The following is a 45,692-nucleotide window of genomic DNA, read 5'->3' as shown; positions in this document are numbered from 1 at the left end:
GCGGCGCGGGCGGCGCGGGCGGCGCCTACCCGGCCGTGGCCGCGCTGACCGCGCTGGCCCGCGAACTCAAGTCGACGCTTGGGCCCGGCGTGAAGCTCGTCTACGCCGCCGACTGGACGGAGTACGGCGCCCACGTCCTCGACGGCGGCGCGACCGTGCGCTTTCCCCTCGACGCGCTGTTCTCCGATGCCAGCATCGACGCGGTCGGGATCGACTACTACCCGCCGATCTCGGACTGGCGCGACGCGCCCGGTCACGCGGACCTCACGGAGGCCGACGACATCACCGACCGCGCCTACCTCAAGAAGCGGCTCGCCGCGGGCGAGGCCTTCGACTGGTACTACGCGGACGACGCAGCCCGCGTGGGCCAAGTCCGCACGCCGATCACCGACGGCGCCCACGGCAAGCCCTGGACCTTCCGGGCCAAGGACCTCGTCGGCTGGTGGTCGAACGCCCACGTCGAGCACGACGCCGCCGCGGAGACCCGGACCACGGCCTGGGTGCCGCGGGCCAAGCCGATCTGGCTCACCGAGGTCGGCGTGCCGGCGGTCGACAAGGGCACCAACGGCCCCAACGTCTTCCCCGACCCGAAATCCTCGGAGAACGCCTTCCCGCCGGGCTCGCGGGGCTTGCGCGACGAGCTGATCCAAATCCGCGGGCTCTCCGCCATCCTCGGCCGGTTCGATCCTGCCGCGGACGGCTTCGATCCGGCCCACAACCCGGTCTCGCCGCTCTACGGCGGCCCGATGGTCGATCCCGCCTCGATCTTCGTCTGGGCCTGGGACGCGCGGCCCTACCCGGCCTTCCCGGATTCCGGCAGCGTGTGGGCGGATGCCGGGAACTGGCGGGTCGGCCACTGGATTACCGGCCGCATCGAGGGCTGCGAACTCGACCTGATGGTCGCGGCGATCCTGTCCGACCTCGGCGTCGAGGCCCCCGCCGCGATCGAGGCCGCCGCCTTCCTCGACGGCGCGGTGATCGACCGGCCGCTCTCGGCCCGCGCGGCGCTGGAGCCGCTGGCGCAGGTCTACGGCCTCGACGTATCCGCGGTCGCCGGCACCTTGCGCCTGCGCGGCCCGCGGCGCGAGGCGGCGGTGGCGATCACGGAGGCGGACCTCGTCCGCGTCTCCGAGGACGAGGCGCCGTTCCGCAGGGTGCGGGCCGAGGAGAGCAGCCTGCCCCGGTCGATCGAGATCGGCTTCACCGATTCCGAGAACCCGGATTACCGCAGGGCCGCCGCCGCCGCGATCCGCCCCGCCGGCGGGCGGCGGCGCGAGACGCGGATCGAGGCGGCGGTCGTCACCCGCCGCGACGCCGCCGACGGTCTGGCCGAGGCCCTCCTCGACCGGGCCATCGCGGCCCGCGACACGGGCGGGCTCACCTTGAGCCCGCGCCGGATCGAACTGGAGCCCGGCGACCTGCTCGCCACGGAGGCCGGGCTCCTGCGCATCGCCCGCATCGACGACGGCCCCGGCGGGCGCCGCATCGAGGCCCGCGGCGTGCCGCTGCACGGGCCGGGCACCCGCCCGGCACTGCGCGCGCCCGCGCAGCCCACGATCCGGCCGCCCGCGCTCACGGGCGCGCCCTTCGCCCTCGCCCTCGACCTGCCCGCCGACCGGGGCACGCCCACCGCCCTGCAGGTCCTCGCGGCGTCCGCCGAGCCCTGGCCCGGCGCGCTCGCGATCTGGCGCGCCGACGGGACGGAGGCGCCGGCTGGCGCTCCATGGCCTTGCCGACTATCCCGCCTGCCTCGGGCGGACGCTCAGCGCACTGCCCCCCGGCCCGCTCTGGCGCCCGGATCGCAACGCGCGCCTGGACGTGACCCTGCGCAACGCCGGCGCGCTGGCCAGCATCGACCCGGCGGCGATGCTGGCGGGCGGCAACCTCTTCGCGGTGCTCGCCCCCGACGGCACGATCGAGATCCTGTCCGCGTCGGGCGCCGTGCTGACCGGCTCCGAGACGTTCCGGCTCACCGGGTTCCTGCGCGGGCTCGCCGGCAGCGAGGCCGCGGCCGCCCGCCCGGCGCCCGCCGGCAGCCTGATCGTGCGCCTCGACGACGGCGCCGTGGTGCCCCTCGTCGACCGTCTCGACGAGGCCGGGCGCCGCTTCCGCTACCGGGTAGGCTCGGCCTCGCGCGACCCCGGCGACCCGTCGTTCACCGAGTTCTCCGCCACCGGCGGCCTGTCGGCCCTGCGCCCGCTGAGCCCGGTCCACCTCCGGGCCCGCCGGGACGCCGCCGGGGTGCGCCTGAGCTGGACCCGACGCGCCCGCCGCGACGGCGACGCCTGGGAGGCCGCCGACATCCCCTTGGACGAGGCGGCGGAGGCCTACGCCGTCTCGATCTTTTCGGGCGACGGAGACCTGCTGCGCAGCCTCGCCGCCGCCGGGCCGGGCCTCCTCTACACCGACGAGGCCGCGGATTTCGGTGGCCCGCAGACCGTCCTCGACGTCGCCGTCGCGCAGGTCGGGGCGGTGTTCGGACCGGGCGAGTCGCGCCGCGCCCGCGTGCCGGTGCGCGCGGCCTGAACGCGCCCGGTCGATGCGCCGGAGGCGCGACCTGACCCCGCACGCCCAGGTGCGAGGGCGCCGCCCGCAGATCCCCAGCGCAGCCGCGCGGCTCCGAGATCCGGAGCATGATCCCGGAGGATGCATCCCATGTCGGACACGACGACGAACCTCGCGCTGCCCCTGATCGCGGCCAATCAGGCGCAGAAGCACGTCACCCACAACGAGGCGCTGACGCTGCTCGACGCGCTGGTGCAGCTCGCCTGCCGCGACAAGGACCTCGCCGCCCCGCCGGCGAGCCCGGCCGAGGGCGACCGCTACCTCATCGCCGCGGAGAACCCGACCGGTGCGTGGGCCGGGCTCTCCGGGCAGATCGCCTGCTTCCGGGACGGGGTCTGGGTCGGGCTCGCGCCGCGCCCGGGCTGGTTCGCGTTCGTGGCGGACGAGGCCGAACTCTACACCTTCACCGGCAGCGCCTGGACGAGCTTCCGCGCGACCCTCACGATCCTCCAGAACCTCGCCCGGCTCGGGATCGGCACGGCGGCGGACGCGGTGAACCGCCTCGCGGTGAAGTCCGAGGCCGCCCTGTTCTCCTGGGACGATGCCGCGCCCGGCGCCGGCAACATGCGCACGACCGTCAACAAGAAGGCGGCCGCCAACGATGCCGCCTACGTGTTCCAGACGGGGTTCTCCACCCGCGCCCTGTTCGGGACGCTCGGGACCGATGACCTCGCCCTCAAGGTCAGCCCCGACGGGGCGGCCTTCTCGACGCCGCTGACCGCCTCCGCGGCGACCGGCCGGCTCACGCTCGGGCGGATCAACGGGCCGCTGGAGGTGAGCGCCAACGCGGGCGCGCTCCCCGATCCGCCGATCCAGACGGTGTTGCGGGTCTCCGGCGCCGACGGGCTCCAGGCGCGGCTGGTGTTCGACACGTTCGGCACCAACACGCCGGGCAACTTCATCTTCCGGGCTGCCCGCGGGAGCGCGGCTGCGCCCTCCGCAATCCAGCTGAACGACACGCTCGGCCAGTTCACCGCCTTCGGCTACGGGGCCACGGCCTACTCCCCTACGGCTCGGATCGGCCTGAACTTCCGTGCGGCCGAGAACTGGACGGATTCCGCCCAGGGCACGCGCATCGTCTTCATCACCGCCGCCATCGGCACCACCATCCTGAGCGAGGCTTTCGCGGTGGAGGGGAATGGTTCAGCCAAGTTCAATCCCATGGCCTCGGACCCGACGACCGCGCTGGCCCAGGGCCAGCTCTACGCCAGCAGCACGGTCGCGGCGCTGAAGTGGTACAACGGCACGGCCTGGAAGCGCATCTGCAACTTCGCCAAGGTTGCGGCCACCACCAACTTCGACAACTACGTCGCCGCCGGCACCTGGACGAAGGTGCAGTTCAACGCCGCCGACAGCAACGACCAGGGCGCCTTCGCGGCATCCGACAACCGCTTCGTCGCGCCCGAGGCCGGCCTGTACGGCCTCGGCACGGCGCTCGGCTACAAGCGCAACGGCACCAGCGCGCCCGCCGCCTTCGAGGTCCAGTTCTACCGCAACGGCGCGGCCGCCGGGCGCGGGCGCGCCGCCGCCGCCGGACCGCTCGTGGACGGCGTCACCGCGCTCAGCCTGACCTCGACGCTCAAGCTCGCCGCGGGCGACGCGATCGAGGTCTGGGTCCGCTTCACCGGCGCCGACGGCTACGTCGCGGCGGCCGATGCGTTCTTCGGCGTGCGGCAGATGGCGTGAGCGCGGCCTGCCGATGGACTCGGCTCATCGCGGTGACGGATGAATCCGTTCGAGCATCTCGGAGAGGATCAGGCCGCCGAACGCTTCGCTGCCGTGGACGTCGTCGCTGGAATTCGGATGACGGAACTCGGCCTTCAGGTCTCCAGCGTCGTCCAAGGACACGGATCTGTGATCGATCACCGTCGCGCCTGCCTGCTCGACTAGCTCTCCTACGATGTCTTCGAGAGCAAGGAAGAAGTCCGGACGCGAATTCGTTGACGTGTTCGGAGTCCGGCGTGGCGGAAGCACGCTGAACGTTCGAAGTCCCATGGACGCGACATCGCCGTAGAAGTCGAGCGCGCCGGAAATCAACGCCCGGACCGTCTCGGTCAGGGCCGCGTAGCTCAGGAAGCGCGCATCGGGCCGGTCGACCAGCGTCAGGCCGTCCCAGAATCCCATGCCCGACAGGTAATGGATGTTCATCCCTACGGTGCATAGAAGCGGGATCGTCAGGTCGCCGATGCGGTCGATGCCGAGCGATGCGAGATGGTCCCGGTAGAGCACGTCGACGCGGGGATCGTCGAAGACGACATCCTGCCCCGCGCGCCTGTGGAACGCGATGTTCAGGTTCCGCCCGCCTTCGAGCATGCCGCCGACGATCGGTACGGCGCGGCTGCTCGCGGCGTCACGGATGGCGAGCGCATGGGAATCGCCGAGGAGGAGGAATTCAGCGTCGGGCAAAGTTTTCGAGGGCAGCATCGTCGCACAGGGGATCGGCCGGCCGTGCGTTGGGGGCCGGCGATGGAACGGTCGGGGGTGGTGCCATCTTCGCGAACAGGTGGCTCATGACGACGTCGACGCCGAACCGGCTCACGGTCCGCATGTTCGGATCGAAGAACATCCCGCGGAAGGGCGACGTACTGATGATCTCGTAGGATGGGAAATAATCGACGTATTCGTAGCTGGCGCTCAGTTCGCCGGCAACGGCCCGCAGGACCGATTTCGAATGACTTGTGGCGACGAGGACGTGCTGCGCGGAGGCCGTCGCGGTCAACGGTACGGGCGATACCGTGAGGAGGAGCCTGATCCTCGGATTGATCCGTCGCAATGCGGATAAGACATGGATGAGATCGAGCTTGATCTCATGGAATGTCTGGTTGTGGAAACGATACCGTTGCTTGTCAAAGGCTCCGGCTACGACGCCGGGGCAGGTGTGATACTCGTATCCGGCCTCCATGTTCCTCCAGCATTCCGTCAGGCCGAGGGTGAAGATGAACACGTCCGCCTGGGCGGCGGCGTCGGCGATGGCGCGCAGCAGGCTTCGCCTCGAACGTTCGAGCTCGTCCGGGGAGCGGAAGCCGTTCGGCTCGATGCTGGGTCGGAACGGATCGTAGAAGCGTCCCGCACCGGTCCAGATCTCGGTCGGGACGGTGCCAGGATCGGCTGACCAATCGAGCCATTGGCGCAACTGGGAGGCTGTGTAGACATTGCCCGTCCTGAAGGAGAACAGGTCGTAGCCGAACGTCGGACGGATCGATTCCGGCATACAGGTCGGTGCGGGTTCGGCGTTGACCCAGGCATGACCACGACGGCGCAGGGCCGATCCGATGTGCTGCGCGAAGCAACTGCCGGCCGTCGCGAAGGCCGTGTCCGGTCCGATGTCCCATTTCGGGGACCACAGATCTTCGATCGCGAGCGGATTCCGGGATGCGACGGCCGTACGCCAGAACGCGCGGGACGGAAGCGTTTCGTAGGGCGTCAAGCGGATAGGCCCTTCCCCGGAGCATCCCCGGTTCGAGCAGCGACCGGTCCCGTGCGCGCGGCGCGGCGTGTTCCGCGATCTATCGGAGAAGCGTCTTTCCTGTCCACCGGGCGGCGACCCCGCCGCCTTCGGAAACGGCCGCCGCGCCGGTGCGGGCTGATGACCCGGCGGCCTATCCGCCGGACGTCTGATCACCAATCCCCCATCACACTCCGGAGACCGCCATGGACCTCTCACCCGTCGGCGAGGCCGTCCTGATCGCGCGCGAGGGCCGGCGCCTGAAGGCCTACCGCGACAGTGTCGGCGTGCTCACCATCGGCATCGGCCACACCGCGGCGGCCGGGCCGCCGCGGGTCGCGCCGGGTCTCAGGATCACCGCGGCCGAGTGCGACGCGATCTTCGCGCGCGACGCGGCGACGTACGTCGCGGCCGTCCGCAAGGGCCTGACGGTCCCGGTCGGGCAGCACACCTTCGATGCGCTGGTGTCCGTCTGCTACAACATCGGGCCGGGCGGATTTTCCGGCTCGACCTTCCTCGCCCGCCTCAACGCCGGCGACATGGCCGGTGCCCGCAACGCCCTGCTGCTGTGGCGCAAGCCCGCGGCGATCCTGCCGCGCCGCCGCGCCGAGGCGGACCAGCTCGTCACCCCCTACGCCGCGGCGCTGCCGCGCCCGACCATGGCCGCCGCGCCCATCGTCCCCGTGGCCGTCGTGCCGGGCCGCGCGGCCGCCTCGCCCGCCGTCGCGCCGGTGGTGCCGCGGCCGAGCCTGCGCGCGCGCGCCGCCGCCTGGATCGCCGCCCGCGCGGCCTGACCCGGGACCCCGAGCCGGCCGGGCCAGCCGCGCCTTCCCAACCGCAAGGACATTTCCGATGAACCGCCTGCTGCTCGCGGCGACGGCGCTCGCCTGCGCCTGCCTCATGCCATCGCCGACCCGTGCCGCCGCCGGGGGCGCCCTCGTCCTGCCGTGGGGCGAATGGCTCGTCGCCTTCGGGACGGCGGCGCAGGCGGTGCTCGCGCCCCTGCTCACCGCCCTCGTCACCGGGATGATCGCGCGCTCGGCGCCGATGCTCGCCTACGTCGTCTCGAAGGCCGCGGTCGAGGGCATGGTCCGCCGGGTGACGGATTACGCGCTGAACGCGGTGGCCGGCGCCGCCAAGGGGCGGGTGCTCACCGTGCCCCTCGGCTCGGCGGTGATCGCCGCCGCGGTCCAGCGGGCGGCCGATCAGGTGCCTGGCTTCCTGGTCAAGGCGGCCGGCGGCCTGCCCGGCATCGCCGAGAAGGTGTTTCGCCGCCTCGCCCTCGAGGATCGGGCGACCGCCGCGAACACCCTGGCGCCCGCGCTCGCCGCGACCGGGCTCGCGGCGACGTAGGTCGGCGCCCCCGTCGCTCCGACGGGCGGGCCGAAGGACTCTCGGGAGGCAGCATGAACGCGACCCGTCCCCCGCGCGGCGAGAAGGCGTCCGCCTGCCGCCGGGCCGCCCTCGACGCCATCGGCGCGGGCGTCGGCCGGGTGCTGCCGCCGCCCGAGGAGGGCCTGGGCGAGACGATGGTCCGACGCGCCTACGGTGAGCCCGGCGCCGTCGGCGCCGAGGAGGACCGGCTGGTCGTCCGCTTCGGCACGGAGTGGCGCACCTTCATCCGGCGCCAGACCCCCGACCGGCTCACCGCGCTCGACGAACTGATCGACGACCGGATCGAGCGGCGCGCGCTCGCCCGGTTCTACCGGCGGATGAAGCACGCCGCCGTCGCCGTCGTCGTCACGGCCTTCGCCCTGGCGCAGTTCGGCGTCGACCGCCTGCCGCTCGTGCGCCAGATCTGGCGCGTCCTGCGGGGGGATCTGCGATGAGCGCCATCCTCGACCGTATCCTGACCCGCCTCTATCGCGCGGCGGGGGCCGCCCTGTTCCTCGCGCTCTGCGGCTTCGTCTCGTACACGGCCGGCAGCAGGCATCACGGCACCCGCTCCGCGGAGCTGCCGACGCCGGCCGTGCCTCGCTCCGGTGACACGGTTCAAAACCAGATCGGCTGCTCCGGCCGAGCCGCCGCCCGACGATGAACCCGATGCACCGGTCAGCGCGCGCGGGAACCTGAACGCCTCTCGCCGTCAGGTCCGCGGTTCCGTGCCGGTCGACGCTGAAACGCGCCGCGACGGGCCGCGGACCGAGCCGGCATGAGCGCCGACGCAACCGGCGGAACAGCGGCATTCAGGGCGCATTCACGGCCCGAAGCCGAGTGTTGATGTCCATGCGCCACGCCGTCGCCCTCGCCGCACTCTGCCTGACTGCCGCGGCCTTCGCTGCGGACGGCCTCGGCACGCTTGCCCAGGAGACACGAGAGGCAGCGCCCGGCGCCGCGCCGGCGCCCGCGCTGCGGATCGAGGCCTGCCTGTCGCCGGCCGACATGCGCGAGGAGGTCTCCGAGCACCGCGTGATTCCCCCCGTGGCGGCGATTCGCGCCGCGCGGACCGTGATCCCGCGCGCCGAGATCCAGCGCGCCAGCCTGTGCCGCCACGCCGAAGGCCTCGTCTACGTGCTCACCGCCTTGCGCCGGGACGGGCACTTCGTGCAGGTGATCGTCGATGGCAAGACGGGCCAAGTCGCCGGTCAGGACTGATGGGGCCGGGCCGTGGTGGCCCGGACCGCCAATCGCGAAGGGGAGTGATCCGTGCGTCTGCTCGTCGTCGAGGATGACCGGGACATCAACCGGCAGGTGGTGAACGCGCTGGAGGAGGCCGGCTACGTCGCCGACAAGGCCTACGACGGCGAGGAGGGCGGCTATCTCGGCGAGAGCGAGCCCTACGACGCGATCATCCTCGACATGGGCCTGCCCAAGGCCGACGGCGTCAGCGTGCTGCAGAAGTGGCGCCGGGCCGGGATCAAGACGCCCGTCATCATCCTCACCGCCCGCGACCGCTGGTCGGACAAGGTCGACGGCTTCGATGCCGGCGCCGACGACTACGTGACGAAGCCCTTCCACATGGAGGAGCTGATGGCGCGCGTGCGCGCGCTGCTGCGGCGCGCCGCCGGCCACGCCACCTCCCAGATCGCCTGCGGCCCCGTCACCCTCGACACCCGCTCAGGGCGGGTGTTCGTCGACGGCAATCCGGTGAAGCTCACCAGCCACGAGTACCGGCTGCTCTCCTACCTGATGCACCACACCGGCCGCGTCGTGTCCCGCGCCGAGTTGACCGAGCACCTCTACGACCAGGATTTCGACCGCGATTCCAACACCATCGAGGTGTTCGTCGGGCGGCTCCGGAAGAAGCTCGCGGTGGACCTGATCCAGACGGTGCGGGGGTTGGGGTATCTGGTCGATCCGAGCCAGCCGCCGGCGCGGGTCTGAGGGGCGAACGGGGCGCCGTTGGCAAAACGCTTGAAGCCGTACTAGATCGTACTGCGCGCGACGCGCGGATTCCTGAACTTCGGGAACGTCCGCCTTCTACGCGATCGATCACTGCGTTTCCCACGTCGCGATGCCTCTCTCGCCGATTGTTGCAGCCATGACGCCCGCATTGGTTTCCACGACCGGTCAGAAGACGCGCCTCGGCAGCTTCATCGCCGGGCTCGGGGGCCTCGTGTCGTTCCGGCCCGCTGGAGCCGAGCCGCTGCGCTACCCGCATCGGGACGAGGCGGATGCGCTTCGCGGCGACGGCCTTCGGATCGGCAATGACCTGCGCGGCGTGATCGCGCGTGAGCGGGCACGTGCGCAAGCAAAGCCGGAATAGACCACCCGCCCGGCAAGCTGCCTCGACGGATCAGGGCGAGCCCGATCAACGGAAGACATCGGTCGTCGAGCGCAGCGCCTACTGGCAGGGGCCGCTGCCGCCCCCAGCCGTACTTGAAGAATTCCGGGCCATTGTCCCAGACGCGCCCGAACGCATCTTCCGGCAATGGGAACAGGAATCCGAGCATCGCCGTGCCTACGAGCGGAAGGCCCTCGATGCGGCGATCACGAAGGAGGGCCGGGGGCAGGTGAGCGCGATCCTGTTCGCGCTCGCGGCCCTGTCCGTGTCGGCCTTGGCGCTCTGGATGGGCGAGCCCTGGGTCGCTGGAACGGTCGGTGGCGGCACCATCGTGTCCGTCGTGGGTGCCTTCCTCTACCAGCGCGCGGCGGCCAAGCCATCGAAGGGCAGTTCGCTGACGCCGCCCCGATGACCGCCCTCCTCAGCCTCCTGTCGCTGCGCCGCCGCTCGATCGCGGTGCGGCTGGCCGTGTCGGCGCTGCTCGCGAGTTCCGCGATCCTGCTGATCGCCGCCTGGATCCTGACGACGCTCTACCGCGAGACCACCGAACGCGCCTTCGACAGCCGGTTGCTCGTCTTCGCCAACACCCTCGCCACCGACCTGATCTCGCCGAGCGACCCTGAGACCCGCGCATTCTCCCTCGGCGACCCCCGCTTCGACCTGCCGCTCTCGGGCTGGTACTGGCAGGTGGGCAAGCCCGAGGCCCGGCCGCGGGACGTGCGCACCTCGCGCTCGCTGGTCGGCGTGCCGCTGAAGGCCGCGACCGGCTCGGACGGCAAGGTGGGCGTCGGCCAGATCCGCCAGGGTTACGGGAAGGCGCAGGACGACCGCGCCCTGCGCATCATCGAGCGCGACGTCGATCTCGGCGAGGAGGGGCGCTACACCGTGCGGGTCGCGGGGCCGGCGGACGAGATCGTCAACGACGTCGAGCGCTTCCGCAACTCGCTCGTCGTCACCTTCGGTCTCCTCGGGCTGTTCCTGGCGCTGACCACCCTGCTCCAGATCCGCTTCGGCCTCGCGCCCCTGAAGAAGATGCGCGCGGCGCTCGGCGCCGTCCGCCGCGGCGAGGCCGACCGGATCACCGGCACCTACCCGCGCGACATCGCCCCGCTCACCGGCGAGGTGAACCTCCTGATCGAGACCAACCGCGAGATCCTGGAGCGCGCCCGCACCCAGGTCGGCAACCTCGCCCACGCCCTGAAGACCCCCCTCTCGATCATCGTCAACGAGGTCGGCGCGGCCGACGCCCCCGGCGATCTCGCCCAGAAGATCCGCGAGCAGGCGGCGGTGATGCGCGATCAGGTGAACTATCACCTCGACCGGGCGCGGGCCGCCGCGCTCGCCGGCACGCTGGGCACCTCGACCGAGGTCGAGCCGGCCCTGGCAGGTCTGGTGCGCACCTTCGGCAAGATCTACCGCGACAAGGACATCGCCTACGAGGTCAGCGTGCCGGCGGGCCTGCGCTTCCGCGGCGAGCGCCAGGACTTCGAGGAGATGGTCGGCAACCTCGTCGACAACGCCTCGAAATGGGCGCGGGGCCGGGTCGCGATCCGGGCCGAGGCGGTGGCCGAGCACGATTATCCCCACCTGCGCGTGGCGATCGAGGACGACGGCCCCGGCCTGCCGGAGGAGGCCCGCTCGACGATGCTCGGCCGCGGCCGGCGGATGGACGAATCGAAGCCCGGTTCCGGCCTCGGCCTCTCGATCGTCGCCGACCTCGCCACCCTCTACCGCGGCCGCTTCCGCCTGGAGCAGGCGGCGCTGGGGGGCCTGCGCGCCGTGCTGGAGGTGCCGGGCGACGCGCCCAAGGGCGTCGCGGGCCACTGATCGCCGTTGCGCGTTCGCGCCGTTGGGTGGCATCCGCGCGCAAGGCCTTGTCAGCACGGGGATGGTGCGTGACACCGTGTCGCCGAGGGCGATCATCGTGCCGCCCGCGGCCGGTCTCCACATCGGTTAGGCTGTGGCGCGATCACGGGGAACCGCCTGCATGGCCGGATGCCCATGCCGCGCAGGCGGTCAGCAGGGGGGATGGGACGGCCGCGGTCGCCACGACGGTGCAGCGAGGTCGGACCAGAATGCAATGACGGCGATCTGGTTCATCCTGGCGGCGATGACCGCCGCGGCCGTGCTGGCCCTGCTCTGGCCGCTGTCGCGCCGCTCCGCCGTCGTTCCGGACGCCGCGGGCGTCTCCACCGAGACCGGGTTCTACGAGGACCAGCTCGCCGAGATCGAGCGGGATCTCGGGCGCGGCCTGATCGCGCCGGTCGAGGCCGAGTCCGCCCGCACCGAGGCGGCCCGCCGCCTGCTGCGGGCGAGCCGCGCCGTCGGCACCGACGAGGCGACCGTGGCCGAGCCGCGCCTGCGCGAGCGCCGCGCGGCCTCCGCCTTCGCGCTCTCCACCGTTCCGCTGGTCGCGCTCCTGGCCTACGGCCTCTACGGCTCGCCCGACCTGCCGGCGCAGACGCCCGCCGACCGGCAGGCCGCGCAGGCCGGCACCGGGGACCTGATGAAGGCCGTCGGCCAGATCGAGGCGCGCTTGGCGAGCGATCCCAACGACGCCCGCGGCTGGGCTGTGCTGGCGCCCGTCTACATGCGGCTCGGCCGGTTCGAGGACGCGGCCCGCGCCTACGAGGCGGTGTCGCGCCTCAAGGGCGAGACCGCCGAGGGCCTGTCCGACTGGGGCGAGGCGCTGGTCGCCGCCGGCAACGGCGTGGTCACGGGCGAGGCCAAGGCCGTGCTGGAGCGGGCGCTGGTCCTCGACGCCAAGGCGCCCAAACCCCGCTTCTACCTCGCCCGCGCCGCCGAGCAGGCGGGCGACACGCCCGAGGCCATCCGACAACTGACCGTGCTCAACGATGCGAGTCCCGCCGACGCCCCCTGGCTCGGCCTCGTCCGCGAGACCCTCGCGCGGCTCAAGGGCGAGCCCGCGCCGCAGGCGTCGGCCGCCGCGCCGGCGGCGGGATCGGCTGGGATGCCGCCCGAGCAGCGGGCGGCGATCCAGGGCATGGTCGACGGCCTCGACGAACGCCTCGCGGCCAAGGGCGGCACCGTCGACGAGTGGCTCCGCCTCGCGCGCTCCCGCGGCGTGCTCGGCGAGCCCGACAGGGCGCAGGCCGTGCTGGAGCGCGCACGCACGGCGCTGAGGGGTGACCCGAAGGCGCTCGCGGATCTCGAATCGGGCGTACGCGACCTCGGCCTCGCGGCGCGGGGCGGCGCATCGGGCGGGACGGCCGCCGCGATGCCGCCTGCCCTCAACACCGCGGGCCCGGAAGCCCGTGCCGACACGGATTCCGCGGTCGCCGCGGTCAAGGCGATGCCGCCGGCCGAGCGCGATGCCGCCATCCGCGGCATGGTCGCCGGCCTCGACCGGCGCCTCGCGGCCAAGGGCGGCAGCGCCGACGAGTGGCTGCGCCTCGTGCGCTCCTACAGCGCGCTCGGCGAGCGGGTCCAGGCGGCGCGGGTGCTCGACCGCGCCCGGATGGCGCTCGCCGCCGACCCCAGCGCTGCCGACCGCCTCGACGCGCTGGCCAGGGAACTCGGCCTTCCATCCCGCCCCTGACAATCGGTCCCGGCCCGCGCGGCTTGACCCGCGCCGCGCCGCAGCCGACATCCTGACGTGAGAAACGTTAGAACGGTTCCGTCCCGGTCCCAGGTTCGGCCGGACATCGGATCCACCCCTGGGGGACGGACGTCGTGACGCGCAAGAGCCGCCGCCTGATCCTGATCGCCGCCTGCGGGGCCGTGCTCACGCTCGCGGTCGGGCTGATCCTGTCGGCGATGAGCGGCTCCATCGTCTTCTTCCGCTCGCCCTCCGAGGTGGCCGCGCAGGGCGTCGGCCCGGGCACCCGCTTCCGCCTCGGCGGCCTCGTGAAGGACGGCTCGCTCCAGCGCGGGCCGAACCAGACCGTCGACTTCGCGGTGACCGACACCAACGCCACCGTCCCGGTGCAGTACAAGGGCCTCCTGCCCGACCTGTTCCGCGAGGGCCAGGGCGTGGTGGCGGAGGGGATGTTGGAACCCGGCGGCGTCTTCCGCGCCGACACCGTGCTGGCCAAGCACGACGAATCCTACATGCCCCGCGAGGTCGCCGACGCGCTGAAGGCGCAGGGGCGCTGGCAGGGGGGCGACCAGAAGAGCGGCAAGGCACCGCCGAAGGCAGCATCGGCCGAGGAGAAGACCCTCGGCCCGCGCAGCGAGCGGTGAGGCCGTGATGCGTGTCGGGGGTGAAGCCTAAGTGATCGTCGAGGTCGGACATTTCGCGCTGGCGCTGGCGCTGGCGCTCTCGCTCACCCAGGCGGTGATGCCGCTCTGGGCCGCGCGCTCGGGGGACGCCGCCCTGCGGCAGGTCGCGACGCCGGCAGCACTCGGTGCCTTCGCCTGCGTGCTCTTCGCCTTCGCCGCGCTGACCTACGCCCACGCGACCTCGGACTTCTCGGTCCAGAACGTGGTCGAGAACTCGCACACGACCAAGCCCTTCATCTACAAGCTGTCCGGCGTCTGGGGAAACCACGAGGGCTCGATGCTCCTGTGGGTGCTGATCCTGACGGTGTTCGGCGCCTGCGTGGCGGTGGCCAGGGACTCGGTGCCGCCGGTGCTGCGGGCCAACACCCTGGCGGTGCAGGGCTTCATCACCTTCGTCTTCGTGCTGTTCATCATCACGACCTCGAACCCGTTCGCGCGCATGGTCCCGGCGCCGGTCGAGGGCAACGATCTCAACCCGCTGCTGCAGGATTTCGGCCTCGCGGTGCACCCGCCGCTGCTCTACGTCGGCTACGTCGGCTTCTCGATCACCTTCGCCTTCGCCATCGCCGCGCTGATCGAGGGCCGGATCGACGCCGTCTGGGCCCGCGCCGTCCGGCCCTGGACGCTGACCGCCTGGAGCTTCCTGACGCTCGGCATCGCGATGGGCTCGTACTGGGCCTACTACGAGCTCGGCTGGGGCGGCTGGTGGTTCTGGGACCCGGTCGAGAACGCCTCGCTGATGCCGTGGATCGCCGGCACCGCGCTGCTGCACTCCACCGTGGTGATGGAGAAGCGCGACGCCCTCAAGGTCTGGACGGTCTTGCTCGCCATCCTCGCCTTCTCCCTGTCGCTGCTCGGCACCTTCATCGTCCGCTCCGGCGTGCTGACCTCGGTCCACTCCTTCGCCACCGACCCGACCCGCGGCGTCTTCATCCTCGCGATCCTGGTGCTGTTCATCGGCGGCTCGCTCGCGCTGTTCGCGTGGCGTGCGCCCAGCTTGCGCCAGGGCGGCCTGTTCGCGCCGATCTCCCGCGAGGGGGCGCTGGTGATGAACAACCTGTTCCTGGTGGCGGCCTGCGCGACCGTGCTCGTCGGCACGCTCTATCCGCTGCTCCTGGAGATGCTGACGGCCGAGAAGATCTCGGTGGGGCCGCCGTTCTTCAACTACACCTTCGTGCCGCTGGCCGTGCCGCTGCTGCTGATCGTGCCGTTCGGGCAGACGCTGGCGTGGAAGCGCGGCGACGCGCTCGCCGCCGCGCAACGCCTGTTTGCGGCGCTGGGCATCGCCCTCGCGATCGGCCTCGCCGCCCTGGCCTGGACCTGGGGCGGCCCCGCCATGGCGCCCGTCGGCATCGGCCTCGGCGCCTACCTCATCGTCGGCTCCGTCCTCGAGATCGTGTCGCGGGCCCGCGGCTACGGTGCCGGCCGCACGAGGGGCGCGGGCGTGGCGTGGCGCCGTGCGATCGGCCTGCCGCGCTCGGCCTGGGGCACGGCGCTGGCGCATGCCGGCGTCGGCGTGGTGGTGCTCGGCATCGCGGCGCAGGGCTGGGCGACCGAAGGCCTCGCGACCCTGCGGCCGGGCGGGACCTTGGCCACCGGCCCCTACGTCGCCACCCTCGATCGGGTCGCACCCCGCGCCGGCCCGAACTACGAGGAGGCGGCCGCCTTCCTCACCATCCGCAATCGCGGCGGCGACGAGATCGGCCACGTCGACACGGGCAAGCGGTTCTATCCGAGCCGCAAGATGACGGTGACCGAGTCGGGCCTGCTCACGATCGGCGCGAGCCAAGTCTATGCCAGCCTCGGCGAGATCGCGCCCGACGGCGGCATCGGCCTGCGCCTGTACTACAAGCCCCTGGTGCTGCTGATCTGGCTCGGTGCCGTGGTGATGGCGGCAGGCGGCGGCCTCTCGCTCACCGATCGGCGCATGCGCGTCGGCGCCCCGGCCCGGGCCAAGCCGAGGCGGCTGCCGCCCCACGCGGTCCCCGCCGAGTGATGGCCTTGGGCGTTCGCTGCACCCTTCCGGTCCTGGCGCTGCTGGCGAGCGCGAGCCTTGCGCAGGCGGTGCAGCCGGACGAGGTCCTGAAGGACCCGGGCCTGGAGCATCGCGCCCGCGCGATCTCGGCGGGCCTGCGCTGCCTCGTCTGCCAGAACCAGTCGATCGACGATTCCGACGCGCCGCTGGCGCGTGACCTGCGCGTGATCGTGCGCGAGCGCCTCAGCGCCGGTGACAGCAACCAGGGCGTCGAGGATTACGTGGTGAGCCGCTACGGCGAGTTCGTGCTGCTGCGCCCGGTGCTCGCCGCCCACACGCTGCTGCTCTGGCTCACCCCGCTGCTGGCGGTCCTGCTCGGCGGGTTCGGCATCTGGCGGCTGTCCCGCCGCAGGGCGCCGGCCGTCGAGCGCGGGCTCTCGCCCGCCGAGCAGGCCGACGTCGCCGCCCTCCTGCGGCGCGAGTGAGCCCGAAGCCCGCCACGCCGTAGTGGTGCCCGTGAGCGGGCGGCTGGGCCTTGTCGCCCGCGTTCGGCACGAGTCTTGGATCGGCCCCCGAACGCGATGGCGCCGGAGAGAACGATCATGGCCGCGGCGACGCTGACGATCTCGAGCCGGAACTACTCCTCCTGGTCGCTGCGCGGCTGGTTGATCTGCCGGATGGCCGGGCTCGAGTTCGAGACCGAGATGCTGTCGGGCGACGCCACCAGCCGGGCCGAACTGCTCCACCTCTCACCCTCGTTCCTGGTGCCGCGCCTGCGCCACGCGGGCATCGTGGTGTGGGACACGCTCGCGATCGCGCAGTACCTCAACGAGACCTTCCCCGATGCCGGCTTCCTGCCGGTCGACGTCGCGGCGCGGGCCCATTGCCGATCGATCGCGGGCGAGATGCACAGCGGATTCATCAACCTGCGCTCGGCCCTGCCGATGAACCTCAAGGCCTTCCATCCGAGCTTTCGCGTGTTCAACGGCGCGCGCGGCGACATCGAGCGCATCGTCACGATCTTCGACGATTGCCTCGCCCGCTACGATGGCCCCTACCTCTTCGGCGGGCGCCCGACCCTGGCGGACGCGATGTACGCGCCCGTCTGCACGCGCTTCCGCACCTACGACGTGAAGCTCCCGCCCCGCGCCACCGCCTACCGCGACGCCATCCTGCACTGGCCGCTGATGGTCGAGTGGGCCGAGGCCGCCGCCGACGAGCCGGAAGAGATCGAGGAGCTCGATATGGAGTTCTGAGGGGCAGGGGTCCCTCGCCGGAGTCTCTCAGTACAGGATCGGCAGGCGGACGTTCGGAATCGCGATCGGTCCGAGCAGCAGGCGCCCGTCGGCCAGCCGCAGCGGCGGCATCGCTCTCAGCGTCGTATCGCCGGCCGGCGCCGCGGGATCGCCGGGGGCGGCGCGGCGCATGCCGAGCAGGCCGCCCACGAGATTGCCGATCAGCGCGCCGCGGTCGGCCCCGAAGCGCTGGCCGACGATCGAGCCCACCAGGGCCTCGACGCCGGCCGCGCGCAGGTCGAGCTGACCCGCCGGGCGGTGGCCCGAATCGATGTCGAGGCTGCCCTTGGCCTGCACCCGTCGGTCGCCCTTGGCCAGCGACAGGCCTGCGATCTCAAGGCTCCCGTCCGCCTGCCGCCAACGCTCCAGCTCGCGCGCCACCGTGCCGGTCCGGAGCAGGCTGGCGCGGTTCACGGTCACGTCGAGGGCGATGTCGCCGGGATCGGTGTTGCCCACGAAGGCGTCGGCAACCGGCGCCAGCGCCTCGGAGAGCTGAAGGCTCACGTCGACGGCGCCGTCGGAGGCGAAGCGGCCGGGCGTCGGCCGGGCGTGCAGTTCGAAGTGTCGGGCCGCCACCGCAATCGGCTCGGGCGCGGCACCCGCGACCGTGACCTTCGGCCCGTCGACCACGAGCGAGGCGCGAACGAACCCGTCCGAGGCGCCGTGGAAGCTGCCCTCCAGCCGGGTCCAGGCGGCGTCGCCCACGAGGTTCCCCTGCTCGACGTGGAACGGTCCCTCGGCCAGCATCAGGACGTGGCGGGGCTGGTAGACCTGCGCGACCGCCGTGAGCGGTCCGAGGCGGAAACGCCCGTCCGCGCGGTCGAGCGTCAGGCCGGCGCAGCGCAGCTCGATCCGGAACGGGTAGCCGCCGATCGTCCGGTCGAGGCAGGTCCAGGTTCGCCCGGCATTGGCCTCGCGACCGATCCAGGCATCGATCTCGGACGCCGTTTTGCCGCGGACGTAGAACCATCCGGCCGACCACCCCAGCGCCAGGATGAGAAGCAGGATGTAGGGCAGGAAGAGCCCGCGCCGGGAGCGCAATTTCCCCGGCGGCACGCCGTCGGACGGGTCGTGCCGCACCGCTTCCTGCATCGCGCACTCCACCTTCGCCGCGTCGGCGGGACCGTCCCCGGCGACGGCGTCCGCCTCGGACAGGCATGAGGTGACACTGGCGGCGAAACTGGGGCGGAGCCCGCCTCAGGCGAGCGCAGGGTCCGCGTTCTCGACCCGCAGATCCTCGACGATGGCCCGGCGCTCGGTCTCGTCCTCGGCGAGCCGATGCACGTGCATCTCGGTGGCGCCCTCCTTGCGGGCGCGGGCGAGCCACGTCCGGCTCAGGCGTTCCCGCGGGCTCTCGCCGGAGGCCGACACCGCGACCAGTTCGGCGATGCCGGCCGGGTCGCGCCGCACGGCGATGACCACCGCTTCGCCCATCTCGTCGAGGTCGGGGGCGCTCAGCGCGTGGATGCCGACCACGTAGCGCTTGCCCGAGCGTCCGCGCCATGCGCTGAGCGCCAGGGCCGGGGTGCCGCGCAGGCCCGCCGTCGTTCGCAAGCGTTCTTCACGCACGTCCTGTCTCCGGGTGCGATCGTCCTTGAGGTCGCGAAGTGCGGCCGACCAGGACAGGGCTCTTTTGTTCGCCATTTGTTCCATTCTGGTTCGAGTTTTCGCCGCCGTCAAGCGATTCGTATCATGAAGCTGAGATGGGAGGTCCAGGGGTTCTCCACAACCGCGCCGGTTGCCGGTCACCGTCGATTTCGCGGGTCGGAACCCGGGACACTCAGACCGGGCGCGAGGTTTCGGGATGGCTGTTCCGCGGGGAGGACATGCGTCCGTCCGCGGCCAGTTCCGCCCGGCCTACGGCCAGCAGCGCGTTCGAGGCGGCCTCGATCCGGTCTTCGACGAGGTCGAGGAAGGCGGCGCGCCCGTGCCCCGGCGGGATCGGCGCCAGGAACTCGATCACCGCCGTGCCCGGACGGCGGACGAGGCTCCGGCGCGGCCAGTACAGGCCGGTGTTCAGCGCGACCGGAAGGCAGGGCACGTCCAGCGCCGCGTAGAGGTGCGACAGGCCTTGCTTGTAGGAGGGCGGGCTGCCCGGCGGGCGGCGGGTGCCCTCGGGGAAGATGATGAGCTGCCGCCCGCCGCGGATCGCATCGGCGGCCGCCGCGTTCATCAGGCCCATGGTGCGGGCGCCCCTGGCCCGGTCGATCGCGACCATGCCGCTGCGCGACAGGAACCAGCCGATCAGCGGGATCCAGAGCAGTTCGCGCTTGAGGATGTAGGCGAAGTCGGGAAGCACCGTGCACAGGGCCAGCGTCTCGAGGGCCGATTGATGCTTGGCGCCGACCAGCATCGGCCCGGTGGAGACGTGTTCCAGCCCGCGGAACTCGACCCGCGTGCCGGCGACGACCCGCAGCAGCCAGAGCGTCACGTGCGCCCAGAACCGCGCCAGCCGCAGCACGGACCGTCCGGAGATCAGCATCGGCAGACCGCAGACCGCGATCAGGGCGGTGGCAAGGTAGAAGCAGAGGTTGAAGGCGAGGGATCGGACGACGAGCATCGGCACCTGCTGTGGCGGTCCTCCTCTTAACGTGCTCGCGGGCCGGCGGCCAAGCGTTGCCCCGCATCGAGGGCATCTCGCAGATCGCCCCTCGCACCGTCGCGTCCTGGCCGTGCCGTGGACGTTCTGCCGAAACGCCTGGAGCCGTGCCCGACCACGTTGGGTCGGGCACGGCTCTAAGGTCTTGTTTTGACGTGCTTCCTTGCGACGAACCGGTGTCCACTTCGTCGGGAAGCACCCTAGACCGAGATGTCGATCCGATGCCGGTCCGGCGATGGGTTCGCCGCCGCGCCATCATCCTTCGCCCCGAGCGCGGGACCGCCCGCCTGCTCGATCTCCACGGAGAGGGTCGCGGCGCCGGACGCGCCCTCCAGGGCCGCATGCGCGCGCGCCGTGCCTTCGAGGTCGGCCTGACGCAGGAGTCCGATCCCGCTCAGGGGCATTCCGGTGATCATGCCGCGCACCTCGCAAAGCGGCATTTGGGCAGGCGGAGGCGAAGATTCGGTTGAGAAATCCGCGCGGATGCGCGCGTTCCGCCTCAATATCCCTCCGCGAGGGTGTCGCGCTGGCGCGGATCGGCGGCGCCGGCAAGCAGGCCGCCGAGGCGCAGAATGGAATTGGCCGAGCCCGAACTCGTGCCGACCCGCACGGCGTGGCCGCGCGCGCGCAGCAGGGCGAGGGTGTCGGGGGAGAGCCCCTCCTCGGCCACCAGCACGTCGGGCTTCCACTGGTGGTGGATGCGCGGCGCGTCCACCGCCTCGGCGAGGTTCATGCCGAAGTCGATCAGGTTCACGATCACGTCGAGCACCGTGGTGATGATGCGGCTGCCGCCCGGGCTACCGGTCACCAGGAAGAGCTGACCATCCCGGAACAGGAATGTCGGCGTCATCGACGAGAGCGGGCGGGCGCCGGGCATCACGGCGTTCGGCTCGCCGCCGACGAGGCCGAAGGCGTTCTGGGTCCCGGTCTTGGCGGAGAAATCGTCCATCTCGTTGTTGAGGAGCACCCCGGTGCCCTCGGCCACGAGCCCGATCCCGTAGGAGAAGTTGAGGGTGTAGGTGTTGGCGACCGCGTTGCCGTCGGCGTCCACCACCGAGAAGTGCGTGGTCTGGTCGTGCTCGTGCGGGAGGGGATCGCCGGCCGCCACCGCGTCGGCGGGGCGGGCGCGGTTCGGATCGATCGCGCCGCGCAGCAGCGTCGCGTAGGGCTTGGACACGAGGCCCGCCACCGGAACCTGGACCCGGTCCGGATCGCCGAGCCATCGCGCCCGGTCGGCGTAGGCCGGCTTCATCGCCTCGGCCATGGTGTGGATCGCCGCCGCGCTCCCGGCGCCCATGGCGGCGAGGTCGTAGCCTTCGAGGATGTTCAGGATCTCGATCAGGTGGACGCCACCCGAGGACGGCGGCGGCATCGAGACGACGCCGTAGCCGCGATAGGACCCTCGCACCGGCTTGCGGAGCTCGACCCGGTAGGCGGACAGATCCTCGGGGGTCATCAGGCCGCCCGCGCCCCGCACCGCGGCCGCGATCCTGTTCGCGACGGGGCCCGTGTAGAACGCGTCCGGCCCCTGCGCGGCGATGGCGTGGAGGGTGTCGGCAAGGTCGGTCTGCACCAGGACGTCGCCCCGCGGCAGGGGGACGTCGCCGCGGAAGAAGATCGCGCGCGTGGCGGGCCAGCGCCCGAGGAGGGCACTCGCGCGCGGCAGGGAGTCGGCCAAGCCGCCCACGACCGGGATACCCTCTCGCGCGAGGTGCTCCGCCGGTGCGATCAACTCGGCGAGCGTCAGCTTGCCGGAGCCGTAGAGACGGTGCGCCTCGGCCAAGCCCCGCACCGAGCCCGGCACGCCGACGGCCTTGCCGGTGCGGGTCGAGGCCGCCCGGTCCGGCTGGCCGTCGGGGCCGAGGAACATGTCGGCACGCGCCGCCCGCGGCGCGGTCTCGCGGTAGTCGATCGCCACGGTCTCGCCGCGGGCGGCCAAGTGCACCATCATGAAGCCGCCGCCGCCGAGGTTGCCCGCCTGCGGCAGGGTCACGGCCAGCGCGAAGCCCACCGCGACGGCGGCGTCGACCGCGTTGCCGCCGCGCCTCAGCACCTCGACGCCGACCCGGGTCGCCCGTGCCTCCTGGCTCGCGACCATGCCGTGGGCCGCGAGCACGGGCAGCATCCGCGCGTCGTCCGACGGGATCGGCGGCGGCTCCGGCGCCCGCAGGGCCTGGGCGTGAGCCGCGGTGCCGAGCGCGAGGAGGAGGGCGAGGGCGGCGCGGGTCCGGATCATCCTGTCCACCATAGCGCCTGCGGCGCGCCCCAGAACCCCGAAAGTTGGAGCGCCGCACGAAACGTCCGTTCCACCGCCGTTGTCGGTCGGGCCATGACGGCAGGTCGGGCGTTGTATGCGGAACGGTTACGCGCGCCGCGGGCGAGCTACGGTGTCCGGTCGATCCCCGGGCTGCCGAGGCGTATCGCGGATGCGTCACGCCGGCGGGCGGCGACGAGCCAGTAGACGAGGCCCGCGCTCGCGCCCGTGACGAACAGGATCGCGGTGATCCGCGCCTCCGCGGCGACCTGACCGGCGCCGCCGGGGCGGACGGCGCCGCGGGCGAGCCAGGGCAGCGCCGCGGTGAGCAGGGCGCAGGCGCCCCCGTACCAGGACAGGCCGCGGAGCCGCAGGGTCTCGCCGATCAGGGCGACGAGGGTCGGCGGCACCGCGAGGAGCACGAACGAGGCCTGCGCTAGTCCGGCGATCAGCAGCGGAAGGCTCTCCGGCGGCAGGCCGGCGGCGAGGTCCGACAGGCCGGCATCGAGCCCGGCCATCGCCCCCCTCGTCAGCCAGACGCTCGCGACGGGATCGAGCACGAGGGCGGCGAGCAGCACCGCAGCGCCCGCGGGGATCGCGAGGAGCAGGGCGAAGGCGCCGCGGACGAGGCGTGCGATGAGGCGCATCAGCCCCTATAGCACCGGCGCGACGCGGGCTCTCCCCGGAAGCGCGGTACAGGCTTACCCTCATGCTGAGATCCCCACCGCAGGCCGTCTTCGTGCTGACCGGGGCCGGCGTCTCGGCCGAGAGCGGGCTCGGCACCTTCCGCGATGCCGGCGGGATGTGGAGCCGGTTCGACCCGATGCGGCTCGCGACGCCCGAGGCCTTCGCGGAAGACCCCGACACGGTCCTCGACTTCTACAACCTGCGCCGCTGCGGCGTGCTCGCGGCCGTGCCCAACGCCGCCCATGCGGCCCTGGCGCGCGCCGAGGCGCGGCTGGCGGCGCGCGGCGGGCGCCTGTTCCTGTGCACCCAGAACGTCGACGACCTGCACGAGCGGGCGGGCTCGCGGACCGTCGTCCACATGCACGGCGAACTCCTGAAAGTCCTCTGCCAAGCCTGCACCCGGACCTTCGCGCGCCGCACCGACATCCTGCGCACCGATGTCTGCCCGCACTGCGCGCGGATCGGGACGCTGCGTCCGGACGTGGTGTGGTTCGGCGAGATGCCCCATCACCGCGATGCGATCGAGGCGGCGCTCGCCGGATCGGACCTGTTCGTCGCGGTCGGCACCTCGGGTTCGGTCTACCCGGCGGCGGGCTACGTGAGCCTCGCCCGCGCCCGGAACATCCGGACCTGCGAGATCAACCTCGCGCCGTCCGACAACGCCGACGCGTTCGACGAGGCCCGTTACGGGCGGGCCGGCGAGGCGGTGCCCGCGTTCCTGGCCGAGCTCGGATTGTGACGGATCGTGTCCGCCCGCTACATCTCTGATGGACCGAACTCATTCCCCGATGCGATACAGCGTTCGCTTGCGCGCGGCGCGTATGTCCGCCGCGAATCACGCGCACCGACGCTGTCAAGACATGGACGAGCCCGCAGCTTAGCCCTTACAACGCTCAAGCTTGGGGTGGTCGCCGCGGCAGACCCCGAGCGTTCGCTGAAGCCACAGGGGAGCGAGAGCCCATGCAGAACTTCACGGTCACCGCCCGCGAGCGCGATACCGTGCTGGCGGCGTTGCGCTACTACCAGTTCTATCGAATGCAGGGGCACCCCTTCGATCCCCGCCAGGACCACCTGATCGACGCCATCGCCGCCGAGAGCGGCGAGGCCCTCGACATCGCAGAGGTCGACGACCTCTGCGCCGGCCTCAACGGCAACGCGCAAGCCCGCGCCGCCCGCGCCTGACGGGCTTCGGCGGTGCAGAGGCGCCCCCTCGACTTCATCCCTCGCAACGGTCCCGCCGTCGTGGATCGCCTGTCGGCGATGTTTTCGGCCGCGATCTGCGGCCAAGCCTGAACCCGTTGTCCCATCGTCCCGCGTATCGGGTCGGTCTCCACCCACTCGGAGATGACGGACGCATGTCTGGCCGGACGGATCGCTCCCTTCGCGGTCCCTTCGCGGTCCCCTGGCGGCCCCGCATCCGCGGGGCATGACAGCACAGAGTCCCGGACCTCGCCTGAGGTTTCGGATCATACGGGAGCCAACGAACCATGATGACGATGAAGAGCGTGCTCGTCGCGGCCGGCCTGTTCGGCGGCCTGATCCTCACCGCCGGCTCGGCCTCGGCCGTCCCGGCCGGTCCCTCGGGGCTTCAGGCGGGCGAGACCCCGGTCACGCAGGTGCGGATGATGCACGGCGACCGGATGATGATGAAGAAGCGCATGATGCGGAAGCGGATGATGAAGCGCCGCATGATGATGAAGCGTATGTGATCGCAAAGCCGAAAGGAGCCTCCCGAGGCTTCGCATCCGGCCGGACGGGGTTACGCCCCGTCCGGCCGCCCGTTGCCGGAACGCGGCCGCCCCGCCCGCGGCGATCCGCATCCGTGCAAACGCCGTCGCGCAACGGCGTCTTCGCCGCCGGCACCCGCCGGCTTCGACGGCGCGTCAGGTCCGAGACCAGCCTCCCGCGCTCGCCGGACCGGAGGGCGACGTTCACCCTCCGAGCCGCACGCTCGCCGCGAACTCCGCATCCATCGCTGCGGGGACTGCCGCAGTCGCCCTCGCGGTCCCTGCCGAAGACCTGGAAGCCCTGAAGCGCAAGGTCGCCCGCAGCTCAGGGGACCGCCTTGAGCTGCGCCTCGGCCCGGACGGTCGCCGCCTCGCAGGCCTGCGCATCACCCTTGCCGTCGGCGGTGCGCGCCTCGTCCAGCGCCACCTTGGCCTGCTGCGCCGCATCCGCCCCCTTGCCGGCCTCCGCCGACTTCTCGGGCGGCGCCTCGCTGCGGCCCCCGGTCCCCGTGACGCCCTCGCCGCCGCGGCGGCCGGCAACCCCCTGGCCGCTGCTGGAGGCGGAGATCGCCTCGGTCGATTCCGCCTTCACCCGCCGCGACAGGCTCTCGATCTTCTCCGAGCAGGGCGAGGCGAGGGCCGGCACGACCACGGATAGGGCGAGGGCGAGGGCGGCGAGGGACGCGATGAACGTCATGTCTTGGATTCCTCGATGGGATTGAGCGGGCAGGCTCACGCGGGCCGAGGCCGCGGCACGACGCAAGGTTCCGGCGGCGGCATTCGCGAGGGCGTGGGCGAGGGACGGTGATGCGCAAGGCCCGGGGAAAGGCGTGGGAAACGCACGCCGCCGCCTGCCCGGCGCAAGGGGGGGTGGGACGAGCGGTGAGGCCTCCACCGGGAGCCCCCCAATCCTGCGCTCGACACCCTGGGAGAAGGGACCCGCGAACGCCCGGGCGGGCCGACCTCAGGGGAGCCCCCGCCCGGGACGGGCGGGGGCGTGCGCGGATCAGGCGCTGAGCTGGTCGCGGATCGGCAGGTGCCGCACCCGGCGGCCGGTGGCGGAAAAGACCGCGTTGGCGATCGCCGGCGCCACCGGCGGGACGCCGGGCTCGCCGACGCCGCCGAGCGGACCGTCCCAGGTGCCGGAGTCGACGAGGTGCACGCGGATCACCTTCGGGGCGGCGTCGATCCGAATGATCTCGTAGCCGTCGAAGTTGTTCTGCTGCGCCCGGCCGTTCTTGAAGGTGATCTCGGCGGTGAGCGCCAGCCCCATCCCCATCACCACGGCGCCCTCCATCTGCGAGCGGACACGCTCGGGGTTCACTTGGCGACCGCAGTCGACCGCGATGTCGATCGCGTGCACCTTCACGCCGCCCTTGGCATCGACCTCCACCTCGGCCGCGACCGCGGTGTGGGTGACGAAGCTGTAGTGCCCGGCGATGCCGAGCCCCCGGCCCTTGTCGAGGGTGCGCCCCCAGCCCGCACCGTTCGCCGCCGTCTCGATCACCCGGCGCAGGCGCCCGGTGTCGATCGGGTAGAGCTTCGGGTCCTCGCCGTGATTCCACACGTCGCCGATGGAAGTCGGGTCGATCGTCCTCGCCGGGCCGATCAGGTCCAGGAGGTAGTCCTTCGGGTCGCGGCCCGCGGCGTGGGCAAGTTCGGCCACGAACGACTGGATCGCGAAGGCGTGCGGGATGTTCGAGACCGAGCGGAACCAGCCGATCCGCACGTGGGCTGCGGCCTCCGGGTTCTCCAGGCGGATGTTCGGGATCGCGAACGGCGTGTTGACCAGCCCCATGCCGAGCTCGAACGGCAGCTCGTGCTTCGGATCGGGCGCGAAGATCGAGCCGATCGTCGGCGCCGCCGAGCGGTGCAGCCACGCCACCGGCATACCGTGCTCATCGAGCCCGGCCTCCAAGTGCTCGGCGGAGATGGTGTGGTAGTAGCCGTGGTGGATGTCGTCCTCGCGGGTCCAGACGAGCTTGACCGGCGCACCGCCGACGGCCTGCGAGCACAGCGCCGCCTCGACCACGTAGTCGGGCTTGGACTTGCGGCCGAAGCCGCCGCCGAGCAGCGTCACGTTCACCCGCACCTTGTCGCTGGCTAGGTTCAGCGCCTTCACCAGCCGGTCGTGGGCCGCCTGCGGCCCCTGCGTGCAGGCCCAGGCCTCGCAACGTCCGTCCTTCACCCGCGCGACCGCGGCGGGGGGCTCCATCGGCGCCTGGACGAGGTGGGGCACGAAGTAGTCGGCCGTGAGCCGGGTCTTGGCCTTGGCCATGGCCCCATCCACGTCGCCCTGGTTGCGCACGACCTTGCCGGGCGCGCGCGCTGCCTTCTCCAGCTCGGTCCGGAACGCGTCAGTGTCGTAGGCCGCGTTCGGGCCGTCGTCCCAGGTGATCTTCAGGGCCTCGCGGCCCTTCATCGCCGCCCAGGTGTTCTTCGCCACCACCGCGACGCCGCCGAGCGGCATGAACTCGGACGGGATCTCGCCGCCGTCGATCTTGAACACCTTCACGACGCCCGGGATCTTCTTCGTTTCCGTGTCGTCGAAGCTCACGACCTTGCCGCCGTAGACGGCAGGCCGCGCGACGAGCGCGTACAGCATCCCATCGAGCTTGGTGTCGAGGCCGTAGACGGCCTTGCCGGTGGTGATGTCGCGATTATCGATGAGGCCGATCTTCCCCTTGCCGATGTAGCGGAAGTCCTTGGGGTCCTTCAGCGTCACGCCCTCGCGGGCCGGCACCGGGAGTTCGGCGGCGGCGGCCGCGACCTCGCCGTAGCCGAGCGTGCGCTTCGACTTGGCGTGGGTCAGCACGTGGTTCTCGGCCGTGACCTCGGAGGCCGGCACATTCCACCGCTTGGCCGCCGCCTGGATCAGCATGAGCTTGGCCGCCGCGCCCGCGTGGCGGAAGTGCTGGAAGAAGTGGCGCAAGGAGCGCGAGCCGTCGGTGTCCTGGTTGCCGAAGCGCGCCTCGTCGCCCCAGGCCTGGACCACGCCGACCTTCGACCAGTCGGCCTCCAACTCGTCGGCGACCACGAGGGCGACCGAGGTGCGCACGCCCTGGCCCATGTCGGAGCGGTGGTTCGTCACCGTCACCCGGCCGTCGGGAGCGATCGCGACGAAGATCGTCGGGTCGTCGCGCCAGCCGTGCGGCATGCCGTCGGCGCCGAACTTCTGCGCCTCCGCGGCCTTCGTCTCGGCCTTGGCGGCATCGCGCAGGTTCACCGCGAGCACGAAGGCGCCGAGTCCCCCGAGGATGGTGCGGCGGCTGACGTTGGCGATCAGCATCGGCTGCGCCGGGGTCTCGGCCGCGCGTTCGGCCATCAGCTTGGAATCGTGGATCACAGGCGCTCTCCCGCGTTGGCGGCGGGCTGGCCCGCGGCTTGGTGGATCGCGGCGCGGATGCGCGGGTAGGTGCCGCAGCGGCAGATGTTGCCGCTCATGCTCTCGTCGATCTCGGCGTCGGTGGGCCGCGGGCTGTCCTTCAGCAGGGAGGCCGCCTGCATGATCTGGCCGCACTGGCAGTAGCCGCACTGCGCGACGTTGAGGTCGCGCCACGCGACCTGCACCGGATGGTTGCCGTCGGGCGACAGACCCTCGATGGTCAGGACCTCCTGGTCGACGGCTGCCGAGACCGGCGTGGTGCAGGACCGCGTCGCGGTGCCGCCGAGGTGGATCGTGCAGACGCCGCACAGGGCCTGCCCGCAGCCGAACTTGGTGCCGGTGAGGCCCAGTTCGTCGCGCAGGTACCAGAGCAGCGGCATGTCGGGGTCGCCGTCGAAGCTGCGTTGCGCTCCGTTCACCGTGAGTTTGATCATCCGTATCATCCTACTCTGAACGCGACCCGCGCCGGGAAAGTGCCGAGGCGCGCGCGCTCCTGTCGATGGGGTTGCGGGGGACGCCTTCCATGCGGACGGGATCTTCCCGGCCGTGCGGGCCGCTCGTCGTTCTCAAGAATGGCTCAAAACTAACGCAGAGTCCCACCACGGCGCAACGCGGATGAAGCGTCGCGCCGCGCGCGAGACCGCCGCCCAGGACATGTCGCGTGCCGTCGTGCATGCCACCCGACCGACCGGGAGCGGGGCCGGCTGCCCTCCGGGGATGCTTCCACCATCGTCACGTCCGCACTTTCCCTCCTGGGATGGATCGATGCCGGCGTGCTCGCGGGACCGGTCGAAGATCGTGGATCGTCTGCGCTCGCGGCATGGATACGAGGCGATGTGCGTGTCGGCACGGAAATCCCAAGTTCGATCCGTCTATCGATGCTGCATCGGAATACGGGGGTCGCCCGGTTCGACAGTCTCCGCAAGTAGAAGGTCCAAGATCATGAAACACGTTTCCGTCCTCGCGATGCTGTCCCTTCTGGCCGGCACCGTGCCCGTCCTCGCCGAGGCGACGGCCGCCCAGCGCGCCGCCTGCACCCCGGACGTCTGGCGTCTGTGCGCGTCCGAGATCCCCGACATCGGCGCGATCAAGACCTGCCTTCGCCGCGAACGGGCCCAGCTCAGCCCGACCTGCCGCACGGTCATGGACACCGCCGACAAGCCGGTCCAGACCGCCGCCCGCACCGTCGCTGCCGCGCGCGACTAGGCCGCCGCGATCCCGTCCGACCATCCGGAGGCCTCCCGATGAAACGCGCAGTCCACGCCTCGGCGATCGCGCTCGCCCTCCTCTGCGGACCCGTCCTCGGCAACGAGGCGCTGACCGGTCCAGCCGTCGTCCTCGACGGCGACACGCTCCGCCTCAAGGATGCGGTCGTCGGCCTGTTCGGCATCGCCGCCCCGGCGCCCGAACAGACCTGCGAGGGCGCGACGGGCCTGCCCGTCGCCTGCGGGGCCGACGCGGCCCAGGCGCTCGCCGGGCACATCGGCGCGGCCAGCGTCGTCTGCGAACCGCGGGGCCTCGATCGCCACCGCCGTCCGGTCGCACTCTGCCGCGTGGGCGGGGAAGACCTGAGCGCCTGGATGGTCGCGCGCGGGCACGCGGTGGCCGATCGCCTGAGCGCGCCCGACTACGTCCCGCAGGAGACGAAGGCCTGGGCGACCCGGCGCGGCCTGTGGGCCGGGGTGTTCGAGGAGCCCTCGCGCAGGCGGGTCGATGCGTCCGCGCCGGCGCGGATGGCCTCGCTCACGCGGTGAGGCGGCCCCTCAGACCGTCACCTGCGTCCCGACCTCGACCACGCGGCCGGTGGGAATCTGGAAGAAGTCCGTCGCGTCGTTCGCGTTCTTGGCCAGCGTGATGAAGATCCGGTCCTGCCAGAGCGGCATCCCGGAGTGGGTCGCCGGGCGGATCGAGCGTCGCGACAAGAAGAACGACGTCGCCATGATGTCGAACTTGAAGCCCTCCCTGCGCAGCAGCACGAGGGTCTTGGGGATGTTGGGCGTCTCCATGTAGCCGAACTTCATCACCACCTTGAAGAAGCCCGGTCCGATCGGCGCGAGGCGCACGCGGTCCGCCGCCTTGGCGCGCGGCGTGTCGACGGTCTCGACCGTGAGGATGACGTTCTTCTCGTGCAGCACCTTGTTGTGCTTGAGGTTGTGCAGGAGGGCTGCCGGCGCGGTGTCGGGGTCGCTCGTCAGGAACACCGCGGTGCCGCGCACGTGATGCGGCGGGCTCTTCTCCAGCATGCCGACGAGTTCGAGGATCGGCACGTCGGTCTTGCGGGTCTTGTTGACCAGGATCGTGACGCCGCGCACCCACGTCCCCATCAGCACGATCAGGCCGCCGGCGAGCAGCAGCGGCACGTAGCCGCCCTCGAACACCTTCAGCAGGTTCGAGAGCAGGAACAGGAACTCGATCACGATGAAGGGCAGCATCAGGGCGGCGGCCGCCACCGGCGACCAGTGCCACAGCCGCCACACGACGACGAAGGTCATGCTCGCGGTGAGCAGCATCGTGCCGGTGACCGCGATGCCGTAGGCCGAGGCCAGCGCCGAGGACGAGCGGAACACCACCGCGAGCACGACGACGCCGATCAGCAGCAGGGTGTTGATCTGCGGCAGGAAGATCTGGCCCGAATGCGACGCGGAGGTGTGGCGGATCTCCAGCCGCGGCAGCAGCCCGAGCTGGATCGCCTGCCGCGACAGCGAGAAGGCGCCGGTGATCACCGCCTGGCTCGCGGTGACGGTGGCGAGCGTGGCCAGGAGCACCATCGGCAGCAGGGCCCAGTCCGGCACGAGCTGGAAGAACGGGTCGGTGGTCTCGGGGTGCTCCAGGACCAGGGCCGCCTGGCCGAGGTAGTTCAGCGCGAGCGCGGGGAAGACGAGGCCGAGCCACGCGATCTGGATCGGCCGGCGCCCGAAATGGCCGAGGTCGGCAAACAGCGCCTCCGCGCCGGTGACGGCGAGGAACACGGCGCCCAGCGCCACCAGCGCGCCGCTGCCGTGGCCCAGCAGGTAATGCACCGCGTACCAGGGGTTGAGGGCCTCGAGGACGGACAGGTGCGCGAGGACGTGCGGCACCGCGGCGAGCGCCAGCGCCAGGAACCACACCACCATCACCGGCCCGAAGAAGGCCGCGACCCGGCTGGTGCCCCGGCTCTGCACGAGGAACAGCGCGAGGATGATCGCCACCGTGATCGGCAGCACCGAGCCCTCGAAGGCCGGCGTGACGAGCTTCAGGCCCTCCACCGCCGAGAGCACCGAGATCGCGGGCGTGATCACCGCGTCGCCGTAGAACAGGGCGGCGCCGAGCAGGCCCAGCGTAAACACGATCCGCGAGCCGCCGAGCGCCTTTCGCGCCAGAGCCATGAGCGAGAGGATGCCGCCCTCGCCGTTGTTGTCCATGCGCAGCAGGATCGCGACGTACTTCACCGTCACGATCAGGAACAGCGCCCACAGGATCAGCGAGGCGGTGCCGAGCACCTCGTCCGCGAGCAGGATGCCGTCGGTGCGGGCCGGCACCAGGGCCTCGCGGAACGCGTAGAGCGGGCTCGTGCCGATGTCGCCGTACACGACGCCGACCGATCCGACGGCCAGCGTCCACAGGCCGGCGGGCGCGTGGCCGTGGCCCTCGACCGGATCGAGGGCGCCGGCCGGAACGATCGGGACCTCGGCCGGCCGCATCGTTGGAACGCCGGCCTCGCTCGGGCCGGGTCGACCCGCGTCGTCGGGCTGAGCGGCGGGGACGCTCGAGGTTGCGGGTTGGGTCATCGGGTGTGATCGAGGCTCAGGCCTGCCGGCGCTTCGCGGTGCGGCGCGTCGATGTCCGCACCGGAGGATCGGCAGGACGCGAAAAGTCTGCCGGGCTTGCATGCCCGGCAAATAGGCTGGTCCTTACGAAATCCTAACGCCCTGCTAACACGCCCCCGCACGGGCGGGAACAGCGACCTTTGCGCTTGGCTGATCCGCGCCGCGCGGGACGCGAGGGCACCTGCGCCCGCGACGCCCGCAGGTGGGTCGCGGAGGAAGTGTGGGTCGCGGAGGAATTTCCGATTCGCTCATCCGCCGGGGAACCCTCGCGGGGTAGGCGCGTGACGCGCGAAGACGTAGACTCGACGGTATTGCCATGACGTCGATCGTCTACGACCCTGCCTCACTGAGGGCTCTGGCCAAGCTGCCGAAGCCGGCACGCCGCGCCGTCGTGGCGAAGCGCGCGCGATGCGCCGAGACCGGGGCCGGCGACGTGAAGGCCCTCGTCGGAACACTCGGAATCCGGCTCCGGGTCGGCAACGGTCGCCTGCTGTTCCTTGAGACGGCCGACGCGATCGAGGTCTTTGCGATCGGTGATCGGCATGACATCCACCGGCGAGAGGATGGCGCCATGACATCACAGTTCATCAGGATCGAGGGCGGGGAAGAACTCGTCGTGCTGACCCGGCGCGCCTACGACGCGCGCTTGGCGCAGCTCGGCGACGAAACGGCCGAGGATCGCGCCGCGGCGCGGCTCGCCGACGACTACCTCGCCGCGAAGGATGCGGGCCTCGGGGCGGCGATCCCGCATCGGTTCGCGGTCAGCGTGGCCGAACACGGTTCTTCCGTGTGCGCGGCCCGCAAGCAGTGCGACGCAACGAGGTCTGAACTGGCCCGAAGCCTCGGACGATCGGTGGCCGTGTTCGAGGCCATCGAGCACGGACGATCGGCGCTGAGCGACGCGCAACGGCCGAGGCTGGCCGAACGGACCGGGATCGCGCTGGACTGGCTCGTCTGAGCCGAGCCGCCCCTACTCCGCCGCGTTCCGCGCCCCCTGGCCGAAGCGGCGCTCGATGTAGTCGATCACCACCGTCTCGAAGTCCTTGGCCAGCGTCGCGCCGCGCAGCGTCATCGCCTTCTTGCCGTCGATGAAGACCGGCGCGGTCGGGGTCTCGCCGGTGCCGGGGAGCGAGATGCCGATGTCGGCGTGCTTCGATTCCCCCGGCCCGTTGACGATGCAGCCCATCACCGCGACGTTCAGCCCCTCGACGCCGGGATAGGTCTTCTTCCACTCCGGCATCGAGGTGACGATCCAGTTCTGGATGTCGCGGGCCAGTTCCTGGAAGGTCGTCGATGTGGTGCGGCCGCAGCCGGGGCAGGCGGCGACCATCGGCACGAACGTGCGGAACCCCATGGTCTGGAGCAGTTCCTGGGAGGCCTTGACCTCCACCGTCCGGTCGCCGCCGGGTTCGGGCGTCAGCGAGTAGCGGATGGTGTCGCCGATGCCCTCCTGGAGCAGCACGCCGATCGCCGCCGAGGCTGCAACCAGGCCCTTCGAGCCCATGCCCGCCTCGGTGAGCCCGAGGTGGATCGCGTAATCCGAGCGCCGCGCCACCTCGCGGTAGACCGCGATCAGGTCCTGCACCGCCGAGACCTTGGCCGAGAGGATGATGCGGTCCTTCGGCAGGCCGAGTTCCACCGCGCGCTCGGCCGAGGAGAGCGCCGACTGCACCATCGCCTCGCGCATCACCGCGCGGGCGTCGATCGGGCGGGGAAGCTTGGCGTTCTCGTCCATCAGGTGCGTGAGCAGCGCCTCGTCCAGCGAGCCCCAGTTCGCGCCGATGCGGATGGTCTTGCCGTAGCGCATCGCCTGCTCGACGATGGTCGAGAACTGCGTGTCCTTCTTCTCCTTGAAGCCGACGTTGCCCGGGTTGATCCGGTACTTGGCCAGCGCCTCGGCGCAGGCCGGATGGTCGGAGAGCAGCTTGTGGCCGATGTAGTGGAAGTCGCCGACCAGCGGCACGTGGCAGCCGATGCGGTCGAGGCGCTCGCGCACCTTCGGCACGGCGGCGGCGGCCTCGTCGCGGTCGACGGTGATGCGCACCAGCTCCGAGCCGGCGCGGGCCAGTTGGGCGACCTGCGCCACCGTCGCGTCGATGTCGGCGGTGTCGGTGTTGGTCATCGACTGGACGACGACCGGGGCGCCGCCGCCGACGATCACCGCGCCCGCGCCCTCGCCGACGCGCACGCCCACCGTGCGGTGCCGCGGCGCGGGACCCGCGATCTCCGGCCCGGTCAGGCCTGCCGCCTGCCGGGCAAGCGGGTTCATGGCCAGGGGATTTTCGGTAAGGCCGGCGGCTTCCATGGCTTCCATCGTGGACCTTCGCTTGAGGCCTTCAGCTTGGCGGCCCGATCGAACGCGTCCGGCCGGACGCGATGACCGAAGCGTCCCGATTCGGCCTGTCGCGAGCCTGCGCGACCGATCGTTTCGCTATGATTGACGCCATCGCGCGTCAAGCCGGCGGCGCATGCCGGCGCCGCGCGTGTCATGTCGCATCCCCGCGCCGATGTCGAGTTCGCCGCAGTCACACGCGCCGGGATTTCCCCGCACCGGCATCGGCGATAATCCTGCCGCGGCAACGGCATCCCGGTCGCGGCCCGCGCCGCGAGGGACGACGCCGCCCGGAGGAGACTCCGGTACCCGCGCGGCGAGGGCTGCGACGCGCTGGATGTGCAGGAACGTATCGGTAACTCTCCGGCGTGCAACCCCGCACGCGCACGCGCCGCGCCCTGTACCGGTTCCGCCGAGGGATTATCCGGTGCCCGTCCTCCGTTCTTCTGTTCATGACCGCCGACAGACCCGAGCGCCCCGACATCGTCGACCTGCTGGTGCCGCTGCGGCGCTACGCCCGCGCCCTCACCCGGGACACCCTGCGGGCCGACGACCTCGTCCACGACGCGCTGGTGCGCGCCCTGGAGGCGGAGGGCGCGCTGCGGCCGAACACCAACCTGCGCACCTGGATGATGACGATCCTGCACAACGTCTTCATCGACGAGCAGCGTCGCAGGCGCGTGGAGGCGCGCCACGCCGACGCGCTGGTCCAGATGCACGAGGCCGTGGAGCCCCCGGCGCAGGAAGGGCAGGTCCGCCTCGCGCAGATCCGCCGGGCCTTCCTGACGCTGCCCGAGGAGCAGCGCGCCGCGCTCCACCTCGTCACCCTCGAAGGGATGGCCTACGCGGACGCCGCCGCCGTGCTCGGGATTCCGATCGGCACCCTGATGTCGCGCCTCGGGCGCGGGCGGGCGGCGCTCCGGGCGTTCGAGGACGGCGACGGCCCTGCGCGCAGGCCCTCCGATCCGCCGCGGTCGCGCCACCCTGAGCGCACGGGGCTTCGCCTCGTCGCGCGGGACGGGCACGCGGAGGGCGATACCGCCTCCCGCAGGGTCGTCGGGGATTTTTGACGAACCCGAGCGTGGTGCCCGTGCCATCCTGCTCGGGAGGCACGGGGTGACGACGACCGGCAGACGACAGGACGTGGCGTGATGACCGACCCGATCACCGATTCCGATCTCATCGCGTTCGTCGATGGGCAGCTCGACGTGATGCGCCACCTCGACGTGGAGGCGCACCTCGCGCGCCATCCGGAGATCGCCGCTCGGGCGATGGCCGAGATGCACGACCGGGATGCGTTGCGCGAGGCCTTCGCCGCCCTTCCCGGTCCCGGGCCGGAGCGCAACCGGCTGGCCGCGCGCCGCCTCGACCGGTCGCTGCGCTGGGGCCGGGTCGCGGCGCGGTTCAGGCGGGCGGCCGCGATCGCGGTGCTCGTCGGCGCCGGGTGGCTGGCCCACGGCGAGATCGGCCAGTTCGGCGTGCCGGACACGCTCGCCTCCACGGTCGATCCGACCCTGATCGCCGATGCGCAGCAGGCGCGGCAGGTCGCGCTGCTGCGCGCCCGCATCGCCTCGCAGCGCGCGACGCCGGCCTACGACCGGGGGGAGATCGAGGCCGCCACGGGCATCGGCCTTCCGGGCCTGCCGGACGGCTGGACCGTGCGCGACGTGCAGGTGTTCCCCACCCGCGACGGCGCCGGCATCGAGGTCGCGTTCGATGCCGCGAACCTCGGCGAGGTCTCGCTGTTCGCCGCCCGCCGTCGTTCGCCCGGAGCCGCGAGGGAGGTCGCGGAGGCCGGCGACGGCGCGACGCTGACCTGGAATGCGGGAGATTCGGCCTACGCCCTCAGCGGCGCCCGCGACGGGGCCGGTCTGCATCGGGCGGCCGCCGCCCTCGGCGCGGTTCCTTAGGATTGTGCCCGACGCCGCAGGGTCGGGTTGCGCCTCGGGCGCAGCCCCCCTGCGCGGTCCGGCCTGCCGCCGACGATCCGCGCCGGGGCCGCGTCAACCGCGGACTGTAGGTTGACAGGTCGGGACGATCGTCGTGTCAGCCGAGGTAATTGACCAGCGACAGCTTCGAGAGCGACGACGTGATCTGATAGCTCGCCTGGAGACGGTTCTGGACCTCGAGGAGCTTGGCGGCGACCTCCTCGATCGGTGCGCGCTCCACGCTGTCGACGATCGATTGCAGCGTGGCGCGCGTCGCCGCGTTCTGCGTCTTGGCGTCCGACAGGGCGCTGGAGGCGAAGCCGAAATCCGTGGCGATCGCCTCCAGGCTGGGCTCGGTCGAGGTTTGGCCGAGGAGATCGTAGGCGCGGCTCGCCAGCGCTGTGAAGCGCCCCGGCGTCGCGCTCGCTCCGGGATCGGCGAGGCCGTCGACCGCGAGGGCGGCAAATCCCGCGAGCGCCTTCCGGAACGGCGCCTCGTTGGCCTGCGCGCCGATCGCGATCTCGCGGCTGGCGCCGGCCCGCACGCTGGCCGTCGCCCGGGCCGACGGGCTCGTCGCGTCGCCCTGGTACCAGATCACCGTGCCGGTCGAGGCGGCGGCCTCGTAGGTGGGCGTCGCGCCGGAGGCGTCGATCCGCCTCGGCGCCTGACCGGGCACGGTGGAGGCCGAGAAGAAGTCCTCCGCGGCACGCGTGGTCGAACTCGCCGCCAGCGGTCCGTCGGCGGCGGCCTTCAGGGCGGTCTGGAGCGCGGTCCTGAGGTTGGCCGCGGTCGCGGCCGCGTCCGCCCCGATGGCGAAGGTGGTGGTCGAGCCCGCCGGCGCGCTCGCCTGCGCCGTCAGGGTGATGGTGCTCGTCGTGCCGTCGTGCAGCGCGAGCTGGACCGTGATGCCGTCGCCCGCCGCCGGCTGGCCCGACAGGCCGATGTCGTAGGCGGCGTAGTCGCCGCCGCCGTAGGTCGCCGTGAGCGTCGGGGTGTTGGCGCTCTGCACGCTCGCGACCGTGCCCCCGCGCGCCGCCGCGAAGGCGTTGAGGCCCTGGGCGGCATCGGTGGCCGACCCGAACACGCCGAAGCCGTCGCCGGAGCCCGCCGGCAGGGGCGAGCGGGCGGTGAGGTCGTAGGTCTCCTGGCGGCCGTCCGCGAGGTCGAGCGTCACGCGGAAGCTCTCGCCGGCGGCCGGCGCGTGGTCGAGACCGATGACGGTGGCAGGCTTGGCCGCGTGGACCGCATCGGCCGTCACCGTGATCGCGGAACCGGTCGTCGTCGGCGCCGAAGCGATGCGGAAACCGAAATTCGCGCGGGTCGCGCCGGTGGGGTCGGCGGTGTCCTCGGAGAGCGAGAAGCTGTTGGCCGCGGTGCCCGCCCCGAGTTCGAGCCGTCCGAGGCCGTCCGCGCCGAGGTCGGCCGCCCGCTGCTCGGCGACCAGCGTCACGAGGCCGTCCCGCTTCGGCGTTGTCGTGGCGTCGCCGTTGAGGATGCGGTCGCTCGACGCCACCGGCTCGGTCTCGCTGGCGCGACCGCCGAACAGGTACTGCCCGGCCGCGCTCTGGTTCAGCGCGTCGATGGCGCCTTCGAGGTTGATCCGGCCGAGCTGCGACGCGGCGGGCGCGCTGGCGTCCTGCAGGTTCGACGTGAGGCTGGTGCGCAGGTTCATCGTCAGGGCGGTGACCTGCGACAGGCTGGTGGAGGCCACCGACACCCGCGTCTGCGCGCTGACGATGCCCGCATCGTAGCCGTCGAGCGCGCTCAGCGTCGCGCGCGCCGTGAGGCTGGTGGTCCGGCCCGCCCCGAGGCCGGCGTAGGTCTCCGAGGTCCGGCCGGTGGAGAGCTGCGTCGACAGGGCGTCGAGCTGGCCCTTCAGCGCGAGGATCTGCGTGGTCGACTTGGCCGCCGCGTAGGTGCCGGCGGCGTAGGGGCGGATCGTGGACATCGGTTAGATCCGGAGCAGGGTGTCGAGCATGTCGCGGGCCGCGGTCAGCACGCGGGCGTTGGCGCTGTAGGCGGTCTGCAGGGCGATCAGGTTGGACATCTCCTCGTCGACCGTGACGCCGGCGCCCTTCGCGAACCGCCCCTGCGCCGTCGAGAGGGCGACGCCCTGGCCCGCGTCGAGGCTCGCGGCGTTGCTCGCCGCCGACCCTTGCGCGGCGATCACGTCCTGCGCGAAGCCCGCGACGCTCGCCGCGTAGGGCGCCGCGATCCCGCCGATGCCGCTCGCCGCGGAGAAGGTCTGCCGGGCGCTGGTGAGGGCATCGTAGACGAACTGGGCGCGGGTGGGGGCGGCGCTCGCGCTCGTCGCGCTCGATGCCGTCAACGCCGCGGTGTTCGCCGTCACGGCCGGGTTGACGGTGATCCGCTGCGCGAAGCCGGTGCGCTGCGCGCCGGCCTCGAAGCTGTCCGTGAACAGGCCGTTGCCCGAGCCGTCGACGAACAGCGCGATCTGCGGGTAGCCGGTGGAGAGGTCGCCGGCCCGGGTCGGAACGGTGACGGCGGCCGTGGCCGCGGTCACGCGCGCCCCGCCGGTGCCCGTGACCGTGACGCTGCCGTTCCCGCCGCTCGCGGTCAGCGCCGGAACGGCGTAGCCCTGCCCGCCCGCCCGGCTCGACAGGGCGTTCAGGGCCTCCTGCACCTTGGCCGCGTAGGTCGCCGGACCGCCTGAGATATCGAAGGTCTGCGCGAGGGCGGTGCCGTCGTCGGTCCGGCTCGGATCGACGCCCCGGGTGGCGCCGTTCGCGGCGATCAGGATCACGTTGCGCACGGAACCGTCCGCCGCGGTCACCGGAAGGGTCAGGGTGTTCCCGGCCTGGATGCCGGTCAGGTCGGTGGTGGCGCCGGCACCGCTCACCGTGCCGGTCACGGTCCTGTCGGTGAGCGCGCTCGCGAGTCCGGCGGCGAGGTCGTCGAGCTGGCGCTGCGCCTGCGGCAGGACGGCGTCGCGCAGTTCGAGCCCCGCCGCGATCGAGCCCGAGCGCAGGACGCCCGGTTCGCCGAGGTCGATCCGGCCACCGCCCGGCGTCGTCGCGGTGATCGTTCCGACGCTGCGCACCGATGCATCGGTGGAGTAGGCCGCGTTGGCGGTCAGCGCGGAGCGCCCGTCGAAGCTGAGCGCCGCGGCCGTGCCGCGATCGACCAGGGTCACGCCGGAGCCGGTCGAGACCGTGACGCTGCCGTCGCGCTGCTCGACCGTCTGCACGTCGATGTAGCTCGCGAGCTGGGTGATCTGCTGGTCGCGCTGGTCCTGCAGGTCGGCGCGGGCGTCGTCGTCGTTCGTCCCCTGGATCTTCACGTTCAGGCCGGCGATCCCGGCAAGCAGCGCGTTGGCGCCCGCGGTCCCGGTGCCCAGCGTCGCCTCGAGGCCGCTGCGCAGGTCCTGCACCCCGGCCGCGATGCGGTTGATGCCGCCCGCAAGCGCGGAGGCCGCGTCGAGCACGGTGGTGCGGGCGGCGGCCGAGGTGGGGCCGGCGGCGAGCGTCTGGAGGGACTGGGTGAAGGTGTTGACGAGGCCGTCGAGCGCGGTCGCGCTGCCCGGCGTTCCGAACAGCGCATCCACCTGCGCGGCGGTGTCCGCCTTGGCGCCCGTGTAGGCCGCGCCCGCCGTCTCCAGGCGAAGCTGCTTCAGCGCCGCCGCATCGAAGCTGCGCGTGATGGTGCCGGTGGATACGCCGGCGTTGCCCACTCCGGACGAGACCGACGCGAGCGTCCGCTTGACGTAGCCGGCGGTGCCCGCGTTGGCGACGTTCTGCGAGACCACGCCGATGGCGGTCTGCGTCGCCTTGAGGCCGGCGGCAGCCGTGGCGAGGGCGTTCAGTCCCATGACCGTCTCATCCGTTCCTCAGGCCGTAAGCTTCGCTCACCGGATGATGTTGAGGAGATCCGACATCATCGTCTGGGCGGTGGACATGACCTTGGTGTTGGCCGAGTAGGCCTGCTGGGTGACGATCATCTTCGAGAACTCGCTCGCGATGTCGGTGTTCGAGGCCTCGACGCTGGCGCCGACGAGCGTCGCCCCGTTGAGGCCGGTGAGCGGCACGCCGGACTCGACCGTCTGCGCGTAGGTCCCGTTGGTTTCCGGCTTGAGGCCGTCCGGGTTGACGAAGCGGGCGATGCCGACCGAGGCCAGCGTCACCGACGAGCCGTTCGAGAACGAGCCGACGATATTGCCGTCCGCACTCACGGAGACCGCGTTCAGCGTGCCCGCCGCGTAGCCGTTCTGGGTCAGGGTGTTGGTCGTCACCGCGCCGGACGAGGCGGCGTACTGGGTGAGCGTCGTCCGGTCGAAGACCAGATCGACATTGCCGACGTTGGTGCCGTCCACGGTGAGGTTGCTGATCGTGGCCTTGCCGGCCGACGGCTGGGTGAGCTGGCCGGCGCTGTCGAAGGTGAAGCCGGTGCCGGCATTGGTCCAGGCGGTCTTGTCGGCCGAGACCGTGCTGTCGGCGGCGTAGAACAGGTTCCAGATCGCCGGCTTGTCGGCGGTCGCGTCCTGGATCTTGGCCCACCGCGTGTTGACGGAGACGGGCGCGCCGCTCGCCGTGTAGGCGGTGACCGCCGGGCCGGAGATGCTGTTGTCGACGAAGGTCGCGGCGTCCGCGGCCGCGACCTGCCTGCCGGTCGAGGCGGTGCCGTCCGTGGCGGTGACGAGGGCCGTGGTGTCGGCCGGCGCGTAGAGGGAGGATTTCGAGGTGCTCGACGCGGTGGTGGCCGGGCTCGTCGGCAGGTTCGCGCCGTAGGTGATCGAGGTGGTCGGCTTGGCCGCCAGCGTCTGGTTCGCGATCTTGATCGCGCCGGTGCTCGTCACCTGGCCCGTCGCCGGGTCGTAGTTCTGGCCCTGGAGGTAGCCGCCGCCGCCGTTGACGAGGTAGCCGTCCTTGTCGGGGCTGAAGTCGCCGCGGCGGGTGTACTGAGGGGTGCCGGAGAACGTGCTCTGCCCGTTGGCGTCGCCGGTCTTGGTCTGGACCGTGAAGAAGCCGTTGCCGTTCACCGCCATGTTGGTGGCGATGCTGGTCGAGGCGATGTTGCCCTGGAGCGTGTTGGTGAGCTGCGACTGCGCCAGCACCGTGCCGGCGACCTCGTGCTTGGGCGTCTGCTCGGCCAGGAGATCGACGAAGCTGGTGTCGATCCGCTTGTAGCCGGTGGTCTGCGAGTTGGCGATGTTCCCGGAGATGTTGTCGATGGCGTAGGATTGCGCCTTCAGGCCCGAGACCGCCGTCTGCAACGCGGTGAAGATATCCATGGCGTGTGTCTTCCTTAGATGGGCCGCACCCGCGTGCCGGCCGCCCGATCGGGAGGGTCCGCAACCGGCATGCCAGCACCAAGTGCTTGATAACGCTGAGATGCCCGTGCCGACGCCGGCAGGAATGGACCCATCCGGGCCGCCGGCCCGGCAGCTTCTGCCGGGTCGGGCCGGGGGCTGCCGTTTACGGGCCCTTATCGATGCCGCCGCTAGGATGCGTTCGGGATCGAGGGGCGTGTTGCGGTCATGCGTGCGAAGCGGACGAGTCTCGTCCACCTGATCTACTTCTCGCGCTTGGCCCTGTCCTCCGATCCGCAGATCCGGGCCGGTCAGATCGGTGAGATCACCCGGCACGCGCAGAAGAAGAACGAGTTCTCGGTGATCACGAGCTTCCTCCTGGTCGAGCAGAACTTCGCAGCCCAGGTGATCGAGGGCGAGCGGACCTCGGTGCACGAGACCTTCAACCGCATCGCGGAGGACCAGCGCCACCGCGACGTCCAGATCTGCGAGTGGCGCGAGATCGCCAAGCGCGAGTTCGTCAATTCCTGCAAGAGCGGCCTGCGTTCCCCGCCGACCGAGGCGTACTTCGTGAAGGCGAACCTGCTGCCGATGCTCCAGCGCGGCACGCCGCGGGCCAGCGCGATCCACGGACTCGCGCTGGCCCTCCAGGCCGACGCGATGTCGAAGCAGGGCATCGACCACCTGTTCATCTGACGCCGACCCCGCACGGACCGCCCCATGCCGCAGACGAGACCATGAGCGAGACGCCACCGATCCTCGTCGTCGACGACCAGGAGAAGCTCCTGCGGCTCGTCGTGATGCTGATGAACCGTATCGGCTTCCCCGACGTGGAGGGCGTGACCAGCGGCGCCGACGCGCTGGAGCGGCTTCGCGCGCGCAAGTACGCCCTCGTCATCGCGGATCTCGACATGGAGCCGATGGACGGGATCGCCCTCCTGCGCGAGATCCGCGCCGACGACGCCCTGCTGAACACGCCCTTCATCCTCACCGAGGCGTCGTTCGATTTCGAGGACATCAACGTTGCCCATCAGGCGGGTGCCGACGCGTTCATCCTCAAGCCGTTCGACATGTCGGTGCTCAAGACCAAGCTCAAGCAGGTGCTCAACCGCAAGCCGCGCAAGCGCGAGGGCCCAATGGCCGCGGAATCGACGCTCAGCATCGATTTTCCGATGCTGGGGAAGTTCTGAGGCGCCTCAGCTCGACCGCTTCTGATAATCCTTGATGTCGGTAAACCGCAGAGCTGGGTAGCGCTCCTCCTCGTAGCGGAGCGAGAAGGCGGTGGTCGCCATGAAGACCGGCGCGCCGTCGAGGTCCTTCGCCATCGCCGAGCCGTGGGACTCCACGAACCTGTCGAGCTCGACCTCGGACTCGGAGGACACCCAGCGGCAGACGGTGAAGCGGGTGGCGTCGTAGTCGATCGGCAGGCCGTATTCCCCTTGCAGCCGCTCCTTCAGCACGTCGAGCTGGAGCGCGCCGACGACGCCGACGACGGCGCCCGAGCCGTCCTGGGGAACGAACACCTGCACTACGCCCTCCTCGCCCATCTGCTGGAGGGCCTCGCGCAGCTTCTTGGCCTTCATCGCGTCGGTGAGCTTGATCCGGCGCAGCAACTCGGGAGCGAAGCTCGGCACGCCGCGGAAGACGATGTCCTCGCCCTCGGTGAGCGTGTCGCCGATGCGCAGCGTCCCGTGGTTGGGGATTCCGACCACGTCGCCCGCATACGCCTCGTCGGCGATGGCGCGGTCCTGCGCGAAGAAGAACTGCGGCGCGGTGAGCGAGATCGGCTTGCCGGTTCGCACCAGCCGGGCCTTCATCCCGCGGTTCAGCCTTCCGGAACAGACCCGCATGAAGGCGATGCGGTCCCGGTGGTTGGGGTCCATGTTCGCCTGGATCTTGAAGACGAAGCCGGTCATCTTCGGCTCGGAGGGCGCCACGAGGCGCTTGTCGGAATCCTGGCCGCGCGGGGGCGGCGCGAAGCGGGCAAGCCCGTCGATGAGGTCGCGCACGCCGAAGTTGCGCAAGGCCGAGCCGAAGAACACCGGCGAGAGGTGGCCCTCGCGGAAGGCCGCGAGATCGAAGCGCTTCAGGCCGCCCTCGGCCAGTTCCACCTCCTCGCGCCACGCATCCGCCTCGCCGTTCTCGGTGAGCAGGCGGTCGAACAGGGGGTCGCCGATCCCTGAGACCGTCACGGTGCCGGCGTCGTCGGCCGCATCGAACCGGCGCACGCGGTGGCCGCCGAGCTCGTAGGTGCCGGCGAAGTTGCGGCCGCAGCCGATCGGCCAAGTGACCGGCGCGACGTCGAGCGCGAGCGTCTTCTCGATCTCGTCGAGCAGCTCGAACGGCTCGCGGGCTTCCCGGTCGAGCTTGTTCACGAAGGTGACGATCGGGATGTCGCGCAGGCGACAGACCTCGAACAGCTTGCGCGTGCGCGCCTCGATGCCCTTGGCGGCGTCGATCACCATCACGGCGGAATCGACCGCCGTCAGCGTGCGATAGGTGTCCTCGGAAAAATCCTCGTGGCCCGGCGTGTCGAGGAGGTTGAAGACGCAATGGCCGTACTCGAACGTCATCACCGAGGTGACGACCGAGATGCCGCGCTCCCGCTCGATCCCCATCCAGTCGGAGCGGGTGGAGACGCGGTTGCGCTTGGCCTTGACCTCGCCCGCGAGCTGGATCGCGCCGCCGAACAGCAGCAGCTTCTCCGTGAGCGTGGTCTTGCCCGCATCCGGGTGGGAGATGATCGCGAAGGTGCGCCGCCGCGCCACCGGGTCGGCCCCCGGGTTCGCCTCGATCTTGGTCTGCGCCTGCATCAACATGGGCGACGGCTCTTGCAACCCGCGCGCGGGTGTTTCGGTGTTCCAAGGGGACTGGAGCGGGTCGGCGGACCGAGGGATGGCCCCGCGGCGTCCATCTAGGCCCGGCGCCGCCGCTTGGCAAAGCGGCCGCGCAAACGTCAGCCGCGGCCGATGTAGGGCATCGCCGTCGCCGTCAGCGTCATGAACTGGACGTTGGCCGACAGCGGCAGGCCGGCCATGTAGACCACCGCGTCGGCGACGTGGCGTGCGTCCATCACCGGCTCGGCCCTCAGCGAGCCGTCGGCCTGACGCACGCCGGCCGCGAACCCTTGCGTCATCTCGGTCGCGGCGTTGCCGATGTCGATCTGGCCGCAGGCGATGTCGTAGGGGCGCCCGTCCAGCGAAGTCGCCCGGGTCAGGCCGGTCATCGCGTGCTTGGTCGCGGCGTAGGGCGCCGCGTGCGGGCGCGGCACCTGCGCGGAGACGGAGCCGTTGTTGATGATGCGCCCGCCCCGGGGGGCCTGCGCCTTCATCATCCGGAACGCGCCCTGCGTGCACAGGAAGGCGCCGGTGAGGTTGGTGTCGAGGCTCGCGCGCCAGTCCTCGAGGCGGACCGCGTCGATGGGCGCGGCGGGGGTGAAGATCCCGGCGTTGTTGAACAGCACGTCGAGGCGGGCATGCACCTCCGCGACCCGCGCGAACAGCCGGTCGACGGAGGCCGGATCGGTCACGTCGGTCTCGACGGCGAGCGCGCCCGCGAGGTTCTCCGCCACCGCGTCGAGCGCGCCGCGCCGCCGTCCGGCGAGCACCACCGCGTAGCCGGCCCGCCCGAGGGCCAGGGCCACCACCCGTCCGAGGCCGGACCCGGCCCCGGTCACGATCGCCACCCGCATCGTCATCCCGTTCGCCTCTCCGATCGTTTCGTGCCGCAACGCGGACCTGTTGCCTCTCCGCGCATCCGCGTCTAGACAGCCTCGTCCTGCGGTGGGGCGTCGCCAAGTGGTAAGGCAGCGGTTTTTGGTACCGCCATTCCCAGGTTCGAATCCTGGCGCCCCAGCCAATTTCCGCGCAAGTCTTCGGTTCCGCTTCGTTTTCGCTCTGCGGATTGTAACTGGGGCAAATTGCCGGGCGGTCAGGCTGTTGCGGGCTGTCTGACGAGGTGCGGTAGGGCGGGCACGGCGCCACCGTCGGGGATGCCGAGGCGATCGCCGAGGTCGCGGAAGAACGAGACGCCGAGCTTGGCGCAGGTCCCCACCGCCTCCAGCACCAGATCCCGCACCACGACATCCTCGTAGCCCTTGCTCGTAGCCCTTGAACCGCGAGCCTGCCGGGGCTTCAGCCTTTAGCACCACCGCGCGCGTGACCACGCACCGTTCGTGCACGGGCCCGCGCCGCCGCTGCTTGTCCGAATCTATGTGAGATCGATTGCTGGCCGCCTCCATCCCGGATGGGGTCGGACGCGTCGGTAGTCGCGGCGGTAGACCCTGCAGGCGCGCGACCTCGTCGCCCAACGTCCGGTTCTCCTCCGTCAGAGCGCGGACCTGACCGATCAGGCCGACAACGAGCCCACGAAGCTCGCTCAGCGAGAAGGCATCCAGGCCATCGGGACCCGGCAGCGCCAAGCCAAGGATGGAAGCACGCCCGCACAAAACTGCAAAGCTGGC

General features: G+C 71.6%; 45 protein-coding genes, 1 tRNA gene and 1 pseudogene. 28 read left to right on the top strand and 19 right to left on the bottom strand.

From position 1 onward, the window contains the following. Window positions 1-35: 35 nt before the first annotated feature. From ACFE8Y_RS05440 to ACFE8Y_RS05430, 3 genes and pseudogenes are all read left to right on the top strand, one after another. Window positions 36-1,406, top strand: a pseudogene (locus tag ACFE8Y_RS05440) (glycoside hydrolase/phage tail family protein); the annotation flags it as partial. Window positions 1,407-1,818: 412 nt separating this feature from the next. Next, on the top strand, window positions 1,819-2,526 hold the full coding sequence (locus tag ACFE8Y_RS05435) for a hypothetical protein (RefSeq protein ID WP_375463391.1): 708 nt from the start codon (window positions 1,819-1,821) through the stop codon (window positions 2,524-2,526). A gap of 129 nt (window positions 2,527-2,655) precedes the next feature. Then, window positions 2,656-4,251, top strand: coding sequence for a DUF2793 domain-containing protein (locus tag ACFE8Y_RS05430; protein ID WP_375463373.1), 1,596 nt, complete (start codon window positions 2,656-2,658; stop codon window positions 4,249-4,251). A 24-nt stretch (window positions 4,252-4,275) separates the two neighbouring features. On the opposite strand, the gene ACFE8Y_RS05425 is transcribed toward ACFE8Y_RS05430, so the two are convergent. Continuing rightward, window positions 4,276-4,989 (bottom strand): hypothetical protein, encoded by a 714-nt coding sequence (locus tag ACFE8Y_RS05425; protein ID WP_375463372.1) that lies wholly within the window; start codon window positions 4,987-4,989, stop codon window positions 4,276-4,278. Continuing rightward, entirely contained in the window at window positions 4,958-5,992 is a 1,035-nt protein-coding gene (locus tag ACFE8Y_RS05420) for a GSCFA domain-containing protein (protein ID WP_375463371.1), read from the bottom strand. Before ACFE8Y_RS05420 ends, ACFE8Y_RS05425 begins: the two co-directional genes overlap by 32 nt. Window positions 5,993-6,216: 224 nt before the next feature. On the opposite strand from ACFE8Y_RS05420, the gene ACFE8Y_RS05415 reads away from it, so the two are divergent. From ACFE8Y_RS05415 to ACFE8Y_RS05350, 14 genes are all read left to right on the top strand, one after another. Further along, entirely contained in the window at window positions 6,217-6,804 is a 588-nt protein-coding gene (locus tag ACFE8Y_RS05415) for a lysozyme (RefSeq protein ID WP_375463370.1), read from the top strand. Window positions 6,805-6,862: 58 nt separating this feature from the next. Next, window positions 6,863-7,363: a hypothetical protein gene (locus ACFE8Y_RS05410; RefSeq protein ID WP_375463369.1), complete on the top strand. Its 501-nt coding sequence runs from the start codon at window positions 6,863-6,865 to the stop codon at window positions 7,361-7,363. Between the two features lie 53 nt (window positions 7,364-7,416). Then, window positions 7,417-7,839 carry a hypothetical protein gene (locus ACFE8Y_RS05405; protein ID WP_375463368.1) on the top strand — a complete coding sequence of 141 codons (423 nt, stop codon included), beginning with the start codon at window positions 7,417-7,419 and terminating at the stop codon, window positions 7,837-7,839. Beyond that, the gene (locus ACFE8Y_RS05400) at window positions 7,836-8,048 is read left to right on the top strand and encodes a hypothetical protein (RefSeq protein WP_375463367.1); all 213 of its coding nucleotides are present in this window, start codon (window positions 7,836-7,838) and stop codon (window positions 8,046-8,048) included. The genes ACFE8Y_RS05405 and ACFE8Y_RS05400 overlap by 4 nt, the downstream gene beginning before the upstream one ends. 188 nt (window positions 8,049-8,236) lie before the next feature. Continuing rightward, complete coding sequence (locus ACFE8Y_RS05395) at window positions 8,237-8,605, top strand: PepSY domain-containing protein (RefSeq protein WP_375463390.1); 369 nt, start codon at window positions 8,237-8,239, stop codon at window positions 8,603-8,605. A gap of 51 nt (window positions 8,606-8,656) precedes the next feature. After that, window positions 8,657-9,334 (top strand): response regulator transcription factor, encoded by a 678-nt coding sequence (locus tag ACFE8Y_RS05390; RefSeq protein WP_375463366.1) that lies wholly within the window; start codon window positions 8,657-8,659, stop codon window positions 9,332-9,334. Between the two features lie 157 nt (window positions 9,335-9,491). Next, complete coding sequence (locus ACFE8Y_RS05385; RefSeq protein ID WP_375463365.1) at window positions 9,492-9,716, top strand: hypothetical protein; 225 nt, start codon at window positions 9,492-9,494, stop codon at window positions 9,714-9,716. Continuing rightward, on the top strand, window positions 9,694-10,146 hold the full coding sequence (locus tag ACFE8Y_RS05380; RefSeq protein WP_375463364.1) for a DUF2335 domain-containing protein: 453 nt from the start codon (window positions 9,694-9,696) through the stop codon (window positions 10,144-10,146). The genes ACFE8Y_RS05385 and ACFE8Y_RS05380 overlap by 23 nt, the downstream gene beginning before the upstream one ends. Next, the gene (locus tag ACFE8Y_RS05375; RefSeq protein WP_375463363.1) at window positions 10,143-11,561 is read left to right on the top strand and encodes a sensor histidine kinase; all 1,419 of its coding nucleotides are present in this window, start codon (window positions 10,143-10,145) and stop codon (window positions 11,559-11,561) included. The genes ACFE8Y_RS05380 and ACFE8Y_RS05375 overlap by 4 nt, the downstream gene beginning before the upstream one ends. 253 nt (window positions 11,562-11,814) lie before the next feature. Continuing rightward, complete coding sequence (gene ccmI, locus ACFE8Y_RS05370) at window positions 11,815-13,293, top strand: c-type cytochrome biogenesis protein CcmI (RefSeq protein ID WP_375463362.1); 1,479 nt, start codon at window positions 11,815-11,817, stop codon at window positions 13,291-13,293. A gap of 134 nt (window positions 13,294-13,427) precedes the next feature. Then, the gene (gene ccmE / locus ACFE8Y_RS05365) at window positions 13,428-13,937 is read left to right on the top strand and encodes a cytochrome c maturation protein CcmE (RefSeq protein WP_375463361.1); all 510 of its coding nucleotides are present in this window, start codon (window positions 13,428-13,430) and stop codon (window positions 13,935-13,937) included. A 31-nt stretch (window positions 13,938-13,968) separates the two neighbouring features. Further along, window positions 13,969-15,972, top strand: a complete 2,004-nt coding sequence (locus tag ACFE8Y_RS05360) for a heme lyase CcmF/NrfE family subunit (protein WP_375463360.1) — start codon at window positions 13,969-13,971, stop codon at window positions 15,970-15,972. Continuing rightward, the gene (locus ACFE8Y_RS05355; RefSeq protein WP_375463359.1) at window positions 15,972-16,436 is read left to right on the top strand and encodes a cytochrome c-type biogenesis protein CcmH; all 465 of its coding nucleotides are present in this window, start codon (window positions 15,972-15,974) and stop codon (window positions 16,434-16,436) included. Before ACFE8Y_RS05360 ends, ACFE8Y_RS05355 begins: the two co-directional genes overlap by 1 nt. Window positions 16,437-16,553: 117 nt before the next feature. Beyond that, a complete protein-coding gene (locus tag ACFE8Y_RS05350; RefSeq protein ID WP_375463358.1) occupies window positions 16,554-17,207 on the top strand; it encodes a glutathione S-transferase family protein in 654 nt (217 codons plus the stop codon). Between the two features lie 27 nt (window positions 17,208-17,234). On the opposite strand, the gene ACFE8Y_RS05345 is transcribed toward ACFE8Y_RS05350, so the two are convergent. From ACFE8Y_RS05345 to ACFE8Y_RS05320, 6 genes are all read right to left on the bottom strand, one after another. Next, window positions 17,235-18,338, bottom strand: a complete 1,104-nt coding sequence (locus tag ACFE8Y_RS05345) for a DUF2125 domain-containing protein (RefSeq protein ID WP_375463357.1) — start codon at window positions 18,336-18,338, stop codon at window positions 17,235-17,237. 105 nt (window positions 18,339-18,443) lie between these two features. Beyond that, on the bottom strand, window positions 18,444-18,800 hold the full coding sequence (locus tag ACFE8Y_RS05340) for a hypothetical protein (RefSeq protein ID WP_375463356.1): 357 nt from the start codon (window positions 18,798-18,800) through the stop codon (window positions 18,444-18,446). A 226-nt stretch (window positions 18,801-19,026) separates the two neighbouring features. Then, a complete protein-coding gene (locus ACFE8Y_RS05335; protein ID WP_375463389.1) occupies window positions 19,027-19,806 on the bottom strand; it encodes a lysophospholipid acyltransferase family protein in 780 nt (259 codons plus the stop codon). A 239-nt stretch (window positions 19,807-20,045) separates the two neighbouring features. Then, the gene (locus ACFE8Y_RS05330; protein WP_375463355.1) at window positions 20,046-20,261 is read right to left on the bottom strand and encodes a hypothetical protein; all 216 of its coding nucleotides are present in this window, start codon (window positions 20,259-20,261) and stop codon (window positions 20,046-20,048) included. Window positions 20,262-20,344: 83 nt separating this feature from the next. Further along, window positions 20,345-22,081, bottom strand: a complete 1,737-nt coding sequence (ggt, locus tag ACFE8Y_RS05325) for a gamma-glutamyltransferase (protein ID WP_375463354.1) — start codon at window positions 22,079-22,081, stop codon at window positions 20,345-20,347. 146 nt (window positions 22,082-22,227) lie between these two features. Next, a complete protein-coding gene (locus ACFE8Y_RS05320; RefSeq protein WP_375463353.1) occupies window positions 22,228-22,746 on the bottom strand; it encodes a hypothetical protein in 519 nt (172 codons plus the stop codon). Window positions 22,747-22,808: 62 nt separating this feature from the next. On the opposite strand from ACFE8Y_RS05320, the gene ACFE8Y_RS05315 reads away from it, so the two are divergent. The 3 genes from ACFE8Y_RS05315 (at window position 22,809) to ACFE8Y_RS05305 (ending at window position 24,495) form a co-directional block, all read left to right on the top strand. Beyond that, on the top strand, window positions 22,809-23,525 hold the full coding sequence (locus tag ACFE8Y_RS05315) for an NAD-dependent deacylase (protein WP_375463352.1): 717 nt from the start codon (window positions 22,809-22,811) through the stop codon (window positions 23,523-23,525). A 221-nt stretch (window positions 23,526-23,746) separates the two neighbouring features. Continuing rightward, window positions 23,747-23,968: a hypothetical protein gene (locus ACFE8Y_RS05310; RefSeq protein WP_375463351.1), complete on the top strand. Its 222-nt coding sequence runs from the start codon at window positions 23,747-23,749 to the stop codon at window positions 23,966-23,968. Between the two features lie 305 nt (window positions 23,969-24,273). Beyond that, a complete protein-coding gene (locus ACFE8Y_RS05305) occupies window positions 24,274-24,495 on the top strand; it encodes a hypothetical protein (RefSeq protein ID WP_375463350.1) in 222 nt (73 codons plus the stop codon). Between the two features lie 343 nt (window positions 24,496-24,838). Here the strand turns inward: ACFE8Y_RS05305 and ACFE8Y_RS05300 are convergent, their stop codons facing one another. From ACFE8Y_RS05300 to ACFE8Y_RS05290, 3 genes are all read right to left on the bottom strand, one after another. Beyond that, window positions 24,839-25,210 carry a hypothetical protein gene (locus ACFE8Y_RS05300; RefSeq protein ID WP_375463349.1) on the bottom strand — a complete coding sequence of 124 codons (372 nt, stop codon included), beginning with the start codon at window positions 25,208-25,210 and terminating at the stop codon, window positions 24,839-24,841. A 309-nt stretch (window positions 25,211-25,519) separates the two neighbouring features. Continuing rightward, complete coding sequence (locus ACFE8Y_RS05295; RefSeq protein ID WP_375463348.1) at window positions 25,520-27,859, bottom strand: molybdopterin cofactor-binding domain-containing protein; 2,340 nt, start codon at window positions 27,857-27,859, stop codon at window positions 25,520-25,522. Then, a complete protein-coding gene (locus ACFE8Y_RS05290) occupies window positions 27,856-28,332 on the bottom strand; it encodes a (2Fe-2S)-binding protein (protein ID WP_375463347.1) in 477 nt (158 codons plus the stop codon). Before ACFE8Y_RS05290 ends, ACFE8Y_RS05295 begins: the two co-directional genes overlap by 4 nt. 508 nt (window positions 28,333-28,840) lie before the next feature. On the opposite strand from ACFE8Y_RS05290, the gene ACFE8Y_RS05285 reads away from it, so the two are divergent. Together ACFE8Y_RS05285 and ACFE8Y_RS05280 are read left to right on the top strand one after the other, a co-directional pair. Further along, entirely contained in the window at window positions 28,841-29,104 is a 264-nt protein-coding gene (locus tag ACFE8Y_RS05285; RefSeq protein WP_375463346.1) for a hypothetical protein, read from the top strand. A 38-nt stretch (window positions 29,105-29,142) separates the two neighbouring features. Next, entirely contained in the window at window positions 29,143-29,652 is a 510-nt protein-coding gene (locus tag ACFE8Y_RS05280) for a thermonuclease family protein (RefSeq protein WP_375463345.1), read from the top strand. A 9-nt stretch (window positions 29,653-29,661) separates the two neighbouring features. Here the strand turns inward: ACFE8Y_RS05280 and ACFE8Y_RS05275 are convergent, their stop codons facing one another. Continuing rightward, window positions 29,662-31,665 (bottom strand): potassium transporter Kup, encoded by a 2,004-nt coding sequence (locus tag ACFE8Y_RS05275; protein WP_375463344.1) that lies wholly within the window; start codon window positions 31,663-31,665, stop codon window positions 29,662-29,664. Between the two features lie 355 nt (window positions 31,666-32,020). Between ACFE8Y_RS05275 and ACFE8Y_RS05270 the strand changes: the two genes are divergently transcribed. After that, window positions 32,021-32,662: a hypothetical protein gene (locus ACFE8Y_RS05270; RefSeq protein WP_375463343.1), complete on the top strand. Its 642-nt coding sequence runs from the start codon at window positions 32,021-32,023 to the stop codon at window positions 32,660-32,662. Between the two features lie 12 nt (window positions 32,663-32,674). On the opposite strand, the gene ispG is transcribed toward ACFE8Y_RS05270, so the two are convergent. After that, the gene (ispG, locus tag ACFE8Y_RS05265; RefSeq protein ID WP_375463342.1) at window positions 32,675-34,018 is read right to left on the bottom strand and encodes a flavodoxin-dependent (E)-4-hydroxy-3-methylbut-2-enyl-diphosphate synthase; all 1,344 of its coding nucleotides are present in this window, start codon (window positions 34,016-34,018) and stop codon (window positions 32,675-32,677) included. A 470-nt stretch (window positions 34,019-34,488) separates the two neighbouring features. On the opposite strand from ispG, the gene ACFE8Y_RS05260 reads away from it, so the two are divergent. Together ACFE8Y_RS05260 and ACFE8Y_RS05255 are read left to right on the top strand one after the other, a co-directional pair. After that, entirely contained in the window at window positions 34,489-35,106 is a 618-nt protein-coding gene (locus ACFE8Y_RS05260; protein ID WP_375463341.1) for a sigma-70 family RNA polymerase sigma factor, read from the top strand. 81 nt (window positions 35,107-35,187) lie between these two features. After that, window positions 35,188-35,946, top strand: a complete 759-nt coding sequence (locus tag ACFE8Y_RS05255) for an anti-sigma factor family protein (protein ID WP_375463340.1) — start codon at window positions 35,188-35,190, stop codon at window positions 35,944-35,946. A gap of 136 nt (window positions 35,947-36,082) precedes the next feature. Here the strand turns inward: ACFE8Y_RS05255 and ACFE8Y_RS05250 are convergent, their stop codons facing one another. The 3 genes from ACFE8Y_RS05250 to ACFE8Y_RS05240 are packed head-to-tail and all read right to left on the bottom strand — an operon-like array spanning window position 36,083 to window position 41,212. Further along, window positions 36,083-37,912: a hypothetical protein gene (locus ACFE8Y_RS05250; RefSeq protein WP_375463339.1), complete on the bottom strand. Its 1,830-nt coding sequence runs from the start codon at window positions 37,910-37,912 to the stop codon at window positions 36,083-36,085. Between the two features lie 3 nt (window positions 37,913-37,915). After that, window positions 37,916-39,793 (bottom strand): flagellar hook-associated protein FlgK, encoded by a 1,878-nt coding sequence (flgK, locus tag ACFE8Y_RS05245; RefSeq protein ID WP_375463338.1) that lies wholly within the window; start codon window positions 39,791-39,793, stop codon window positions 37,916-37,918. 36 nt (window positions 39,794-39,829) lie between these two features. Then, window positions 39,830-41,212 carry a flagellar hook protein FlgE gene (locus tag ACFE8Y_RS05240; protein WP_375463337.1) on the bottom strand — a complete coding sequence of 461 codons (1,383 nt, stop codon included), beginning with the start codon at window positions 41,210-41,212 and terminating at the stop codon, window positions 39,830-39,832. A 246-nt stretch (window positions 41,213-41,458) separates the two neighbouring features. Between ACFE8Y_RS05240 and ACFE8Y_RS05235 the strand changes: the two genes are divergently transcribed. Next, window positions 41,459-41,926 (top strand): BLUF domain-containing protein, encoded by a 468-nt coding sequence (locus ACFE8Y_RS05235; protein WP_375463336.1) that lies wholly within the window; start codon window positions 41,459-41,461, stop codon window positions 41,924-41,926. Between the two features lie 41 nt (window positions 41,927-41,967). Next, the gene (locus ACFE8Y_RS05230) at window positions 41,968-42,420 is read left to right on the top strand and encodes a response regulator (protein WP_375463335.1); all 453 of its coding nucleotides are present in this window, start codon (window positions 41,968-41,970) and stop codon (window positions 42,418-42,420) included. 6 nt (window positions 42,421-42,426) lie between these two features. On the opposite strand, the gene ACFE8Y_RS05225 is transcribed toward ACFE8Y_RS05230, so the two are convergent. Then, window positions 42,427-44,043, bottom strand: coding sequence for a peptide chain release factor 3 (locus tag ACFE8Y_RS05225; RefSeq protein WP_375463388.1), 1,617 nt, complete (start codon window positions 44,041-44,043; stop codon window positions 42,427-42,429). Between the two features lie 143 nt (window positions 44,044-44,186). Beyond that, entirely contained in the window at window positions 44,187-44,927 is a 741-nt protein-coding gene (locus ACFE8Y_RS05220; protein WP_375463334.1) for an SDR family oxidoreductase, read from the bottom strand. A gap of 86 nt (window positions 44,928-45,013) precedes the next feature. Here ACFE8Y_RS05220 and ACFE8Y_RS05215 point away from each other — a divergent pair. Beyond that, window positions 45,014-45,088: transfer RNA gene (locus tag ACFE8Y_RS05215), tRNA-Gln, on the top strand. Between the two features lie 72 nt (window positions 45,089-45,160). On the opposite strand, the gene ACFE8Y_RS05210 is transcribed toward ACFE8Y_RS05215, so the two are convergent. Beyond that, window positions 45,161-45,310, bottom strand: a complete 150-nt coding sequence (locus tag ACFE8Y_RS05210; protein WP_375463333.1) for a hypothetical protein — start codon at window positions 45,308-45,310, stop codon at window positions 45,161-45,163. Window positions 45,311-45,692: the final 382 nt, after the last annotated feature.

It is taken from the genome of uncultured Methylobacterium sp. (assembly GCF_964242245.1).
Taxonomy (GTDB): Bacteria; Pseudomonadota; Alphaproteobacteria; order Rhizobiales; family Beijerinckiaceae; genus Methylobacterium.
This window is presented reverse-complemented; position numbering and strand designations above follow the sequence as displayed.

Bases quoted from the DNA above. Each gene is read 5' to 3' on its own strand.
- ACFE8Y_RS05430 (WP_375463373.1), top strand. From the start codon at position 2,656: ATGTCGGACACGACGACGAACCTCGCGCTGCCCCTGATCGCGGCCAAT.
- ACFE8Y_RS05425 (WP_375463372.1), bottom strand. From the start codon at position 4,989: ATGCTGCCCTCGAAAACTTTGCCCGACGCTGAATTCCTCCTCCTCGGC.
- ACFE8Y_RS05415 (WP_375463370.1), top strand. From the start codon at position 6,217: ATGGACCTCTCACCCGTCGGCGAGGCCGTCCTGATCGCGCGCGAGGGC.
- ACFE8Y_RS05410 (WP_375463369.1), top strand. From the start codon at position 6,863: ATGAACCGCCTGCTGCTCGCGGCGACGGCGCTCGCCTGCGCCTGCCTC.
- ACFE8Y_RS05405 (WP_375463368.1), top strand. From the start codon at position 7,417: ATGAACGCGACCCGTCCCCCGCGCGGCGAGAAGGCGTCCGCCTGCCGC.
- ACFE8Y_RS05400 (WP_375463367.1), top strand. From the start codon at position 7,836: ATGAGCGCCATCCTCGACCGTATCCTGACCCGCCTCTATCGCGCGGCG.
- ACFE8Y_RS05395 (WP_375463390.1), top strand. From the start codon at position 8,237: ATGCGCCACGCCGTCGCCCTCGCCGCACTCTGCCTGACTGCCGCGGCC.
- ACFE8Y_RS05385 (WP_375463365.1), top strand. From the start codon at position 9,492: ATGACGCCCGCATTGGTTTCCACGACCGGTCAGAAGACGCGCCTCGGC.
- ACFE8Y_RS05375 (WP_375463363.1), top strand. From the start codon at position 10,143: ATGACCGCCCTCCTCAGCCTCCTGTCGCTGCGCCGCCGCTCGATCGCG.
- ccmI (WP_375463362.1), top strand. From the start codon at position 11,815: ATGACGGCGATCTGGTTCATCCTGGCGGCGATGACCGCCGCGGCCGTG.
- ACFE8Y_RS05355 (WP_375463359.1), top strand. From the start codon at position 15,972: ATGGCCTTGGGCGTTCGCTGCACCCTTCCGGTCCTGGCGCTGCTGGCG.
- ACFE8Y_RS05350 (WP_375463358.1), top strand. From the start codon at position 16,554: ATGGCCGCGGCGACGCTGACGATCTCGAGCCGGAACTACTCCTCCTGG.
- ACFE8Y_RS05345 (WP_375463357.1), bottom strand. From the start codon at position 18,338: ATGCAGGAAGCGGTGCGGCACGACCCGTCCGACGGCGTGCCGCCGGGG.
- ACFE8Y_RS05335 (WP_375463389.1), bottom strand. From the start codon at position 19,806: ATGCTCGTCGTCCGATCCCTCGCCTTCAACCTCTGCTTCTACCTTGCC.
- ACFE8Y_RS05330 (WP_375463355.1), bottom strand. From the start codon at position 20,261: ATGATCACCGGAATGCCCCTGAGCGGGATCGGACTCCTGCGTCAGGCC.
- ggt (WP_375463354.1), bottom strand. From the start codon at position 22,081: ATGATCCGGACCCGCGCCGCCCTCGCCCTCCTCCTCGCGCTCGGCACC.
- ACFE8Y_RS05320 (WP_375463353.1), bottom strand. From the start codon at position 22,746: ATGCGCCTCATCGCACGCCTCGTCCGCGGCGCCTTCGCCCTGCTCCTC.
- ACFE8Y_RS05315 (WP_375463352.1), top strand. From the start codon at position 22,809: ATGCTGAGATCCCCACCGCAGGCCGTCTTCGTGCTGACCGGGGCCGGC.
- ACFE8Y_RS05310 (WP_375463351.1), top strand. From the start codon at position 23,747: ATGCAGAACTTCACGGTCACCGCCCGCGAGCGCGATACCGTGCTGGCG.
- ACFE8Y_RS05305 (WP_375463350.1), top strand. From the start codon at position 24,274: ATGATGACGATGAAGAGCGTGCTCGTCGCGGCCGGCCTGTTCGGCGGC.
- ACFE8Y_RS05300 (WP_375463349.1), bottom strand. From the start codon at position 25,210: ATGACGTTCATCGCGTCCCTCGCCGCCCTCGCCCTCGCCCTATCCGTG.
- ACFE8Y_RS05290 (WP_375463347.1), bottom strand. From the start codon at position 28,332: ATGATCAAACTCACGGTGAACGGAGCGCAACGCAGCTTCGACGGCGAC.
- ACFE8Y_RS05285 (WP_375463346.1), top strand. From the start codon at position 28,841: ATGAAACACGTTTCCGTCCTCGCGATGCTGTCCCTTCTGGCCGGCACC.
- ACFE8Y_RS05280 (WP_375463345.1), top strand. From the start codon at position 29,143: ATGAAACGCGCAGTCCACGCCTCGGCGATCGCGCTCGCCCTCCTCTGC.
- ACFE8Y_RS05275 (WP_375463344.1), bottom strand. From the start codon at position 31,665: ATGACCCAACCCGCAACCTCGAGCGTCCCCGCCGCTCAGCCCGACGAC.
- ACFE8Y_RS05270 (WP_375463343.1), top strand. From the start codon at position 32,021: ATGACGTCGATCGTCTACGACCCTGCCTCACTGAGGGCTCTGGCCAAG.
- ispG (WP_375463342.1), bottom strand. From the start codon at position 34,018: ATGGAAGCCATGGAAGCCGCCGGCCTTACCGAAAATCCCCTGGCCATG.
- ACFE8Y_RS05260 (WP_375463341.1), top strand. From the start codon at position 34,489: ATGACCGCCGACAGACCCGAGCGCCCCGACATCGTCGACCTGCTGGTG.
- ACFE8Y_RS05255 (WP_375463340.1), top strand. From the start codon at position 35,188: ATGACCGACCCGATCACCGATTCCGATCTCATCGCGTTCGTCGATGGG.
- ACFE8Y_RS05250 (WP_375463339.1), bottom strand. From the start codon at position 37,912: ATGTCCACGATCCGCCCCTACGCCGCCGGCACCTACGCGGCGGCCAAG.
- flgK (WP_375463338.1), bottom strand. From the start codon at position 39,793: ATGGGACTGAACGCCCTCGCCACGGCTGCCGCCGGCCTCAAGGCGACG.
- ACFE8Y_RS05240 (WP_375463337.1), bottom strand. From the start codon at position 41,212: ATGGATATCTTCACCGCGTTGCAGACGGCGGTCTCGGGCCTGAAGGCG.
- ACFE8Y_RS05235 (WP_375463336.1), top strand. From the start codon at position 41,459: ATGCGTGCGAAGCGGACGAGTCTCGTCCACCTGATCTACTTCTCGCGC.
- ACFE8Y_RS05230 (WP_375463335.1), top strand. From the start codon at position 41,968: ATGAGCGAGACGCCACCGATCCTCGTCGTCGACGACCAGGAGAAGCTC.
- ACFE8Y_RS05225 (WP_375463388.1), bottom strand. From the start codon at position 44,043: ATGCAGGCGCAGACCAAGATCGAGGCGAACCCGGGGGCCGACCCGGTG.
- ACFE8Y_RS05220 (WP_375463334.1), bottom strand. From the start codon at position 44,927: ATGACGATGCGGGTGGCGATCGTGACCGGGGCCGGGTCCGGCCTCGGA.